At 62.0% G+C, this 57,122-nt stretch carries 52 protein-coding genes (1 of these 52 only partly in view); 21 read left to right on the top strand and 31 right to left on the bottom strand.

What is annotated here, in order from left to right; translation table 11 throughout:
* Together AAGS40_RS26130 and AAGS40_RS26125 are read left to right on the top strand one after the other, a co-directional pair.
* A protein-coding gene (locus AAGS40_RS26130) for a hypothetical protein (protein WP_345817408.1) crosses the window boundary here: on the top strand, positions 1 to 911 show its 3' portion. It extends 94 nt beyond the left edge of the window; 911 of the gene's 1,005 nt are visible here — the last part of the coding sequence; its start codon lies off the left edge, out of view; it ends in the stop codon at positions 909 to 911.
* 50 nt (positions 912 to 961) lie between these two features.
* On the top strand, positions 962 to 1,210 hold the full coding sequence (locus AAGS40_RS26125; protein ID WP_345817407.1) for a hypothetical protein: 249 nt from the start codon (positions 962 to 964) through the stop codon (positions 1,208 to 1,210).
* Positions 1,211 to 1,476: 266 nt separating this feature from the next.
* On the opposite strand, the gene AAGS40_RS26120 is transcribed toward AAGS40_RS26125, so the two are convergent.
* The 3 genes from AAGS40_RS26120 to AAGS40_RS26110 form a co-directional block, all read right to left on the bottom strand.
* Positions 1,477 to 2,913: a PLP-dependent aminotransferase family protein gene (locus tag AAGS40_RS26120; protein ID WP_345817405.1), complete on the bottom strand. Its 1,437-nt coding sequence runs from the start codon at positions 2,911 to 2,913 to the stop codon at positions 1,477 to 1,479.
* Positions 2,913 to 3,662 carry a hypothetical protein gene (locus AAGS40_RS26115; protein WP_345817404.1) on the bottom strand — a complete coding sequence of 250 codons (750 nt, stop codon included), beginning with the start codon at positions 3,660 to 3,662 and terminating at the stop codon, positions 2,913 to 2,915. The genes AAGS40_RS26120 and AAGS40_RS26115 overlap by 1 nt, the downstream gene beginning before the upstream one ends.
* Before the next feature lie 259 nt (positions 3,663 to 3,921).
* Entirely contained in the window at positions 3,922 to 5,814 is a 1,893-nt protein-coding gene (locus tag AAGS40_RS26110; protein ID WP_345817402.1) for a diguanylate cyclase, read from the bottom strand.
* A 753-nt stretch (positions 5,815 to 6,567) separates the two neighbouring features.
* On the opposite strand from AAGS40_RS26110, the gene AAGS40_RS26105 reads away from it, so the two are divergent.
* From AAGS40_RS26105 to AAGS40_RS26060, 10 genes are all read left to right on the top strand, one after another.
* A complete protein-coding gene (locus tag AAGS40_RS26105) occupies positions 6,568 to 7,545 on the top strand; it encodes a helix-turn-helix domain-containing protein (protein ID WP_345817400.1) in 978 nt (325 codons plus the stop codon).
* Between the two features lie 216 nt (positions 7,546 to 7,761).
* Complete coding sequence (locus AAGS40_RS26100; RefSeq protein ID WP_345817399.1) at positions 7,762 to 8,079, top strand: EthD family reductase; 318 nt, start codon at positions 7,762 to 7,764, stop codon at positions 8,077 to 8,079.
* 41 nt (positions 8,080 to 8,120) lie between these two features.
* A complete protein-coding gene (locus tag AAGS40_RS26095; RefSeq protein ID WP_345817397.1) occupies positions 8,121 to 8,507 on the top strand; it encodes a carboxymuconolactone decarboxylase family protein in 387 nt (128 codons plus the stop codon).
* Between the two features lie 15 nt (positions 8,508 to 8,522).
* Entirely contained in the window at positions 8,523 to 9,467 is a 945-nt protein-coding gene (locus AAGS40_RS26090) for an NAD(P)-dependent oxidoreductase (RefSeq protein ID WP_345817395.1), read from the top strand.
* 76 nt (positions 9,468 to 9,543) lie between these two features.
* Positions 9,544 to 10,713 (top strand): ABC transporter substrate-binding protein, encoded by a 1,170-nt coding sequence (locus AAGS40_RS26085; RefSeq protein WP_345817393.1) that lies wholly within the window; start codon positions 9,544 to 9,546, stop codon positions 10,711 to 10,713.
* Positions 10,714 to 10,771: 58 nt separating this feature from the next.
* Positions 10,772 to 11,641, top strand: a complete 870-nt coding sequence (locus AAGS40_RS26080) for a branched-chain amino acid ABC transporter permease (protein ID WP_345817392.1) — start codon at positions 10,772 to 10,774, stop codon at positions 11,639 to 11,641.
* Positions 11,638 to 12,675 carry a branched-chain amino acid ABC transporter permease gene (locus tag AAGS40_RS26075; protein ID WP_345817390.1) on the top strand — a complete coding sequence of 346 codons (1,038 nt, stop codon included), beginning with the start codon at positions 11,638 to 11,640 and terminating at the stop codon, positions 12,673 to 12,675. The genes AAGS40_RS26080 and AAGS40_RS26075 overlap by 4 nt, the downstream gene beginning before the upstream one ends.
* On the top strand, positions 12,672 to 13,460 hold the full coding sequence (locus AAGS40_RS26070) for an ABC transporter ATP-binding protein (protein ID WP_345817388.1): 789 nt from the start codon (positions 12,672 to 12,674) through the stop codon (positions 13,458 to 13,460). Before AAGS40_RS26075 ends, AAGS40_RS26070 begins: the two co-directional genes overlap by 4 nt.
* Complete coding sequence (locus AAGS40_RS26065) at positions 13,447 to 14,154, top strand: ABC transporter ATP-binding protein (RefSeq protein ID WP_345817387.1); 708 nt, start codon at positions 13,447 to 13,449, stop codon at positions 14,152 to 14,154. Before AAGS40_RS26070 ends, AAGS40_RS26065 begins: the two co-directional genes overlap by 14 nt.
* Positions 14,155 to 14,204: 50 nt before the next feature.
* Entirely contained in the window at positions 14,205 to 15,692 is a 1,488-nt protein-coding gene (locus AAGS40_RS26060; RefSeq protein WP_345817386.1) for an aldehyde dehydrogenase family protein, read from the top strand.
* A 593-nt stretch (positions 15,693 to 16,285) separates the two neighbouring features.
* On the opposite strand, the gene AAGS40_RS26055 is transcribed toward AAGS40_RS26060, so the two are convergent.
* Positions 16,286 to 17,410, bottom strand: a complete 1,125-nt coding sequence (locus tag AAGS40_RS26055; protein WP_345817595.1) for a zinc-binding alcohol dehydrogenase family protein — start codon at positions 17,408 to 17,410, stop codon at positions 16,286 to 16,288.
* Between the two features lie 102 nt (positions 17,411 to 17,512).
* Between AAGS40_RS26055 and AAGS40_RS26050 the strand changes: the two genes are divergently transcribed.
* Positions 17,513 to 18,502 carry an AraC family transcriptional regulator gene (locus tag AAGS40_RS26050; RefSeq protein ID WP_345817384.1) on the top strand — a complete coding sequence of 330 codons (990 nt, stop codon included), beginning with the start codon at positions 17,513 to 17,515 and terminating at the stop codon, positions 18,500 to 18,502.
* Between the two features lie 70 nt (positions 18,503 to 18,572).
* Here the strand turns inward: AAGS40_RS26050 and AAGS40_RS26045 are convergent, their stop codons facing one another.
* From AAGS40_RS26045 to AAGS40_RS26000, 10 genes are read right to left on the bottom strand one after another with little or no spacing between them, the layout of a single operon-like run.
* Positions 18,573 to 20,189: a CoA-transferase gene (locus AAGS40_RS26045; RefSeq protein ID WP_345817382.1), complete on the bottom strand. Its 1,617-nt coding sequence runs from the start codon at positions 20,187 to 20,189 to the stop codon at positions 18,573 to 18,575.
* Between the two features lie 51 nt (positions 20,190 to 20,240).
* Complete coding sequence (locus tag AAGS40_RS26040) at positions 20,241 to 20,702, bottom strand: MaoC/PaaZ C-terminal domain-containing protein (protein ID WP_345817380.1); 462 nt, start codon at positions 20,700 to 20,702, stop codon at positions 20,241 to 20,243.
* A 12-nt stretch (positions 20,703 to 20,714) separates the two neighbouring features.
* Positions 20,715 to 21,578: a sugar phosphate isomerase/epimerase family protein gene (locus AAGS40_RS26035; RefSeq protein WP_345817378.1), complete on the bottom strand. Its 864-nt coding sequence runs from the start codon at positions 21,576 to 21,578 to the stop codon at positions 20,715 to 20,717.
* Positions 21,579 to 21,592: 14 nt separating this feature from the next.
* On the bottom strand, positions 21,593 to 22,078 hold the full coding sequence (locus AAGS40_RS26030) for a MaoC/PaaZ C-terminal domain-containing protein (RefSeq protein WP_345817376.1): 486 nt from the start codon (positions 22,076 to 22,078) through the stop codon (positions 21,593 to 21,595).
* A 38-nt stretch (positions 22,079 to 22,116) separates the two neighbouring features.
* On the bottom strand, positions 22,117 to 22,908 hold the full coding sequence (locus tag AAGS40_RS26025; RefSeq protein WP_345817375.1) for an IclR family transcriptional regulator: 792 nt from the start codon (positions 22,906 to 22,908) through the stop codon (positions 22,117 to 22,119).
* 50 nt (positions 22,909 to 22,958) lie between these two features.
* Positions 22,959 to 23,771, bottom strand: a complete 813-nt coding sequence (locus AAGS40_RS26020) for a shikimate dehydrogenase (RefSeq protein ID WP_345817374.1) — start codon at positions 23,769 to 23,771, stop codon at positions 22,959 to 22,961.
* Positions 23,768 to 24,604, bottom strand: coding sequence for a fumarylacetoacetate hydrolase family protein (locus AAGS40_RS26015; RefSeq protein WP_345817372.1), 837 nt, complete (start codon positions 24,602 to 24,604; stop codon positions 23,768 to 23,770). Before AAGS40_RS26015 ends, AAGS40_RS26020 begins: the two co-directional genes overlap by 4 nt.
* Before the next feature lie 21 nt (positions 24,605 to 24,625).
* Complete coding sequence (locus tag AAGS40_RS26010) at positions 24,626 to 25,297, bottom strand: hypothetical protein (RefSeq protein ID WP_345817371.1); 672 nt, start codon at positions 25,295 to 25,297, stop codon at positions 24,626 to 24,628.
* The gene (locus tag AAGS40_RS26005) at positions 25,284 to 26,606 is read right to left on the bottom strand and encodes an MFS transporter (protein ID WP_345817369.1); all 1,323 of its coding nucleotides are present in this window, start codon (positions 26,604 to 26,606) and stop codon (positions 25,284 to 25,286) included. The genes AAGS40_RS26010 and AAGS40_RS26005 overlap by 14 nt, the downstream gene beginning before the upstream one ends.
* Positions 26,607 to 26,625: 19 nt before the next feature.
* A complete protein-coding gene (locus AAGS40_RS26000; protein WP_345817367.1) occupies positions 26,626 to 28,230 on the bottom strand; it encodes a CoA-transferase in 1,605 nt (534 codons plus the stop codon).
* A 274-nt stretch (positions 28,231 to 28,504) separates the two neighbouring features.
* On the opposite strand from AAGS40_RS26000, the gene AAGS40_RS25995 reads away from it, so the two are divergent.
* Entirely contained in the window at positions 28,505 to 29,692 is a 1,188-nt protein-coding gene (locus AAGS40_RS25995) for a porin (RefSeq protein WP_345817366.1), read from the top strand.
* A gap of 136 nt (positions 29,693 to 29,828) precedes the next feature.
* Positions 29,829 to 30,833 (top strand): Gfo/Idh/MocA family oxidoreductase, encoded by a 1,005-nt coding sequence (locus AAGS40_RS25990; RefSeq protein ID WP_345817364.1) that lies wholly within the window; start codon positions 29,829 to 29,831, stop codon positions 30,831 to 30,833.
* A gap of 195 nt (positions 30,834 to 31,028) precedes the next feature.
* Here the strand turns inward: AAGS40_RS25990 and AAGS40_RS25985 are convergent, their stop codons facing one another.
* The 7 genes from AAGS40_RS25985 to AAGS40_RS25955 all read right to left on the bottom strand — a co-directional run bounded on the left by AAGS40_RS25985 (position 31,029) and on the right by AAGS40_RS25955 (position 38,937).
* Complete coding sequence (locus AAGS40_RS25985) at positions 31,029 to 32,297, bottom strand: MFS transporter (RefSeq protein ID WP_345817363.1); 1,269 nt, start codon at positions 32,295 to 32,297, stop codon at positions 31,029 to 31,031.
* Positions 32,294 to 33,460: a CoA transferase gene (locus AAGS40_RS25980; protein ID WP_345817361.1), complete on the bottom strand. Its 1,167-nt coding sequence runs from the start codon at positions 33,458 to 33,460 to the stop codon at positions 32,294 to 32,296. Before AAGS40_RS25980 ends, AAGS40_RS25985 begins: the two co-directional genes overlap by 4 nt.
* An 11-nt stretch (positions 33,461 to 33,471) precedes the next feature.
* Entirely contained in the window at positions 33,472 to 34,479 is a 1,008-nt protein-coding gene (locus AAGS40_RS25975) for a 2-dehydropantoate 2-reductase (protein ID WP_345817360.1), read from the bottom strand.
* Between the two features lie 8 nt (positions 34,480 to 34,487).
* Positions 34,488 to 35,186, bottom strand: coding sequence for an SDR family NAD(P)-dependent oxidoreductase (locus AAGS40_RS25970; RefSeq protein WP_345817358.1), 699 nt, complete (start codon positions 35,184 to 35,186; stop codon positions 34,488 to 34,490).
* A 68-nt stretch (positions 35,187 to 35,254) separates the two neighbouring features.
* Positions 35,255 to 36,403, bottom strand: a complete 1,149-nt coding sequence (locus tag AAGS40_RS25965; protein WP_345817357.1) for a CoA transferase — start codon at positions 36,401 to 36,403, stop codon at positions 35,255 to 35,257.
* A gap of 59 nt (positions 36,404 to 36,462) precedes the next feature.
* Positions 36,463 to 37,353 (bottom strand): enoyl-CoA hydratase/isomerase family protein, encoded by an 891-nt coding sequence (locus AAGS40_RS25960; RefSeq protein ID WP_345817355.1) that lies wholly within the window; start codon positions 37,351 to 37,353, stop codon positions 36,463 to 36,465.
* Between the two features lie 81 nt (positions 37,354 to 37,434).
* On the bottom strand, positions 37,435 to 38,937 hold the full coding sequence (locus AAGS40_RS25955) for an aldehyde dehydrogenase family protein (protein ID WP_345817353.1): 1,503 nt from the start codon (positions 38,935 to 38,937) through the stop codon (positions 37,435 to 37,437).
* A gap of 209 nt (positions 38,938 to 39,146) precedes the next feature.
* Between AAGS40_RS25955 and AAGS40_RS25950 the strand changes: the two genes are divergently transcribed.
* A complete protein-coding gene (locus tag AAGS40_RS25950) occupies positions 39,147 to 39,980 on the top strand; it encodes a GntR family transcriptional regulator (protein WP_345817351.1) in 834 nt (277 codons plus the stop codon).
* Between the two features lie 48 nt (positions 39,981 to 40,028).
* Here the strand turns inward: AAGS40_RS25950 and AAGS40_RS25945 are convergent, their stop codons facing one another.
* Entirely contained in the window at positions 40,029 to 41,288 is a 1,260-nt protein-coding gene (locus AAGS40_RS25945; RefSeq protein WP_345817350.1) for an ABC transporter substrate-binding protein, read from the bottom strand.
* Between the two features lie 197 nt (positions 41,289 to 41,485).
* Positions 41,486 to 42,724 carry an MFS transporter gene (locus AAGS40_RS25940; RefSeq protein WP_345817349.1) on the bottom strand — a complete coding sequence of 413 codons (1,239 nt, stop codon included), beginning with the start codon at positions 42,722 to 42,724 and terminating at the stop codon, positions 41,486 to 41,488.
* A 379-nt stretch (positions 42,725 to 43,103) separates the two neighbouring features.
* Here AAGS40_RS25940 and AAGS40_RS25935 point away from each other — a divergent pair, with 379 nt between their 5' ends.
* The 5 genes from AAGS40_RS25935 (at position 43,104) to AAGS40_RS25915 (ending at position 49,106) form a co-directional block, all read left to right on the top strand.
* Positions 43,104 to 44,336: a multidrug effflux MFS transporter gene (locus AAGS40_RS25935; protein ID WP_345817348.1), complete on the top strand. Its 1,233-nt coding sequence runs from the start codon at positions 43,104 to 43,106 to the stop codon at positions 44,334 to 44,336.
* Between the two features lie 217 nt (positions 44,337 to 44,553).
* The gene (locus tag AAGS40_RS25930) at positions 44,554 to 45,783 is read left to right on the top strand and encodes a porin (RefSeq protein WP_345817347.1); all 1,230 of its coding nucleotides are present in this window, start codon (positions 44,554 to 44,556) and stop codon (positions 45,781 to 45,783) included.
* Between the two features lie 298 nt (positions 45,784 to 46,081).
* Entirely contained in the window at positions 46,082 to 47,239 is a 1,158-nt protein-coding gene (locus AAGS40_RS25925; RefSeq protein WP_345817346.1) for a CoA transferase, read from the top strand.
* A gap of 52 nt (positions 47,240 to 47,291) precedes the next feature.
* Positions 47,292 to 48,179, top strand: coding sequence for a fumarylacetoacetate hydrolase family protein (locus AAGS40_RS25920; protein ID WP_345817345.1), 888 nt, complete (start codon positions 47,292 to 47,294; stop codon positions 48,177 to 48,179).
* Positions 48,180 to 48,197: 18 nt separating this feature from the next.
* The gene (locus tag AAGS40_RS25915) at positions 48,198 to 49,106 is read left to right on the top strand and encodes an alpha/beta hydrolase (RefSeq protein WP_345817343.1); all 909 of its coding nucleotides are present in this window, start codon (positions 48,198 to 48,200) and stop codon (positions 49,104 to 49,106) included.
* Positions 49,107 to 49,203: 97 nt separating this feature from the next.
* Here the strand turns inward: AAGS40_RS25915 and AAGS40_RS25910 are convergent, their stop codons facing one another.
* The 8 genes from AAGS40_RS25910 to AAGS40_RS25875 form a co-directional block, all read right to left on the bottom strand.
* On the bottom strand, positions 49,204 to 49,332 hold the full coding sequence (locus AAGS40_RS25910; protein ID WP_345817341.1) for a hypothetical protein: 129 nt from the start codon (positions 49,330 to 49,332) through the stop codon (positions 49,204 to 49,206).
* Between the two features lie 118 nt (positions 49,333 to 49,450).
* Entirely contained in the window at positions 49,451 to 51,121 is a 1,671-nt protein-coding gene (locus AAGS40_RS25905; RefSeq protein ID WP_345817339.1) for an FAD-dependent oxidoreductase, read from the bottom strand.
* Positions 51,122 to 51,150: 29 nt separating this feature from the next.
* The gene (locus tag AAGS40_RS25900; protein ID WP_345817338.1) at positions 51,151 to 52,221 is read right to left on the bottom strand and encodes a cupin domain-containing protein; all 1,071 of its coding nucleotides are present in this window, start codon (positions 52,219 to 52,221) and stop codon (positions 51,151 to 51,153) included.
* A 51-nt stretch (positions 52,222 to 52,272) separates the two neighbouring features.
* Positions 52,273 to 53,208 (bottom strand): FAD-binding protein, encoded by a 936-nt coding sequence (locus AAGS40_RS25895; protein ID WP_345817594.1) that lies wholly within the window; start codon positions 53,206 to 53,208, stop codon positions 52,273 to 52,275.
* Positions 53,209 to 53,230: 22 nt separating this feature from the next.
* Positions 53,231 to 53,980, bottom strand: coding sequence for an electron transfer flavoprotein subunit beta/FixA family protein (locus tag AAGS40_RS25890; protein ID WP_345817336.1), 750 nt, complete (start codon positions 53,978 to 53,980; stop codon positions 53,231 to 53,233).
* 91 nt (positions 53,981 to 54,071) lie between these two features.
* A complete protein-coding gene (locus AAGS40_RS25885; protein WP_345817335.1) occupies positions 54,072 to 55,214 on the bottom strand; it encodes an acyl-CoA dehydrogenase family protein in 1,143 nt (380 codons plus the stop codon).
* 35 nt (positions 55,215 to 55,249) lie between these two features.
* Entirely contained in the window at positions 55,250 to 56,044 is a 795-nt protein-coding gene (locus AAGS40_RS25880) for an SDR family NAD(P)-dependent oxidoreductase (RefSeq protein WP_345817334.1), read from the bottom strand.
* Between the two features lie 84 nt (positions 56,045 to 56,128).
* Positions 56,129 to 57,004 carry an enoyl-CoA hydratase/isomerase family protein gene (locus AAGS40_RS25875; protein WP_345817333.1) on the bottom strand — a complete coding sequence of 292 codons (876 nt, stop codon included), beginning with the start codon at positions 57,002 to 57,004 and terminating at the stop codon, positions 56,129 to 56,131.
* Between the last annotated feature and the right edge of the window lie 118 nt (positions 57,005 to 57,122).

Raw genomic sequence — 57,122 nt, 5'->3', positions numbered from 1 at the left:
CTACCTATCTGTTTCTCGCCGTGCTCGGTACAGCGATCGGCGCGACTGCCTTCGACCCACTCGGCAATCGTAACCCCTTCAGCGGATTCGGCACGGCCGCCAGTATCTGGGTCGCCGTCTCGACGCTGCTTGCACTGGTCGCAGGCGGCTTCTTCGCCGGCCGCTGCGCGCCGGGCAAGGGTGCGCTGCACGGCTTTCTGTGCTGGTCTCTGACCACGCTCAGCACCGCTTATCTGGTGTCGAGCCTGGCCGGTGGAGCGATTGGCGCCGTATCCGGCGTCGCGGGTCAGGGCCTGTCGCTGGCGGGCCAAGGCATCGCCGCCGTGGCGCCGACGGTTGCGTCGGGTGCCAAGGCAGCGCTGCAAAAGAGTGGCATTTCGCCCAATATCGACGATGTCGAGTCGAACCTCGAAACGCTGCTGAGCCAATCGGGCAAAGCCGCACTCGCCCCCTCACAACTCGCTTCGGCCGCCAGCTCCGCAGCAGCAGATGCCGCCTCGACCGCGAGCGACGCAGCGGTCAATCCGCAATCGTCCGGTTCCGATCTGAAGGACTTCTTCACGCGGCTGAAGGAAAAAGGCCAGCCGGCAATGAATGCCACTGACCGTGACGCGCTTGTGAACATCATCGTCGCTCGCACGGGTAAATCCCGGCAGGAAGCCGCCCAGATTGCAGATAACTATGAGCGGACATACAACCAGGCGCTTCAGCAGTTGCGCGACCTGAAGCAGACAGGCGAACAGAAGGCCCGCGAAGCCGGCGATGCGGCATCGGCTGGCGTAAGTGACGTTGCATGGACTGCGGTAATCGTGCTGCTGCTCGGAGCGATTGTTGCCGCCGTGGCAGGACTGATCGGGCAACGCACGAATCGTGCGGTAGCTGCGCTGAGCGTCGAGCAATCGTTGCACTGACCGATATTTGAAGTCCGGGACAAAATGTTATCGATCGAAGAGGACGATCAATGAAAACAGCTAAAGCAATTTGCGCACTGCTCTTCGCTATTGCGGCGCTCACCGTGACGTCCGCCGCGTACAGCAAAGGATGCCTGAAGGGCGCCGCTTTAGGTGGCGTAGCGGGCCACGTCGCCGGGCACCATGGCGTTGCCGGTGCTGCCTTGGGCTGTGCGGTCGGCCATCACGAAGCGGCGAAAAAGGACAAGGCCGCCGCCGTTGCCGCGCAGAACAACGCTAATGGGCAGCCGCCGCATTGAAAGGTCAGATTCCTGCCTGTGGGTCCCGAAGCCTGAGCCTGCTGGCACTCTGGGCCTGACGAGCCTTGTCCATCAGGATGAAACCGGTACATCCCGGTTTCCTGACTGACTCTTCGACACTTGCGCAAGCGCTGCTGCGGTAAGAGGCTTTCACTGGCCTTGTCTGACAAAGCTGGCGACTACGACTACGACATTTTCGCGTAGCGATCGCGCGACAACGAACGCGTGCATCGCGTGAGTCAGCGGAAGAAGCGACCCACGGCTCTTTAACGGCAGCTTTGTGACTTCAAGGCGCAAGCCATTACGCGCCTCGCCAGGGAGCCCAAAACGTAGATCTCTTTCTCAACGTCAGGAGACCAGGGCCGGCCATAGTTGAGGCGGATGTGGCGACCAAATTCGCGGCCGCATGAAAAGATCGGACCGGGTGCTATCGCAATTTCGTGCGCTTTCGCCATTTCAAACAACTCAACCGCTTCTACCCCTTCCGGTAGCTGCACCCACAGGAAGAATCCGCCCGGCGGCCTGAATACAACCGTCCCCTTGGGAAAGTATCTATCGACTGCGGCCACCATCAAGCTCTGAAGGGACGCGAGTTGGCGACGCAGTTTGCGCAGGAGCCGGTCGTAGTCTGCGTGCTCAAGGTACTCAGCAATTGCGCATTGCACGGGCACGGACGCAGGGGTCATGGTCAGCCAGCGTTCATGCTCAATTCTCGCGGCGTAGCGGCCGGCCGCTACCCAACCCAGCCGCAGACCCGGCGCAAGGCTCGTTGAGAACGAACCGCAGTGCAGCACCGAACCGGTCGAATCGAAGCGCTTCGCCGGATACGCTGGCGTCAAACCGAAATGCAGTTCGCGGAATACATCGTCCTCGATGAGCGGCACCCCATGTTCCGCCAGCAACCTGACAAGCGCCTCTTTCCGTTCATCGGAGAGCGTCGCGCCTGTCGGCTGGTGGAGCGTAGTCGTGAACCAGCAAGCCCGTATCGGATGCTGCCGCAACGCCGCCGCCAGGACCCCGAGGTCGAGTCCACGATAGGGATCGACAGGGATTTCCACCACTTTAAGACGCAAGCGCTTGATCGCCTCTTGCGCAGCATGGAAAGCGGGCCGTTCGATTGCGATGGTGTCGCCAGGACGCGTTAGAACCTGCAGACAAACGATCAGTGCATCGAGCGCGCCGCTCGTCACGACAATTTCCTCGGGTAAAACCGTAACGCCTGTGACCAGATAGCGCAGCACGATCTGGCGACGCAGAGCTGCTTCCGCCGTTTCCGCCGACAAGGTGTTCTGCGAACTGACCATCCTCCGGGTTGCCGCAGTCAAAAACCGCGAAATACGGTCAAGCGGGAAAAGCCGAGGACTGGGCTCCAGGGCGCCCAGTCCCGGAAGCGCACAACTACGTTGAGCCTTCATGAAGCGGATGGTCAGGCTATCACTGTTAGTTTCGTCAGTACGACGATCTGGAATAATCGCCAGTGTGCTGGTTAATGAAGGACGACTTGCGACGAAATAGCCCGACCGGGGTCTTGCGACAATCAGCGCCCGTCTTTCAAGGGTGTAATAAGCGTGGAAGACGGTTGAAGGACTCACACGGTATGAACAGCTTGCCTGGCGCACCGACGGGAGCCGCACACCGGGTTCAAGCGTTCCGTCAAGAATCAGGCTTTCGAATTCTGCTGCCAGTTGGAGATAGCGTTTCATTATTTTGTTTTGCTAATTGGATGAAACCATCTTTTGAACGGCCAGCCGTCAACCTGGGCTACGACTGAGACACGCATTGGCCAGAGGACACCGCCCAATACGCCCCATACCGCGGTAAGTTGCTTAGTTCTTCTGATCGGGGCGAGAGCGTCGGCACCGATGGAGCGCGAGTGGACTCGTGTTTCACAGCTCCTGTGCGCCAGACAGTCGGCGATAAAACTCGCCGTTTGTTGCAACCACTGCTCTGCCGCGTCGGCCCACGGTGTGCTATCAGCCAATGCATCACAAGCTGGAAGCCCGTTTCGTTCGGCAGGATGCTGGCAGGTAACTCGCCACCGCAATCCCTTGTGCGGCGAAACAGCATTCAACCCCAGAGCGGCCTTCGCTTTGGCAGTTCCGGTGGGAACATCAGGCAGCGCCTGCAGCGGACGGCTAGCGGGCATTCCGGCGGGCAAGGGGCGAGCAATCAGTCCGGCAAGGGCGGCAGGAACAGCGGGCAACTCAGTAATGGACATGCAATCCGAGCCAAAATGGAACTGGGGCGTGGTGAACCGGCAAGCCGGTCCGTCAATTGTTGCCAGATGCCGCGCGAAACATCGCAAGAAGTAAAACCGGTCTGCGCCGCACTTTGCCAGCGAGTAAGCGTCCGCAATAGCAGCAGATGCCGAAAGAAACGCCGTATCAGATTGAGAGGTGGCTATCTTTGAAGGCTGGCGGGTAAGGTGCGGGCGCGATGCCATACCTGTCATGGCGGTATCCGCCAACGAGCGCAAGTTGAAACGGTGCAGGCGGTTCAAGGACGGCCGCTGGGGCGCGAAGATGGTCGAAATGCGTTGCACCCAAAAAATCGTATCGGCTGGGCGGCAGCCGGAAGAGTTCGCGGGCTACGGATACCCGTCACCGCCGCAGTTCGACGGAGCGGTCTCGACGCTGGGCGCCCTGTGCGCTGACGAATCGCGCGGCAGGCGCCCGGTTGGGCGGTCCTGCACCGCATGGCGCGGCGTCGATCTAGCCGGCCGGTGAGTCGTTAAGCTCGTGCACGACAATACGTGCTTTGCCCGCCACTTTCGCACGATACATGGCGGCGTCGGCCGCGCGTAGCAGGGCTTCACCACCCAAAGACGCCGGCTGCCCACGCAGAAGCATGCCGATACTGGCCGATAACCGCACGACCTTGTCCCCGACGTGGATGGGCTGGCTCAGTGTCATCAGGATTGCCCGTGCAATTCTCTCCAGAGCAGCACGATCGACTGCGCGACCGGTCAGCAGCACGGTAAACTCATCCCCGGCATGTCGCGCAACCAGATCTCCGTCACGCACGCAGCGGCTGATCCGACGCGCGGTCTCAACCAGCACCTCGTCGCCACACTGATGCCCGTACGTATCGTTCACAGCCTTGAAGCCGTCCAGGTCAATGAACATGATGGCAGCCAGACCGTCGCCGCCTGATGCACACGCCTCATCCAGCCTCTCGAGGAAGGATCGTCTGTTCGGCAGCCCGGTGAGCGCGTCATGGAACGCCTGATGCCGCAGGCGATCGAGCAGCGTCGTTCGTTCCGTCACATCGTGCACCAGCAGGTAGTAACCGTCAGCCGACCGATCGTGAACGCGACGCGGCACCAGCACACCACGCAGGACGCGTTGGCTCCCATTGAGCGTCGCGCCCACCTCGTACTCGACCCGTTCGCCGTTGAGCGCACGTTGGATATACGGCTCGATGGCCGCAAAATAGCCAGCCTCGAGAACCTCATGGGCCAGCCGTCCCACGGTCTGCTCCGGGTCCAACCCAAACCACTCACGATAGGTTGCGTTGGCGAACTGATATCGTCGTTCACCGTCGACATACCCGACCAGCACCGGAAGATTGTCGGCAATAGCGCGCAAGTCGATACGCGAGGCTCCTAATTGCCGTTCAGTGCTTGTCAGTTGCTCACGCGCCCGGCGCAGAACTTCCGAGGTCTCGAGTGCTCCCCGATGCAACGTGGCCTCTCGCGCGTCGCGCGCGGCTTTTTCCTGATGCTCCGCCCCGGTATCGTGAATGACGAAGAGCCAGCCTCCGTCGCGCGCCGACGTGGTCTGCTTCAGTGCCACCTGCACTCTCGCTGGCTTGATTTGCCTGTTGCGCAGCCGGAACGTTACGTCCAGCGTCTGCACTTCGCCACTTCGACCACGATTGAGTGCCTGCACCGCTTGTTCGAGCCGGGTCCGGTCGTTCGCATCAAGCAGATCGAGTATGTTCGTTTTCGTCAGCGAAGCGCGAGAGCGCGCGAAAAAATTTGCACAGGCATCATTCATGTGCCGCCACGCCCAGTCCTTTCCGATATGCGCGATAGCGACCGGAGTCCGATGGAACGTGTCGACGTAAAGCGCACTCTGGGCCTGAAGCCGGTCGATCGCCTGAAGCACCTGCGAACGATCAGAGGTGTCCAGCTTGCGCAGCGCAACTTCGTGCTCGACCATTTGCCCCAGGTCCACGAGCATCTGACGCTGTTCGCGCGTGAAGCGTCGCGGCGTCGTGTGCATGACGCACAGCATACCGACGGGCTTGCCGCATGGCAGACACAGCGCAATGCCTGCGAAAAAGCGGATCCCCCATTCGCCGGTTGCCAGCGACCCCTGCGCAAACTCCGCATCGGACAGCGCATCCCTGACAACGAAGGGTCCCTTGCATTCGAGCGTCCGGCGATAGTACGCCTGCATATGGACGACCACGTCCCGATCGCACCCGCTTGCGCCCATCAATTCTGGCTGGCCGAGATGGTCGAGACATACGACGGACATTCGTGATTTCAGCGCGCGTGCGGCGACCCGGGTCACGCGCTCAAAGTACTCATCGCAGTCGCTTTCTGATGGCGCGGTGGTGCCGGGTGTTCGCGTTGTGCAGCTTTCGATAAGACGCATGAGGGCAATTCTGCACATTTATCTGAGTTGCAGACTATGACCTGACTGCGTTTCGAAAACGAGGAGCAGTTATGTGCGAAACATGCATATCAGATTCGCGGTCATGTGCGAGGGTAGTACATCGCCGGCACGAAGGGCGATGGACAATGGCGGGCCGCCACCGCGGAGAACATGTGAACATCGTGAAAAAGCACGATTTTCTAGCGGCGCAGTGATCGTCATGCGAAGCGACTGCACCGCGTCGATTGGTTACAAACAGGGTTCGCTAACAGGCGATTCGCGCGCGAATGGTGACGATCCTGCCGATAGCGCTTCTGCTCCCCAATGCTGTAGTCGATCTCTTCATCACCGTCCAGCACGCCGCTTGCTGCGTAGTCGCAAGGTCTGGCATCACGGTCTGATCGCCAAAATTCCGCTGGAACTAGGCAACGTGTTTTCCCGGCTGGCGCACCGTCCGCATCCAGCCGCCAGCCGTGCAACTGCTGTCGTTCGCGCCTTATCAGCACTGGCCTGGGCGGGTGCGTCACGACCCGGCCAATGCCCCGCTGCGGCAGATGGTGAGGCAAACGGTTCGATCACTACCCCAACGTTTCCTGAGCGGCGTTGGCAACGAAGGTTCATCGGCGGACGGGTTTTGCCGGGTAGGACCCGCACCGGCATGGCCGTTAATATTGAGCGGCTTCCTCGCGACGGTCACCACATTGCCGCAGCAGATCAGAACCGGAGACACCAATGCCAGAGTCGAGCAAACTGATGCCAGAAGTTCGGCAACCGCCACCCGCCGTGCGCCATGCGCAGCCGGAAGCGCTCGTCGCGCGCTCGACCGATCTCTGGGAACAGTGCGTCTCCGAGAAATTCCTGCCGCTCGCCATCGAGCCGCTTCCGGCCACCGGCGGTTTCGAAGGACGCTCGCTAATGACGCGTTTCTGCGACAGCGTGGTGGGTGAAGTGTTGGTCGGGCCGCATCGCGTAATGCGTACCCGACGTCTCGTTGCCGATGCGAAGGCGCGCTACATCAAGATCTACTGGCAGCTAGGCGGCTATGCCAATCTGGAGCAAGGCGGACGCGACCTGATCATCCAGCCGGGTCAATGGACGATCTACGACACGTCAGTGCCCTATCGGTTCGACACGTCTGAGTTCTCGCATTTCATGACGCTGCTGCTGCCGCAAAGCGAAGCCGGCCACTGGGTTCCGCAACTCGAAAATCTGTTCGGCACGGTGCTGCCGGCCCAAGGCACCGCCGAAATCGCCCGCGCCGCGCTAGGCGGTCTGCTGCGCGACGGCGTCACGCTGGAAACCGACGGGCAGCTCGTCATGCAGGACTCGATTCTCGCGTTGATGAGCGCGTCGATCAGACAGTTCGCCCTCAATCAGCCCGCGTCCGGACAACGCCCGGTGTCACGACGCCTTGAACGCGCGCTAGCCTACATCGAGCAGCATCTCGTCGATCCCGACCTGTCGACCGATACCGTCGCCAACGCATGCGGCATGTCGCGCCGCACGCTCTACACCGCCTTCGATCACATCGGCCAGACGCCCCATGCCTACATTCTCGCGCAACGTCTCGATCTGGCGCGGCGGCTGCTCGGCGAATCAGGAACGCGACGCAAGATAACCGAGGTCGCGTATGAAGTCGGCTTCGCCGACGCTGCGCACTTTTCCCGTGCATTCCTCGAACGCTTCAAGGTCACCCCGAGCCATTGGAGAGCCAGCCGCGCAACCGTGTAAAGGCCCCAAAAGCGCACGCCGGAGGTTGCGCGCGCGCCTATTTGCACCGTGCTGCGATGCAATAGCACACACAGACATCGCCTCTGCATGATTCAACAATCTTTGCATGCACGCGCTGTTTATAGTTGATCTCAGGCATCACTCTTCTTTCGATCCGCCAGTCGCAGGTACGCAGAAATTTGCGAGGCCCGCGCATGGCCTGCACGCGAGCTCGTCATGTACACGCTATTAGTGCTGTATCCCCCACCCTTATCCAAAGACGACTTCAGGCGTTACTACGTCGATGCGCATCTGCCGCTCGCCGCGCAGCTTCCGGGATTACGCAGCAGCAGTCATGTGTTCGAACCGCAAGGGGTCGGCAGTGCGTCACCGTATTTCTGCATCTGGCAAGGTCAGTTCGACAGCGCGGACGCGCTTGACGCAGCGATGCAATCTGAGATCGGTCAGCGCGTTGCCGCCGACACGGCAAACTATGCCAGCGGCGGCGTACACGTGTTGCGCTATGGCGCAACGGCCGGCCGCATCGCGCACTGACTCCCGCAAACACTGTTACTCAATCGAGTGGAGATTCACAAGTGTCCGATCAGAACGAATTCTTCAAGCAAGGCCTCGCGCTGCGTCGCGATATGTTCGGCCCCGCGGGCGCCGACCAGGCGATCGAATCGGCGACGGAACTGACCGCGCCGTTGCAGGAACTCGTCACGCGTTTTTGTTTCGGCGAGGTCTGGCATCGACCGCATCTGGACCACAAGACGCGAAGCATGCTGACGCTCGCGATCGTCGCTACGCTGAGCCGTCCGGCGCAGATGAAGATCCACGTGCGCGGCGCGATCGCGAATGGCGTCAGCAAGGAAGAGATTCGCGAGGTGCTGATGCATACCCTCGTATATGCGGGCGTGCCCGCGGCGGTGGACAGCTTCACGCAGGCCGCTGAAGTGCTCAAGGACATGGGCCTCGATTGAGCCGCCACGCCAGCTATGACCGACAAGCAATATCGTCGCAATCCGGAGACAGACATGCAGAAAGTGGGCTTTATCGGCATTGGCAACATGGGATGGCCGATGGCGGCAAACGTCGCGAAGGCAGGTTACCCGCTGACCGTTTTCGATACAGATCCGCAACGCTCCGAGCAGTTTGTGAGCGATCAGACGGGCGACGGCCGGAGCAACGTCAACAGCGTCAGCGCCATTCACGGGCTCGCGAGTTGCGATGTAATCGTCACGATGCTGCCCACCGGCAAGATTGTGAGCGATGCGCTGACGCAAGGCGGCGACGACAGTCTCGCTGCTCGTCTAACCAAGGGCGCGATCATCGTCGACATGAGTTCGTCCGAACCGACCGGCACGCGTGATCTCGCGGCGAAGCTTGCGAAGCACGAGGTCATTTTAATCGACGCGCCGGTCTCGGGCGGCGTGCCGCGCGCGCTGGCCGGTACGCTGTCGATCATGATTGGCGCCGACGATGCGCCCGCGCTCGAACTGGTCACGCCGCTGCTTCAGGCCATGGGCGACCGTCTGTTCATTACCGGCGGCCTCGGTTGCGGTCATGCGATGAAAGCGTTGAATAATTATGTCGCGGCCACTTGCTACACCGCGACCGCGGAAGCCATGTTGATCGGCGAGAAGTTCGGCCTCGATCTGACGACGATGGTGGACATCATGAACGTGTCGACAGCCCGCAATTTTTTCACCGATATCGTGATGAAAGACCACGTGATCGGCGAGAAATACGCGACCGGCTTTGCGGTCGGGCTGCTGGCGAAGGACGTGAAGATCGCCGCCGATCTGAGCGAGGCGGTCGGCCTGCCGTTACCTGTATTGCAGCTCGTCACCGAGCGCTGGGCGCTGGCGCGCGACACGCTCGGCGGGCAGCGCGACAACAGCGAAGCAATCGTCGCCTGGAAGGAGACAGCGGAACGCTGACCCAAGGCCATCAGGTCAATTTCTGACCACGAAATCAGTTTTTTGTTTCGGATAACTACATATATCGGAGACCAGGATGAAACCGATGTTCAGCATCGCCACCCTGCTCGTCAGCGCGGCCACCGCGCTCGGCCTGTCGTTTGTCGTTCCCGCTGCGCAGGCAGCCGATCCGATCCGGATCGGCGTGGTGCTTTCAACCACGGGCCCCGCATCGTATATCGGCGATCCGGAGTCGAAGACGCTGAAACTGTACGTCGACCAGCTGAACGCCAAAGGCGGCGTACTCGGCCGGCCGCTCAAGCTGGTCGAATACGACGACGGCAGCGACGCCAACAAGGCGCGCACCTTCGCCACCCGCCTCACCGAAAGCGACAACGTGGTGGCGGTGATCGGCGGCTCGACCACCGGCACGACAATGGCAATGATCCCCGTACTCGAAGACGCGCAACTGCCGTTCATGTCGCTGGCAGGCAGCGTGAACATCATTTCGCCGGTACGTAAATACGTGTTCAAAAGTCCGCACACCGATCTGATGGGCTGCGAGAAAGTGTTCGCCGACATGAAAGCGCGCAAATTCTCGAAGATCGCGCTAATCGCCGGTACGGACGGCTTCGGCATGTCGATGCGGGAGCAATGCCTGAAGGTCGCGCCGAAATACGGCGTGCAGATCCTGATCGACGAAACCTACGGCGCACAGGACACCGACATGACTCCGCAGCTCACGAAGATCAGAAACACGCCGGGCGTGCAGGCGATCTTCAATACCGGCGCATCCGGTCAGGGACCGGCCGTGCTGACGCGCAACTACGGCCAACTGGGCATGCAGTCTATTCCCATGTATCAGAACAACGGCGTCGCGTCCAAGAGCTATATCGAGTTGTCCGGTCCCGCTTCGAACGGCGTGCGTTTGCCGGTGGCGGCGATGCTCGTGGCCGACAAGCTGCCCGTCAACGATCCGCAGAGGCCAGTCGTGCTGGCCTACAACAGCACCTTCGAGAAGGCCACTGGCCAGCCGGTCTCAACCTTCGGCGGCGGGGCCTACGACGGCCTGATGATGGTGGTCGACGCGATCAGGCGCGCGGGCGATGCGGACCCGGCGAAGGTTCGCGACGCGCTGGAAAAGACGCGTGGTTTCATCGGCACGGCGGGAGTGGTCAACATGTCGCCGACCGATCATCTGGGACTCACCGTCGACGCATTCCGTCTCGTGGAAATCCGCAATAACGACTGGAGTCTCGTGAACTGACGTGAACGCGGCATCGCATCGTCGCGCCTTCCGACCACCGCACCGATCTGGAACGAGTATGTCCGCTTTCCTGCAATACCTGTTTTCCGGTCTGACCGTCGGAGCCGTGTATGCCGTGGTCGCAATCGGCTTCACGCTGATCTACGCGGCCAGCGACGTCGTGAACTTCGCGCAAGGCGAATTTGTAATGCTTGGCGGTATGTGCACGGTGTTCTTCGCACATAGCGGCATCGCGTTGCCGCTCGCGGCTTTCCTCGCGGTCGTCGTGACCGTGCTGGTCGGTATCGCCTTGCAGAAGATGATCGAGGCAGCCGGCAACGCGTCGCCTGCGACGCTCATCATCATCACGCTCGGCGCGTCGATCTTTCTGCGCGGCGTCGCGAGCGTGCTGTTCGGCAAGCAGTTCCATAGCCTCAGCGGCTTTTCCGGCAGCGAACCGTTGCACTGGCTGGGCGCGGCGGTGCTGCCGCAGGCGCTGTGGGTGCTGGCCGGCGCGCTGGTGATGTTCGCCACGCTGTGGTTCTTCCTCGAACGTATGACGATCGGCGTCGCGTTGCGGGCGAGCGCCGCCAATCGGCTCGCCGCGCGGATGGTCGGCATCAATATTTCGCTGATCCTGATGCTCGCATTCGGTTTATCGGCGGCGCTCGGGGCAATGTCAGGCGTGCTCGTCACCCCGATTTCGCTGACGCGCTACGACATCGGCGCACTACTCGCGCTGAAGGGCTTTACCGCGGCAATCTTCGGTGGGCTCGGCAATCCTGCGGGGGCGGTGCTGGGCGGCCTCGCACTTGGTCTGCTCGAATCGTTCGCGGCGGGCTATCTGACCTCAGTGTACAAAGACGGGATCGCGTTCATCGCATTGATCCTGATTCTGCTGACCATGCCCAACGGCCTGTTGGGCGGCAAAGTGACGGATCGCGTATGACGTCTCGTATCAAGGCATCTCCCCGGCCGGTACGCTCACGCTGGTTAGGCGTCGCCGGACTCGCGCTGCTGATGGTCGTCTGCTACACGGCGGCGAGTTCCGGCTTTATCCTGCGCGTGCTGGCGCTTGTCTGGATCATGGCCTTCGCCGCCATCGGCCTGCATCTGCTGATGGGTATGGCAGGCCAGATCAGCCTCGGCCACGCGGGCTTCTTCAGCATCGGCGCCTACGCGATGGCGATATTACCTGGCCGTTTTGGCGTACCGGTCCTGGCTGCAATCCTGATCGGCGCGCTCGCCAGCGCCCTGCTCGCCTGGTTGATCGGCAAACCGATCCTGCGTCTGAAAGGTCATTATCTGGCGATCGCGACGCTCGGCTTCTCGCTGCTTGTCGAACTGGTGATCGCGGCCAATATCGATTGGACCGGCGGACCGGACGGCATCAACGTCCATCGTCTCGTGATAGGTGGTGCGCGAATCGTTAGCCCGGCCGCATGGTACGTGATCGCCGCGATCCTGCTGCTCGCGGGCATCGCGCTGTCGATCCAGTTGCGCGACAGTTCGAGCGGGCGCGCGCTGCGCGGCATTCTTGAAAGCGAAGTCGCCGCCGCTAGCATGGGCGTCGACGTCGCGCTCCGCAAGAGTCAGGTGTTCGTCACTGCGGCTGTCTACGCGTCGCTGGCAGGCAGCGCGCTCGCGTTGATGAACGGGTTCATCACGCCGGATCTCGCGAACTTCATGACCTCGGTGCAGTTTCTCGCGATGGCTGTGATCGGCGGTATTGCCACACCGCTCGGCGCGGTCGTCGGTTCGGCGATCCTGACCGTGCTGCCGCAACTGCTCGCATCGTTTCCGGACTACCAGGACATCGTGCTCGGCCTGATCATCATGCTGGCGATGATCGGCTTGCGACGCGGCATCGTGCCGACGCTGACCGACTGGATCGGCGCCCATCTGTTGCATCGGTCGCCCGCGCGCGTCGCGCTGAACGGCGAGCCATCGGACCGCGCATCGACTCCGGGAGACCAGCAATGAGCGCGCTACTGAGAGTGAGAGATCTGTCGATCAGCTTCGGCGGCATCCGCGCGGTGGACAATGTGTCGTTCAGCGTTGAACGCGGCCAGATCACTTCGATCATTGGACCGAACGGCGCGGGAAAGACCACCCTGTTCAACATGATTTCGGGGATGTACAAACCCGGCCAGGGCCAGGTGTTTCTGGATGACGTCCTGATTACGGGCAAAGCGCCGTTCGAACTCGCGCGCATGGGTATGTCGCGCACATTCCAGAACCTGCAGGTGTTCATGGGACAAACGGCGGTCGAGAACGTGATGATCGGCCGCCAGCGTTGGGAGCGCAGCCACTGGCTCGCCGATCTGCTCGGTTTGCCGTCGGTGCATGGCCAGAACCGCCATAGCCGCGACGCGTCGCTGCGCATGCTCGATCAGGTCGGCCTCGCTCGGCATGCCGACAGCATCGCGGGCTCGCTGTCGTATGGTTCGCTGAAGCGCCTTGAAATCGCGCGGGCGCTTGCTACCGAGCCGTCGGTCATGCTGCTCGACGAACCCGCAGCGGGCTGCAATGGCGTCGAAACCGCGGAAATCGAGCAAATCGTCCGGCAGATCGCCGCGCTCGGCGTGACCATCGTCGTGATCGAGCACGACATGAAGATGGTGATGCGCATGTCGGACAGCGTGCTGGTACTCAATCAGGGCCGCACGCTGCTGCATGGAACGCCAGCCGAAGTTCGCGCCGATCCGCGCGTGATCGAGGCGTACCTCGGCACTCATGCAAAGGACATTGATCATGCTCAGGCTTGAAAAACTCAGCAGCCGGCACGGTCGTGTCACCGTGCTAAAACAGGTCGATATGACCATCGCGCGCGGTGAGATCGTCGCACTGATCGGCGCGAACGGCGCGGGCAAGACAACGCTGTTGCATACCGTGTCCGGCGTGCATCCGTCAAGCGGCGGGCAGATTTTCTTGAACGATCAGCCGATCTCCGAAGTGAAGGCGCATCTGCGCGTGGGTCTTGGCATCGCGCAGTCGCCGGAAGGCCGCCAGGTGTTCAAGCCGCTGACGGTGGAAAACAATCTGCGACTGGGCGCATACCGGCGCCGCGATAGCCGAGCCGCCATCGAGCGCGATCTGGACGAAATCTACGCCCTGTTTCCCGTGCTCGCGCAGATGCGCAAGCGTGTAGCGTCGGCGCTGTCCGGCGGCCAGCAGCAGATGCTCGCGATCGGCCGCGCATTGCTTTCAAAACCGCACATGTTGTTGCTCGACGAACCTTCGCTGGGTCTCGCACCGCTGATCGTCGATCAGATTCTCGACGTGCTGGTCAGGCTCAAAGCGCAGGGAATGACGATCTTGCTGGTCGAACAAAACGCCGTTGCCGCGCTCGCAATCGCCGATCGCGGCTACGTGCTCGAAACAGGCAGTATCGTCGGCAGCGGCACGGGAAAGGCGCTGATGTCTGATCCCGCCGTGCGCGAAGCCTATCTCGGCGTCTAGCCCCGACGCGCGCGACGCGGCGAACGCCAACGACAACAGGAGAAAACCGTATGAAATTTGCAGAGCATATCGAGATCGCGAAAGGACAGATCCGGCAGCAGATGCTAATCGACGGAAAGTGGCAGGCTGCGGCGTCGGGACAGACCTCGGCGGTCCATGATCCGGCGCGTGGCGAAGTGATCGCGCAGGTGCCGCTCGCCGGTGAAGAAGACATCGACCGCGCCGTGAAAGCCGCGCGTCGCGCATTCGACGAACGCGCGTGGCGCGACATGCTGCCCGCCGTGCGCGAGCGGCTGCTGCTGAAATTCGCCGATCTGGTCGAAGCCGATGCCGAACGGCTCGCGCACCTCGAAACGCTGAACCAAGGCAAGCCGCTGCCGCTCGCGCTTGGCGCGGAGGTTGCGGGCAGCGTACAGTGGCTGCGCTACATGGCCGGCTGGGCGACGAAGATCGAAGGCCATACCGTCGATCTATCGTTCCCGCTGCCGCCGGGCACGCGCTACCGCGCGATGGTACAGCGGGTACCGGTCGGCGTGGTCGGCGCGATCGTGCCGTGGAATTTCCCGATGATGATGGCGGTCTGGAAGATCGCCCCCGCGCTGGCGACGGGCTGCACAGTGGTGCTCAAGCCCGCCGAGGAAACGCCGCTCACCGCAATACGGCTCGCCGAACTGGCGCTCGAAGCGGGCATTCCCGCCGGCGTGTTCAATGTCGTGACGGGCAACGGCGCGACCGGGGCCGCGCTGGTCGCGCATGCGGGCGTAGACAAGATCACTTTTACTGGCTCGACCGTTACTGGCAAGGCCATCGCCCAGCGATGCGCGGTTGACGTGCGGCGCGCGGCGCTTGAACTCGGCGGCAAGAGTCCGGTGATCGTGCTCGACGACTGCGACACCGAGCGTGCCGTAATGGGCGCGACGCAGGGCTTTCTGCTCAATAGCGGCCAGGTATGCACTGCCGGTTCGCGTCTCTACGTGCCAAAGAAGCGCTTTGACGAAGTGGTCGCGGGCGTCGCGGACGTGGCGGGCAAAGCCACGCTCGGCTCCGGCTTCGACCCCGATGCGCAGATCGGTCCGCTCGTGTCCGCGCGACACAAGGAGCGTGTGATGCGGCTCATTGAATCCGGCGAGCGCGAAGGCGCTAAACTGCTCACACCGATCCGGCCCGACGAGTCGAGCGGCTACTTTGTTGCGCCGGCAGTATTCGCCAACACATCGGGCCAACCAATGACGCTGGTCCGTGAGGAAGTCTTTGGTCCAGTCATCATCGCCATGCCCTACGACGATCTCTACGACGTGATCCGTCAGGCCAACGACAGCGTCTACGGTCTTGGCGCGAGCGTCTGGACCAACGATTTCACGCGCGCGCTGCGCCTCGCGGACCGGATCGATGCGGGCACGGTGTGGATCAATGCTCACAACGTGATCGACCCGGCGATGCCGTTCGGCGGCATGAAGCAGTCAGGGATTGGCCGCGAACATGGGCGCGCAGCCATCGACGGTTACACGGAAACCAAGTCGGTTTGTCTGAGCTTTTAGTGAGCACGGTTATTTGGGTGAGTCGCTCGGCTGCTTGAGCACTTGTCGGCTTGCGACCCGACCGGCCAAGCTGGCGGACGGGCGCGCCCAAGCCAAATGCGTCGATCGCCCAAGTTGTTTCGCCACCTGCGGCAGCGGTGTCTTACTTACTCGTCACAGTATTTATTTTTTGTGCGTCGCGATAAGTTTGGTGTCACCATCAATGAAAAATACGTGGTTCAAACTGAGGTAATTTTGGCAAGAGAGGCTTCGAGCAACCAGCGCATGCAAGAGAGACATATCCGTCCCGCACCGCCGCAGTAAGTGAAAAGCCGCTGGACTGTCATTGGGGCGCCTGGAGTCGGTAGACCACGTCGCTAATTTGTTCGTTACGATGATAGGTCTTAAGTCCGCTACTCATGTCACGGAAATTGATAAAGGCTCGCAGGCGTGTTCACCAGCATGTGCTTTCTTCTAGATTCGTCCGGAACGATGTTAGAAGCAGATCGAGCAGCAAAGCTTCATCAGGGATTCTATGAATCGAGTGCTCTGCGGATGCGGCCAGTCGCTGCCTCATGCGCGCCGGTTAGCGCTGCCTCGCCCGCCCCCCAACGTCAGAGCAACACGACAACCTTTCTTGCCGATACGCCGCGTCGAAGAAGCGCCATCGCGTGCGGTATGGCTTCCAGGGAATGACCCGCGACGAGCGGCTGAGGCGCTGGAACGATCCGGCCACTGGCCAACGCCGGGCCCAAAAAATCGTTGAAGATCGTTTTACCCAGCGTGCCTCTCATGAGCGCAGTGCCCCAGATCGATCGTGTAGCGACAGCTCTGAAACGGGCGCGAATTGCGAGGCCCAGAAAGCTTGCGGCAAGCCGCGGAAGGTGAGTCAACTTCCAGACGAACTGACGGGTAAGGGGCGCGTCGTCGATCGGCAATGGCGCGCTGGCCATCGCGACAATCCGTCGTCCCTTGCACTGGCTCAGAATATCGATGCACAACGTTCCCGATCCAGCGCCGATCGCCAAGGCGCCAACCATCTCGTGCGCGCCCAGATACTTCACCATTGCCGGGACGACCTGCGCGTCGTTGTAATCGAAAACCTGGCTCGCACCGAGCCCTTTGACGTACTCAAAATTTTTCGGTGACGCTGTCGTAACGACCTCATAGCCCGCAGCCGCGGCGAGTTGAATCGCACAACTCCCGACGCTGGTAGAACCTCCCCAGATCAGAACGGTCTTCCCGGTCGGAACGGGCTGCCCGATCGACGGAGTCTGCAGGGCAAGCTGGTCGTCCAGAAACAGCCCGCAAGCCGCCGTGGCGACCGCGAGAGGCAGTACAGCAGCCTGCTCGAAGCTTATCCTGTCCGGCAATGCGGTCGCCGCGTCCTGCCGCAGAATCACGTATTGTTGAAAGGCCCCCTCAGCCGCCCGGTTGGCAAGCCTGTCGATGCCCAGCGCCAACCCGAGCACCCGATCGCCAGGCTTGAAACACGTCACCGATGCTCCGACCGCGACGACCTCGCCGGCGACGTCCGATCCCAGGATGGCCGGATAGGCGACCCAGGGCGTGACCATGCTCCCGAGCGTCTGCACAACGCCGTCGAACGGATTTACAGCGATCGCGCGATTGCGAACCAGAATTTCGTGGGCGCCAAGCTGAAGAATAGGCGCTGCGGCTACGACGAGCGGCTGACCTTTGCCGTTGATCCATGCGGCCTGATTAGACGGGTTGGGCATCAAGTTTCTCATCCTGAACAGGTTAATTGATGTACCGGTCTGCGCACTTCGACATCGATCGAGACCTGCATCCATGGATGAACTGTAAAGAGCAACGTTCAGTTGATCTATGATGCTTCCTTCAAAATTCTTCTCTGTTCGTTCAGAATATTGATGGATCCGCTTTCAGAAATCATTCGACAGTCCAGACCGCGCAGCGTCTACGTCGGCGCGACGGACGTGGGCGGAGACATCGGCATCCGGTTTCCGGCCCACGAAGGTGCCTACCTCTACTACTTGGAGTCTGGGGAGTGCTGGCTGAAGGTCGACGGGGAAGCCGAAGCCGTTTGCCTGCGCGCGGGCGACTGCGTCGTGCTCCCGCGCGGCCGCCCATTCCAGCTGACCAGCGACCTCGATCTGCCGCCCATAGATGCTGCAGTGGTCTTCGATGGCAGGTCGAACGGGTCAGTCGCAGCCTATAACGGCGGCGGTCGGTGCCTGATGTTTGCCGCCCACTTCGAATTCGAGGCGGGGTTCGCGCTTTTTCTTCTCAGCGTTCTGGACCCCGTCGTGCGTGTACACGATCCCGCCGCGAAGGCGGCGCTTCGACAGGCAATCGGGCAGATGATTGACGAGCTTCAATCGGGTCAACCGGGCAATGAAGTTGTCGTCGATCATCTGGCACACATCGCGCTCGTCAAGATCTTGCGGTTTCACCTGTCCGAGTTTTCCAATGTGCGAGCCGGCTGGTTGTATGCGTTAGCCGATCCGAGGATGGGCGTCGCGATCTCTGTCATGCACAACGATCCATCCCGGCGATGGACCGTGGCTTCCCTGGCAAGCGCCAGTGCCATGTCCCGCACCGCGTTCGCGATACGTTTCAGGACCACGGTAGGCAAGGCGCCCATGGATTACCTGTCTCATGTGCGCATGCTGATGGCTGCGAGGAGGCTCGCCGAACCCGGAATACGGGTGTCGAAAGTGGCGCAAGACCTCGGCTACGAGTCGGAAAGCTCTTTTAGCGCGGCGTTCAAACGGGTGATGGGGCTGCCGCCAAAGCGCTATGCAGACAGCGTCAGAAGCGGAGACAGCGGTGAAAGGCGTGAACGCTGACCGGGCTTAAGATCACGAGGTGAAGTGCGTTTACCGGTCCCGGGCGAATCATCAGCGCGCACGCATTCGATCACGCGCCTACGCTGCGCGTGGCATACCACTGTGCAACACGTTCCGAACGATAGCGGCGCCCGCGCGCCGCGATTTCATCGCGAATATGAAGCGGCTGCGGATCGAACAGACGCGCATCCATCGTTTTCAGATCCTTTGCGACGTGTGGGCGAAACGCCATCTGCCCGATCACGTCGCGCTCCACATCGACACCCGGTGCAATTTCAATCAACTCGAGGCCTTGGTCGCCGAGCCGGAATACGGCACGCTCAGTCAGATACAACGCAGTCTGCCCGCGCTCGCGCGCGAACGCCGCGCTATAACAGATCTGCTCGATCGTTTCGACGAATTTCCGGTGCCGCCCTTCACTGCGGATCACGGTCCGTCCACCTTCCCAACCGACGTCGAGGCCGCCTGCCGTCAGCGTGCCGCTGAATATCACGCACTTCGCGTTCTGACTGATGTTGATGAAGCCGCCGACCCCGATGATCTTGTCGCCGAAACGGCTGATGTTGACATTGCCTTGCGCGTCGACTTCCGCGAACGACAGAAACGCGAGGTCGAGTCCGCCACCATCATAGAAGTCGAATTGCGACGGCTGCTCGATCATCGCGGCGAAATTCTGGCCACCGCCCGAATCCCGGCCGGTCAACGGCGCGCCGCCGATAATACCCTGCTCATTCGTCAGCACGACCGCGTCGAGCAAACCTTCTTCAGCAGCAATCGTCGACAACCCGGTCGAGACGCCCGCGCCAAGATTACACACCGCGCCGGGGTAGAGTTCGAGCGCCGCGCGCCGCACGATCACCTTGCGCGGGCCGAACGGCAACGGCTTGATCTCCGATAACGGCACGCGCAATTCACCCGCGTAGCTGGGATCGTACGATGTCGCGTAAGTCTGCGGCTGATCCGGCACAACCACGACGAAGTCGACCAGAATGCCCGGCACCTTCACCTGCTTGGGCGGCAAGGTCTCACGCCGCGCGACGCGCTTGACCTGCGCAACCACGACGCCACCCGCGCGGCGCGTGGCCTGCGCCATAGCCAGCATCTCACCCAGCACGGCTTCCTCTTCCATCGTCACGTTGCCGTCTTCGTCGGCGGTCGTGCCGCGAATGAAGGTCACGTTCAACGGCAGCGGCTTGAACCGCAGATATTCCTCGCCGTCGAGTTCTATCACCTCGACAAAATCAGCCGGCGTACGCGGACTTTGCCGCGCACCCTGCTGCCGCGGATCGACAAAGGTATGCAGGCCCGTTTTCGTAATCAGGCCGGGGCGCCCTGCAGCCATCTCGCGCATCAGTTGCGACATCACGCCTTGCGGCAGCGTATAGGCCTCGATCTTGTCCTCTGCCGCGAGTGCCACGAGACCGGGTGAATCGACCAGCGCACTTGTAATCGCGCGCCGCAGCAACCCTTCCTGTGCGAGGTGGCTCGCACCCAGGTCCTCGCGATCGCCAACTCCGACGATGCTCATCGAAGTGATGCCGCGCGGCGCACCTTCGCGTCTGAAGCGGTTCCCGACTGCCGCTACCAGCGCGTCGGGCACGGCATGGCCGCCCCCCGATCCGCTAATGAGTACCGTGTCGCCGTCTCTCACGAGCGAGGCGGCTTCTTCTGCCGTGATGATCTGCATGATGTCGTCCGGTGGTCCGCTGCAATACGCCGTCAGGCGCCTTCTGCCTGTTCAGTCGCCCTTCAGTTTCTTCGCCCAGCGCATAACGTGTTCGCCGACTGCGACGAGTTCCCCGCGCTGGTTGAAGACTTCGTTCTTCGCGATGCTGCGGCCTTTTTCCCTGTCGATTCTGATCACCTCATAAACGACGGTGATCGTATCGCCGAGCGCAACCGGTTTCAGAAAACGCAGCTTGTCGTAGCCCGACGAGACAGGGAAATCGCTGAGATTGTCCTTGTGAATCACGTGTTCGATAGACAGCGTAGACGCAGTCGACATATAGCCCACCATGAGTGCGCCATGCGCGATGCGTCCGCCGAGATTGGACTTTTCGCGCGCGTACTGTTCGTTGACATGGGTCGGGCTGAAATCGCCCGTTATGCCGGCAAACAGCATCACATCGGTTTCCGACACGGTCTTGCCGAAGGTATAGCGTTGACCGACTTCCACGAAATCGAGCCCTGACTGCTCCATGCTTTCACTCCTTTACACCACAGTTCGATAACGTGCGACACAGGTGTCCAGCACGTCGTCACCGTCGCGCTTCCACCAGTTGTCGCTCGAAAAAATTTCGACTTCGATAAACCCGTCGAAGCCCGCCAGTTCAACCTGACCGCGCAACCGCGCAATGTCGATCACGCCGTCGCCCATCATGCCGCGATCATTGAGCATGTCGCGAGTCGGCACGAGCCAGTCGCAAACGTGAAAGCCAAGCAGCCGTTGCTTACCGGCACGCGCAATCTGCGCGTCGACTTTCGGGTCCCACCACACGTGATAACAATCCACCGCGACGCCAAGATCGCCTTGCATCGACGGGTCGATTTCGTCGCAGAGATCGAGCGCATGTTCGAGCGTATTCACACAGGCGCGATCGGCAGCGTACATGGGATGCAGCGGCTCGATCGCGAGCGGCATGCGAAGCGACTTCGCGTAGTCGAGTATGCGTGCAATGCCGTCCTTCACCTGCTCGCGCGCGCCGGCCAGATCGCGGCTTTGCGGTTCGCCCTCCATCGCTCCCGGCAAGCCGCCCACGACGAGGACCACGCACGGCGCATCCAGTTCGCGCGCGGCGTCGAGTACGCGCCGGTTACGCACGAAAACCGCATCACGCTCGCTGGCCTGCGCGACCGGAAACAGACCGCCGCGGCAATAACCGCACAACTCGATCTGCGCCTCGCGCAGCAGGCGTTTCGTTTGTGCCACACCAACGCGCTCCACGTCGGCATGCCACGGTGTTATCGCGCGAATACCGCGACGCGCGCAGCTTTCGATGATGCGCTCCAGCGGCCATTGCCTGAGCGTCGCGGTATTGAGGGCAAAGTGTTCGAGACTGTATGAAAAATCGCGCATGACGAGTGATTCCCTCACGCGAGCGTAGTCGGCATCATCATCAGCGTCTCGCCTTCCTGCACGACATCGCCGCGCTGGTTCAGCACCTTCAGGCGCAACGTCGCGATCCCCCGATCGGGCCGCCGGGTCAGACGCTTGCCGATGACCTCGATATCGACATGAATGCGATCGCCGATCATCAACGGCGCGCGAAACGACCAGTTCCAGCCCAGTGTCGCGAGCCCTTTGAGCAGCACCGGGCAACGCGTCTTCAGTCCGTCGGCAAGCGACAAACCGAGCAGGCCGTGCGCGATGCGCCCAGGAAAGCCGGCCTCCTGGGCGGCGACGTCGTCGACGTGAATGTCGTAGTGGTCGCCCGAGACGCCCGCGAAATTAACGACATGCGTTTCGGTCACGGTGACGCCGGCGGTGAGGTAGTAATCGCCGGTCTCGATGTCGTTCAACCCGTAAAGGCCTGGCTTCAGCAGACGCCGCGTGTCACTGGCGACAGGGTCGCTCATTGCTGGATCTCCTTCCCGTTAGAGGACATTGAATGCGTTCACCCGTGCAGATGCGCCGGCGGCATGGCGAACGTGGGGGCATTGACTTCCGACAATGCCGCCGTTGCACGCATCAGCAACGGCGCGAGTTCCTGCATGCGCTTCGCGGTCAAGCGGAACATCGGCCCGGCAATCGTGAGCACGCCGATCGGCTCGTCGTCGTTACCACGGATCAATGCGGCCATCGCTGAAGTGGCCGCCTCGACACTGTTGGTCACCGTTGCGTAGCCGTTCGCACGTGCACGGCGCAACTGTTTCAGAAATTCCTCCGGCGTACGCGGTGCGTTCGGGCCATGATCCTCGTCCCGGCCAAAACCGGTTTTCATCACTCGCGCGAGGGCTTCTTCGTCGCTCATCGTCGCCAGCCAGACCAGCCCGGACGCCGAGCAGAACAGCGGGGCTTCCGCGCCGTTGTCAGGGTCGTAGCGCAGACCCACCCGCGTGCCCAGCGACTTGGACACCCACACCAGTCGCTCGCCGTCGATCAGACCGAGGCGCGACAGTTCACCCGAAACGCTCGCGAGCTCGTCCATCAGCGGGCGCGCGAGGTCGATCAGATTGTTCTTCGACACGAAACGGATGCCGAGCGACACCGACTTCAGTGACAGGCAATACTGCCCCATCTCCCGTGTCTGATGCACATAACCCATGTCGATCAGGCTGGTCAGCAACCGGTGCGTGGCGCTGACCGGAATATCCAGTGCTTCTGAAAGCCGGCTCAACTGCATGCCATTGCGGTCGGTCGACAGCAACTCAAGGATGGCCATGCCACGTTCTAACGCGACGCTCATACGTTTACCTACTCATTACATGTGAATTGAATGTTCGCACCGGGCCGCGTTCATACACGATGCCCAAAGAATCCGGCCAGCGCGCGAGCCTGCCCTTCAATCATGCGCTTGCCGCCAATCGTCGTCACGCCTTGTGATTGCGCGGCGCGCATGAGCGCCGTCACGTCGGGTTTCGGCACAATGTCGAAAAGCACATGCTGCGCGTTCATGCCGGCGATGTCGATGGGTAATGCGTCGTCGGGCTTCATCCCGAGCGGCGTCGCGTTGACGACGAGGTCATGGCCGTCGAACGTCGGTTCGGACGCTCGACATACGCACGCGGGCGCTGCGTTGGACACCGCCTCGACGACCTGCCGGACGCGTGGGCCGTCCAGATCGCTCAACGCTATCTCGCGCACACCGCTTTGCGCAAGTGCGATTGCGATCGCGCGTCCGGCGCCGCCCGCGCCGACCAGCAGCACACGCTTGCCGGCCGGCGGATGACCGGCATCGTCGAGCGCGCGCACGAGACCGGCGCCGTCGAACATGTCGCCTTCCCATCCGTTATCCGGCAGGCGGCGCATCGCATTCAACGCGCCCGCCGCTTGCGCGCCAGGCAATACATGGCTGACGAACGACATCGCATCGACCTTGAACGGCACCGTGATCACGATACCGCGCAGATTACCGATTGCCATCAGCGCGCGCATCGTCTCGGCAAAGCGGTCGCGTGAAACGTGCATCGGTACCAGCAGCGCGTCGATCTGCGCCTGCGCGAACAACGCATTCACTATCTGCGGCGAACGCACCTGCGAAACCGGATCGCCAACGATAACGTACAGCGCCGTCGCGCCGCTCACCTGAACGGAGGATGCCGTATTCATGCGACACGCTGGGTCTGCGTGCCCAGTCCTTCGACGCTCAGGCGAACCGTGTCCCCACGCTTCAGATAGCGCTCCGGTTTCATGCCGAGGCCAACTCCCGGCGGCGTGCCCGTGGTAATGAGATCGCCCGGCATCAACACGACGAATTGGCTCACGTACGACACGATGGTGCGGATCGAAAAAATCATGTCGCTCGTGTCGCTGTTCTGCACGCGCTCTCCATTCACCTCAAGCCAGAGCGGCAGTTTCTGCGGATCGGGGATTTCTTCGGCGGTGACGAGATACGGACCGATCGGACCGAACGATGGCGCACATTTTCCTTTCATCCACTGGCCACCGCGTTCCAGCTGGAATGCGCGCTCCGAAACGTCGTTGCACACGCAATAGCCGAGCACGTACGACAGCGCGTCGGCCTCGCTGACGTAATGGGCGCGTTTGCCGATCACAAACGCAAGCTCCACTTCCCAATCGGTCTTTTCCGAGCCACGCGGCAAGACGATATCGTCGTCCGGACCCACGATACAGCTCGGCGCCTTATTGAACAGAATCGGTTCCTGCGGCAGCGGCGCGTTAGTCTCTTTTGCATGCTCGACGTAGTTCAGACCGATCGCCAGAAAGTTGCCGGGCTGCGCAATGCACGGGCCGAAACGTGTGCCATCCGGTACTTCTGGCAGCGTGGTCAGATCGAGGCGCGCGAGTTTGCTTTCGAGGCCTGCAGCGATCGTCGCGGGGTTGATATCGGCGATCACGGAAGACAGATCACGATGCGTACCGTTCCTGTCGACGACACCCGGCTTTTCTGCACCCACGGGACCAAAGCGAAAGAGTTTCATGCGATTTCCTGGTGATGAATGTTAGCGCGAGGCGCTGAGGCTATATTGAAGCTGGTAATTGCCGCGCGTGATCGCGCTGACGCCTGCCTGATGCAACGAATCGTCGGCGAGCTCATGCTCGCCGAGTGCATCGAGCGTCGCTTCATCTGCGGCTTCGATCAGCAGCACGCCGTCGATCTGTGCATCGGGCGTGCCGCGCAATTCGAGTTCGCGCGTCGGCTTCGTTTCGCGCTGCACCCCGTCTAGCAGATGCGCGCCAACGAGGGCAGTGCGCGCCGGCAAAGCGTCGAGTATTCCGATCAGCGTGCTGATCGCCTTATCGCGCGCGACGGACGGAAACGCAAAGCGGATTGTCTGCATCCACGCGCCTTCGCCAATACCACGAGTGTGTGCGACGCGGCACATCGTTCGCGAGGTGTCGACAAAAGTGGAGACTACCCGTGTGGTCCACGGCGTCGGGTGATCGAGCCGGTCCCGATAAACCGGCGATTCGAGCACATCGAGCGATTGAGTCTCGTAGAAGTTGAAATAACGAGGCGAGCCGCGACTCGCGACGTAGCGACGGCCGCGCAGAAAACCAGGCAGGCCAACACGCTCGGGGATATGTTCCGACACATGCCATGCGAGGAATTCCGCATCGCCACCGGGCGCGATGCCGTTCCAGAATGCAAGCGCTGCGTTACCAAGCATCACGGCGAATGCCCTCCTGTTGTGATTGCGCAAGCCCGTCGTCCTGCGCGCCCGCATGTTCGATCGGGATGCCGCGCGTTTCGCGCGTGGCCAGAAAGATAATCAGTACGCCGAGCACGTCGCCGAGCAGCGTGTAGAAGAACATCCCTCTCGGCAATGCCACTTTGAAATAGTCCAGCGAAGCCAGCACGATGAATGGCGCGATGCCGCCGCCGATCACGCCGATGTTGTACATGAGTCCGACGCCGGTTGCGCGCACGTTGGACGGCAGATTCTCGGCGAGGATCGTCGGATAGATACCGGATGCACCGACGATCCAGAAGCCCGACAGGAAAGCGAACGTGCAGCCGAGCGCGATCGAGACCGGCGCGAGATTGACGAGTGCGAATACGCAACAGCAGCCGATCGCGAGCATCAGTGCAATGGCGTTCTTGCGGCCAATGCGCTCAGCGATGAAGCCCGAGCAGAAGAACCCGCAGATCTGCCCGATCGCACCCGCGCTGGTAATCATGCTCACCGACGCCGGCGGCATATGCAATTCGCGCAGATAAGTCGCAAGCAGACCCTGCAGTGGCCACGAGCCGAATTGCAGCAGGAATTGCACGAGACTCAGCACGAGCACGAGTTTCAGATGCTCGCGAAACAGCGTGGCGGCCGGCGATTTGCGCTTCGACACAAGACCTTTCTCGCGCGCCTTCAGCCACACCGGAGATTCGGGCACGAAACGCCAGATATACAGTCCCACGAGCACGCCGGGAATGATCCCCGCGAAAAACAGCGGGCGCCAGCCGAAGTGCGGATAGATCAAACCGTAAAGCGTTGCCGCGAGCACGCTGCCAAAACCCCAGCCGGTGTCGAGAATGCCGATTCCGATCGCGCGGTATTTCTCCGGCCATACTTCGGCGATCATCGTCGAACCGAGCGTCAGGATCGGAGCCATGCCGAAACCGAGCAACAGCCGGAATACAAACACCGCCGCGAAACTCCACGCAAGGCCGGTGAACGCAGCACCCGCGGTGAACCACACCAGCGCAATCAGCATGGGTATCTTGCGGCCGATGCGATCGCTCAAATTGCCGAACAGCATGCCGCCAAGCCAGCGCACGCCGAAGGTCGCGAGAATCAGCAGCGAAGCCGTGTGCAGCGTCACATCGAAGCTTTTTGCAATGTCGATCAACACGAAGGTGATCAACAGAAAGTCAACGGCGTCGAGTGCCCAAAGGCACCACGCTCCTGCGAGCGTCAGCCATTGCGCGCGATTGATTTCCTGATACCAGCGCCGCTTTGCGTGCGCCGTTGCCGGTTGGTTCACGTCTGTCTCCTTGTCTTGTCTATTGGTCGTTCAGCAGCGCTTTGACTTTGGGATGCATCGGCAATGGCTCGCTTTTGAGTCGCGCCTGCAAACCGAGCGATCCATTGGAAAAGACTTCGGCGGGCATTGTTTTCAGATCGGGCGCCACGTCGATCCCGAATGGAATACGGTCGAGTACATCCTTTTGCAGATCGATGCCGGGTGCAATCTCAATCAGCGTCAAGCCATCGCGCAGGAGCGAAAAGACGGCCCGCTCCGTGACATAGAGGACGGTCTGCCCCGCTTCGCGTGCATTTTTCGAGCTGAACGATATCTGCGCGAGCGATTCGACGAACTTCGAATGACGCCCTTCCTCGACAATCTTCAATGCGCCGTTCTCGACCGCAACCGTCAGACCGCCTGCGGTGAACGAGCCGCCGAACACCATCTTCTTGGCGTTCTGGCTAATGTTGATGAAGCCGCCGACGCCGACCAGGCGATCGGCGAAGCGCGTGATATTGACGTTACCAGTACGGTCGATTTCGACGCAGGAGAGGAACGCGATGTCGATCCCACCGCCGTCATAGAAGTCGAATTGATAGGGCTGGTCGACGATGGCTGCATAGTTGCGCGCCGCGCCTGCATCGAGTCCATTGGCAGGCGCGCCACCGGTCAGACCTTGCTCATTGGTCAGGGTGACGAGATCCAGAACATCTTCCCGCGCGGCAACCAGACCGATACCCGTACATACGCCTGAGCCGATATTGCAGACCGCGCCGCGCCTCAACTCCAGCGCAGCGCGCCGTGCGATCACGCCGCGTTCGTCAAGCGGCAACTCAGGAAACGTCGTGAGCGGCGTCTTCAGTTCACCGGCAAACGAGGGGTCGTAAAAAGTCTGGTAGGTCTGCATCTGGTTCGGTTCCACAACGACGAAATCCACCAGATTGCCGGGAATCTTGACGCTTTTCGCGGGCAGCGTGCCACGCTTTGCAAGCCGCTTGACCTGGACGATCACCACGCCGCCGCAGCGCCGCACGGCCTGGGCCATCGACAGCATTTCACCAAAAATTGCTTCGTGCTCGTGCGAGATATTGCCGTCCTCGTCAGCAGTCGTGCCGCGCAACAACGCCACATCCGGTTTGAACGACTTGTAGAACAGCCACTCGCGCCCGTCACGTTCGACCAGTTCGACCAGGTCTTCAGTTGCAATCGAACTCTGTTTGCCGCCCTGATGACGCGGGTCGACGAAGGTGTTCAATCCGACATGGGTCGTCAGACCCGGCCGCCCGCCCGCAATTTCGCGGATGAGTTGCGAGAGCACGCCCTGCGGCAACGTGTACGCCTCGATGCGATTGGCCATGGCCAGTTTCGCGATCGGCGGTGCGTCGACGATCGTCCCGCAAACCACGCGCTTGAGCAGCCCCTCATGTGCAAAGTGGCTCGCACCCAGCTCGTTACCACGATTTCCGAGACCGACCGGATGAATCGCCGTGATTTTGCGCGGTGCTCCTTCTTCCTTGAAGCGCCGCTCGATTGCAGCGAGTAGGGCCTCGGGCACCGCCATGCCGGAGCCGGAGCCCGTGATCAATACCGTGTCGCCATCGCCAATCAGTCGAGCGGCCTGAGCTGCCGTACCCAGATGCATGCCTGTCTCCGTTTTAGTTGGAAATCTTTTCCAGAAAGCTTTTTCAGATTAGGGCAACGAAAACCATTCGTCAACACTTCGACACATGTCCTGCCGTCGCAACGGGTCGGTACAAGCCCTGGTGAAAAATCGCTTGCATCCCGGCGAGCGAGCCGCCTTATAATTCTTGGAAACATTTTCTAGAATAGTTTTCCAACTTTTAAAACGCCTGCACCACCGGTGTCTACAACCGGACATCGCCCGTCGCGACAACGATAATCAGGAGATTGGAGACATGAAGAAGCACGCGCTAACCGCTGCCTTAACGTTGCTGTGCGCCACTTACGCACATGCGCAAACCTCGGTGACCCTGTATGGGCTGATCGACGAAGGACTGCAGTTCGTGAACAACAACAAGAACGTCGTGAATGGCCGCAACGTGGGTGGGCGTCAGTGGACGCTCGACTCGACGAACGGCATCAACGGCAGCCGCTGGGGTCTGAAAGGATCGGAAGATCTGGGCGGCGGGCTGGCCGCCATCTTTACCCTTGAGTCGGGTGTCAACCTGAACAACGGCGCGCTCGCACAAGGCGGTGCGGAGTTCGGTCGCCAGGCGTTCGTTGGGATTTCCAGTGCGACGTTCGGCGCGATCACCCTCGGTCGTCAATACGACTCGACCTTCTGGTACGTCCAGCCCGTGACAACGCTGGGTTATCTCGGCAGCGCCGCTTTCGCTCATCCCGGCGACCTCGATAACACGAACAATTCCCTGCGTCTGAACAACACGATCCGGTACGCCAGCGCCAACTATCACGGGCTGACGTTCGGCGGGGAATGGAGCCTCGGCGGACAGGCAGGCAACATCACTGGCGGCAGCGGATACAACGCAGGGGTCGCGTACACGAATGGCTCGCTCGCACTCGGCGCGGCTTATGAATACTTCAAGAATCCTACGGGCGCGGCGGGCAGCACCGGCTTCTTCACCGGGAACCCGAATGGCGCCACTCAGTTGAGCGGCGTGCTGAATAGCGGCTATGTCAGTGCGAGTTCGTATCAGGTCATTGCTGCGGGCGCAACCTATACGATGGGTGGCGCGATCATGAATATCGGTTACTCGAATGTCGAGTACGGAAACATTACAGCACTCCGCGGTAATAGCGCGAAGTTCAACACGGCTGAAGCGGGCATCAAGTATCAGTTCACGCCGGCGTTCTACGCTGGACTTGGCTATACATACACGAAAGGCAATGCGGTCGACAACGGCACGGGTGGCACTGTCGGCAATCAGCACTTTAATCAGCTGGCCGCGCTGGCGGACTATTTCCTGTCGAAACGGACAGACTTTTACGCGGAGGCGTCTGTCCAGAAGGCGTCCGGCGTGTCCTCGACCGGCGGCGCCGCCGTCGCGAATATCGGCAATCTGGGCGACTCGTCAACGCCGCGGCAGGTCGCGATCAGGCTCGCGATGCGCCATCGGTTCTGACCGTCGCAATTGCTGGCCACCGTTAAAAACCGCGACGACAGTGCCGTACATCAGAGCAAACGCTACAGTGGCCCACCACGTCAGGGCGCTACTGAAGCTGTCGTCCATCCATTTCAGAATGCTTTTTTCCCGTTGAATGATGATGCGAACAATCGACCAGGCGGGCCAGCACGATCAAAGGGTTGGCCTTCGGTGGGGCATACTCGGCGCAGCGACCATTGCGGATTCGGTCATCCTACCCTCGCTTCGGCGGATAGGTAGTCGGGTCCCCGTTGTCGCGAGTAGAGACATCGAAAAAGCCACGCTACTTGCTCGTAAGCATGCGGTAAGTCACGTGACCGACAACTATAACGACGTCCTTTCGCATCCTGAGGTGGACGCAGTGTATGTCCCGGTTCCGAACGCGTTGCATTTCCCGTGGACCGTTGCAGCGCTCCGGGCTGGGAAACATGTTCTTTGCGAAAAACCGATCTGCATGCATGCCTCCGAGGTACGACAGCTGATTGAAGAACGTGATCGCAGCGGCTTGATCTGTGCGGAGGCAATCATGATCGTCCATCACCCGCAATGGGCGAGCGTGCGTCGGGCGATCTGCTCGGGTGAAATCGGTGATATTCGGCGGGTAGGAGGCGCGTTTACCTATTTTCGTGCGGACCCGGCATCGATCCGCAATAACCTGTCGCTCGGCGGTGGAAGTCTCCGCGATGTCGGCATGTATCCCATCATTGGGACGGCATTCGCAACCGGGCGGGACCCGGTAAGTGCACAAGGTGATCTGAGCTTCAGTGCGGCGTCGGGAACCGACACCGCCTCCGACTGTGTCATTGATTTCGGCGACTTCAAGCTCCAGTCATTCTGTAGCACGCTGATGGGCCGCAGGCAGTCGATGGTTTTCCATGGAGACAGAGGCTGGATCGAAATGACGGCACCGTTCACCACCAGCAACTACCACGACGCGAGCGTGATCAGGCACATCGATGGAGACGATCACCTGCACGTTGAACATTACGGTAGGACCCAGGAACAGTATGAGCGCATGTTGCTTGATTTTGAAAATTCGGTCGAGACTGGCGCAGCAGTGGCTTATCCGCTGGAACGCTCGCTTATTGTTCAAAGTCAGCTGGACGCGCTATTGGAATGACAATCACACTGGTGATTCCCCGGAATCGTGAAAACTTTTCAAGCTGTTCACCAAAGTCCCTGTGGTTTTCGCAGTAGCGATGCTATTCCGCCCACGCAGCGCAGTGTAGGCCCGCTATCTCGTCCCGAACTTCTCCGGCTCCCCGAAAATCAAAACATCGACCGGCGCACTGAATTGAGCCGGTATTGGAAAGGCTCAGGCGCCAAACCGCAGGTCACGCTCCCGCAAACCACACACCGCCAGCGCAGCAATCAACGCAAAGAGCGCGGCAGCCCAAAAGGCGGCCTGGTAGCCACCGGTGCGATCATAAAGCTGCGCGAACAGCGCGGGACCACAGCCGAGCCCCACGCTGAAGCAGAACATCAACGATCCATAGATCGCGCCCAGATGCCGCCGCCCGAATATACGCGATGCCATATAAGCGAGCGCGTCGACTTCCGAGCCGAGCGTGAAGCCGATCAGGATCGCCGCGACGGGCACTGTCCATGCGGAAATTCCGGCAACCAGGCAGAGATACCCCAGCGCCGCGCCAACGAACACGGCCGCTGTGATCCGCGGGGCGAAAAACCGGTCGAGCAGCGCGCCGAAGCCAAGGCGGCCAACCATCATCGCCGCCCCTACGATCGTCATCACGAACGCGCCTTGCTGCGCCTTCAAACCATAGTCCGACAGCACGACGGGAAGCACCCACGTGCCTGCCCCGACCACGACCGAAATCAGGAAGAAGCCGAGCGCCATCAGCCAGAACGCGCGCGTGCGCAAGGCCGCTCGCAAGGTCACGCCCGAGGGCGCTTCCAGGACGTCGGCGCGCGCGGTGGCGTGCACCGCCGCCGCGCCCAGGCGAGCCTCCCTGGGTGGCTCATGCAACAGCCACTGCACGGAAGGTACGCTGACCAGCCAGACGAATCCCGCGAGACTCAGGTACGCAGTCCGCCAGCCGACCGCCTCGATCAACGCGGCCGACAAAGGCGGCAGCACCGCCACGCCGAGACCGCTGAGCATCAACGCAAAGCCGAGCGCAATTCCCAGGTGTGCGTCGTACCAGCCGGCGACGGCCTTGACGTAAGTCACCGGCACCTGAGCCGCGCCGAGCAGAAAACTCAGCGCAAAGAACAGCACGAAACTGTTGGCGCTGTTCGACAGCAGCCCGACCATTGCCAGACCCAGCCCGAGCAGCGGCCCCGCAAAACGCGCGACCTGTCTCGCGCCGAAGCGATCCACCGCGAACCCGGTCAGCGGTCCGCACAGCGCCAGCAGGACCTGCCCATAGAGCACGGCGGAACTGATGCTCGTGCGCGACCAACCCGTATCGGCGACGATCGGCTTGACGAACACACCGAAGCTGAACAACAACACGGGTCCCGTGTTGACCAGCATATTCAGGCCCGCGCCGGCCACCACGGCAACGGCTCGCGCAGAACAGGCCGAACGCTCGTTGCGGCGCCACCGGGACAACGAGCTCATTGCGCCGCTCCCCAGGACGTTTGCCCATCATGCTCGCCCAAGCCCGGCGCAGGAAAACGCGCGGTGAGCAGGTGGCCGTCGAAGACACCCGGGTAGCGCACTGAACGTATCGGCCCCAATGGCGTGTCGAGCGTCGAGTAGAGCTGGTTGTGCAGCACCTGCGGATCGTCGAGATGTTGGTTCGGATCGTTCACCGGGCCGCATGGTACATCCATCTCGCGGAACATCGCGAGCCATTCAGCGCTGCCGCGCTCCTTCAGCGGCGCGGCAATACGCCGGAAAAACGTGCTGGTCATTTCCGCCTTGTCGGGGATCGCGCGCAGTTCGTCTTTCCATTCCGGATGTCCGATCGCTTCGAGCGTCTTCGCCAGTTGCTTGCCCGACACGGGCGACAACACGATATAGCCGTCTCGCGTCGCCATGACGGGCTGCGGCGGCGTGCGCCAGGCCGAATCGTCATCCAGATAGGTCCGATGCTGGAACATGTCCGGGAAATTGAAGTACGAAACCATGTCGAGCATCGACGTCTGAATGTACACGCCCTTGCCGCTGCGACCGCGCGCGAGCAGGCCGGCCAGCGCCAGCTGGCAAACGAAGCTGGCCGCGAGTTTGTCCACCATGAAACTGTTGGTCGCCTTCGGAACGCCGCCTGCCGCCTCGTACGCGATCAGGCCCGTTCGCCCTTGCACGAGGGCGTCGAAGACCGGTTCGCGCGCGGCATCGCCGTCGGGGCCATAGCCCGTGATCGACAGACGGATCAGCGACGCGTTGAGCGCCTCGACGGCTTCCTTGCCGACGCCGAGCTTGTCGGCGACGTGCGGACGCAGGTTGTCGATGTAGAGATCCGCGCCGCGCAGCAATGCCTTGAACGAGGCGAGACCTTCCGGCGACTTCAGGTCGAGCACGACACCTTCCTTGCCGCGATTGGCGTTCCCCCACACGATGCCCACACCATGACGGCTTGAGCCGAAATTGCGGTAGGGATCGCCGCCGGGCGGCTCGACCTTGATGACATCGGCGCCCAGATCGGACAACATCTGCGCGGCGAACGGCCCGGCCAAGTAGCTGGCGGCTTCAACGACCCTGATGCCGGCAAGCGGGCGCACGAAATGATCGCTATGGCTCGCCGTTGCGGCGGTTTCTGGCGTAGTGTCGATGGACATGTTGCGAAGGCTCACGAATGCTGCTGCGTGGAAAGGCTCGCCCTGCTGGCACGCAAAAGCGCAAGAGCGAGAACCGTGTCGATGGTGGGAGAAGGCGCGCCGGCCAGCACGCGTAACGCTGCGATCGATTGCGCGAGTACGTCGAGTTCGAGCGGACGCCCAAGCTCCAGATCCTGCAGCATCGACATCTTGTGGCCGCTCGCGCTGAGCGTGACCGCCATGCGTTTCTCCGGCGGCTGTGGAATCTGCACACCCAGCTTTCGCCCGATTGCATCGGCCTCGTCCATCATGGTGCGGACGGTAACTACGACACCCGCTGCCTCCGCCATTTCACCGAGGCGGGCAAGCGTAAGAATGGCCACCGGATTCCAGCACAGGCTGTTGACGAACTTCACCCAGATGTCGCCGCGAATGTTCTCGCGCATGGGCGCATGAAGCCCCGCCTCGGTCAGCAGTTCGCTCAGCAGCGCAGCCCGCGCGCTGCTCGAACCGTCGATCTCGCCGACCGGACAGGCCGCGCGCGAGCCGTCCTGAACGACGCAGCCTGGCGCGGGCGAGTGCGCGCCGATCCAGTAAGCAATCCCAAGCACCTGCGAGGGCGGCATGGCCTGCCAGTGCCGGTTGCCCGGATCGATGGCCGGCAGGCGGCTGTCCGCGAACTTGCCTTGCAGGCCGTGAAAGAAGTAATAGGGTATGGCAGTGGTCGGCGGCAGCACCGTGGTGTGCGCATCGATCAGCGGCACAATCGAGCCGAGCGCGCCATCGACCTGGTGGGCCTTCAGCGTGAGGAACACATAATCCTGCGGACCGAGTGCACGCGCGTCGTCGACAGCGTTGAGCGCGACGGAAAACGTCCCGCGCGGCGTCGTGACGTGCAGGCCGTCGGCGCGCAGCGCGGCAAGCGTACGCCCGCGCGCCACGACGCTGACTTCAGCGCGCGCCGCGCGCGCCAGATGCCCCGCGATGTATCCGCCTATCGCGCCGGCACCGACCACGGCAATCCGGATCTTCTGTGCCATGGTTGCGATTAGTAAAGTCCGCCGTTCACATCGACGATCGCGCCGTACATGTAACTGGCGGCGTCGCTCGTCAGAAAGCCCACCACGTTAGCGATTTCTTCAGGCTCCGCCGCACGCTGCGGGGCCGTGCCCGCAATGAATCTGTCGCGCGCCGCCTTCGGGACGGCGGCACCCATCGCGGTGTTCACCGTCCCGGGAGAGACCGCGTTCACGCGAATGCCATGCGCGCCCAACGGTTTGGCCAGGCCGCGCGTAATCGCCATCACCGCGGCTTTAGAGCCGCCGTAGTCCGTCACCGCGCTCCCGGTGTGCCCGACGATCGACGCGAGGTTGACGATCGCCCCACCCTCGCCTGTTTCGACGAGTCGCCGCGCCACCGCCTGCGACGCGAAGAACATACCGCGCACATTGACGTCGAACGTGAAGGCGTAGTCGGCGGGCGTGATATCGAAGAATGTCTTGCCATGCCAGACACCCGCATTGTTGACCAGCGCCCGAACCGTGCCGTAACGGCTGGCAATCGCGGAGAACGCTGCGCCGATTGCGTCGAGATCGGTGAGATCACACTGCTGATAGGCACCATCGCGCGCGCTCTTCTCCGCGATATCGAGGCCGACCGCGGTATAGCCCTGCTTTTCCAGCACCGTACAGATGGCCTGCCCAATCAGACCGTTCGACCCCGTCACCACAGCGATTTTTTCCGGCATGCTCTCTACTCCCATATGTATCATCGACGATCGAAACGCCGCTCATCCGGCGGTACGCCTCGACTTCTCTAGCGTGGTACCCAGGCGGCCGACGGATTCGCGAGCACGCTTTCGGTGTGCTCGCCAAGTTGCGGCGGCGGACGCCGGATCGCAGTCGGCGTCGCGGAAAATTGCAGCGGGTTCTTCAGCACGGCGAGCGGCCCCGCAGCCGGATGGTCGATCGTATGGACGAGTTTGCCGGCCACACGCGGATCGTGAAATACCTCGTCCCACGTGCGCACCGCGCCGTAAATTGCGCCCGCTTCGCGCAGCGAGCTTTCCCATTCGGCAAGCGTGCGCGTGCGGAAAGCGGCCGCGAGCCGCTCGTCGAGCACATGGCGATTCTTCAAACGCGCGGCTTTGGTCGCGAACAGCGGGTCGGTCGACATCTCCGCCAAGCCCAACGCGCGCGCAAGGATTGCCCAGAATTTGTCGTTGATCGAAATCACCATGACCTCGCGGCCATCGCGCGTCGCATAGGTGTTGTTCGGCACGATGTCCCAGTGCTCGTTGCCCGTGCGCGGCGGCGTCTTGCCGGTCGCCGCGTAATAGACGTCGCGCGGCGCGATGCTGAAGATCGACGCGTCGAGCATCGACAGATCGACGCGCTGCCCGACGCCGCTTTCATGGCGCGCGATCACCGCATTGAGAATGCCGGTCGTGGCGAGCAGCGCGGTCACGAGATCCGAGAAAGGAAAGCCGGTTTTCAATGGACCGCTTTGCGCTGTTCCGGTGATCTGCATCAGTCCGGACTCAGCTTGCACCACCTGGTCGAGCGCAGGTCGATCGCGGTCCTGACCATCACGGCCGAAGCCCGTAATCGAGCAATAAATGAGGCGAGGGTTGAGCGCCTGCAACGTCTCGTACCCCAGACCGAGCTTCTCGGCGAGTCCAGGCCGGAAGTTCTCGACGAGCACATCGGCCTCGGCCGCCAGCGCCTTTACCATGTCGCGCCCGTGCTCGGTCTTCAGATCGAGCACCACACCGTTGCGATTCATGCTCAGAAAGAACACACCGTCGCCGCCGAGCGTCACTTCGCCCGACGCGCGAAACGGATCACCTTCCGGCGCCTCGACCTTGATTACGTCGGCGCCGAAATCGCCGAGCATCATCGTGGCCATCGGGCCCGTCATCATTTGCGTGAAATCGAGCACGCGCAATTTCTTCAAAGCACCCAACGTCGTCTCCTTCTCATCAGTCCCATGAATTCACCTGCGCGACCGATCGCGCGGCGCGCTCAGGCTGCGGTGTCGGTTCCGTCCGCCGGTTTGTAGAACGCTTCGCGACCGTGGCTCGACGCCCTGACGCCGGACTCGCGCTTCGCTTTCATGAAATTGAATTCGTCCTTTTCGTAGCGCACATTGGTGGCGAGCGCGTGCATCACGTAGCCGTAAGAGAACTGGCTCGTGAGCCGCAACGAGTCGTAAGCCAGATGCGCAGCGGCCTTGCCGATCGCCAGACCGTCGCGCGGCAAACGGACGATACGCTCGGCCCACGCTTCACCCGCCTCTGTCAGTTCCGCCTGCGGTACGACCTTATTCACGAGGCCGGCGCTCAACGCTTCCTGGGCGCTCCACAATTCCGCGAGCAAAAGCAGTTCGCGCGCTTTCCGCGGCCCCATTGCCATGATTTCCCACGCGCCGAAATATGACGCGCCCGACAAGCCGAGCTTCTGTTCGGGATGGCCGATCTTTGCGTTGTCCGAAGCGATCGACAGATCGCACCCTTCGGCGATATACAGCCCCGCACCGATGCAGTACCCGCTGATCAGCGCAAGCGTCGGCTTGGGCGACAGAAAGATCCGCTGAAAACGGGCGATGTAGTGCCGGTCGTGATGCAAACGCGCCCGCTGGCTGGGTCGACGCGGCTTGCCGTTCGCGTCGAGTTGCGGCTCGCCATATTCATGACCGACTTCGGCCAGATCGTGTCCGGTGCAGAAGTCGCCTCCCGCGCCGCGAAACACGATCACGCGCACGTCGTCATCGGCCTCCGCGCGATCCAGGTGATCCATGAGCGTGTCGAACATCCGCTCGGTCAACGCGTTCTTTTTCTCAGGGCGATTAAAGGTGATGTAAGCGCGGCCGTCGCGCGCTTCGTAGGTCACCAGCTGATTAGGGGTATCGGTCACTTCATTTACCTCTTTAGTGGCACCAAAAAACGTCGGGATAGCGCTCGGCGGATTCCCAGCGCGGCGCTTGCTGGCGGGACGTCAATCGAGATTGATGGCGACGCTCTTTACTTCGGTATATAGCTCGAGCGCCTCCCGGCCCCGTTCCCGGCCCCAGCCGGACTGACGGAAGCCGCCGAATGGCAAAGCCGGATCAGGCACGGAATGCACGTTCACGCCGACCGAGCCGGCCTTGATGCGCCGGGCGAGTTTGTGCGCGACGCTGAGGTCTCGTGTCCGGATGCTGGCCGCCAGCCCGTAGTTCGTATCGTTCGCGATGGCCGCGAGCCGCTCGATCTCGCTGTCGCGGAAACTCATCGCGCAGAGCACCGGGCCGAAGATCTCTTCGCGCACCACCGACATTGTCGGCAACGTGTCCTTGAGCACTGCGGGCGTGATGAAATGCCCCCGGGTGGCGTCGCTCGGCGCGCCGCCGAGCACCGTCGCGCCGTCCGCGCGCGCGGCTTCGAGAAAGCCGGTGACGCGGGCGTGCTGTTCGGCTGAGATCAACGGCCCCATCTTCGTATCGGCGTCAAGCCCGTAACCGATCCGCCAGCCGGCCACCTCCGTGTACACCTGCTCGACGAGTTCGTCATAGATGCGCTCGTGCACGTAAAGGCGGGTGCCCGCGGAGCACACCTGGCCGGTATTGAAGAAAGCGGCACGCGCGAGCGCCGGCGCAGCCTTCGCAACATCTGTGTCGGGAAAAACGATGACGGGCGATTTGCCGCCCAATTCAAGTGACACACGCTTCATGTTGCCGAGCGCCGCCTGCACGACGAGCTTGCCGACTTCGGTCGAGCCCGTGAAAGCGATCTTGTCCACCTGAGGATGGGCGGCCAATGCCGCCCCGGCCGTTTCACCATAGCCTGTCACGACGTTCACCACGCCGGGCGGAATGCCTGCTTCGAGCACCAGTTCGCCCAGACGCAGCGCGGTGAGCGGGGTTTGCTCGGCCGGCTTGAGGACGATCGTGCAGCCCGCGGCGAGCGCCGGCGCGATTTTCCACACCGCCATACCGAGCGGATAGTTCCACGGAACGATCTGGCCGACGACGCCGATGGGTTCGCGTGTCGTATAGGCATGCCATTCGCCCGGCACGGACACGTCGACGGTTTCGCCGCCGAACTTGGTCGTCCACCCGGCGAAGTAGCGCACCATCTCTACCGAACTGAGGACGTCGACCGCCCGCGCGAACACCACCGGCTTACCGTTGTCGAGCGATTCGAGCTGGGCCAGTTCGTCGGCGTGGTCGTGCATGAGATCGGCGAGTTTCCACAGCAGTCTGGCGCGCTCCGCGGGCTTCACGCGCCGCCACGGTCCGCCGTCGAAAGCCTGGCGCGCGGCCTGCACGGCGCGGTCGATGTCGGCGGCTTCGCCAGCGGCGACGCGCGTCAACAATTCGGCCGTACCGGGGTCTTCGACATCGAGCGTCCGGCCAGACTGCGCCTCGCTCCACTTGCCGTCGATCAGCAACCCATGAGCGCGCCGGACAAACTCGCGCGTTGCTTCGCTGAGTGACGGATGGGCTATTCCACGTTGCATCGCTCATCTCCTGACAAGAGCTACCCGAGAACAAAAATGGCAGTCACTCGGTGCTAATGTCCTAAAGATTAAATGGTTCAACCTTTAAAGTAAACTACTTCGAACAACGAAGCGCTTCGCTGCGTTGCCGCGCAAAAAAAGACGAAGCAACGATTCACCGCGGCATTCGCAGCGGTTACCATCGACCTGAAGCTAACCAGGTGCGACCCATGCCCATTGCTCAACGATCGAAGCCGGCCACGCCGATGCCCGCGCCCCAAGCTAACGGTGCGCCGGAGTCGTGCGCGCCGCGCTCGCCCATGCAGGCTCGTCGCGCGTTCGAAGAAGTCGCCTTGCAGATTCGCTCGCAACTGAGCAGAGGCGAGCTGCGTCCGGGCGATCGGCTTCCCGCGGAACGCGATCTCGCCGAGCAGTTCGGCCTGAGTCGCAACACCGTGCGCGAAGCCTTGCGAACGCTAGAAATCTCCGGCGTGCTGGAATTCCGGAAAGGGACCACCGGTGGCGCTTTCGTGCGCGAAGGCCAGGGCGACGGCGTGGTGACCGGCATTGCCGACCTGTTTCGCCTCGGCATGCTTGGCCATGAACATCTGACCGAAGCGCGCACGGTGGTTGCGCTGGCAACCCTGCGCGCGACCTGCGAGCGTGGGTCCGAGGCAGATCTGGATGCGCTGGTCAACAACGTTCGCGCCGCCGAAATCGCCGTGAAAGCGGGTCGCATCGGCGAGCGCGTGTCGATCAATCTGGAGTTTTTCCGCATCCTGGCGAACGCGTCGCGCAATCCGCTGCTCATCATCCTCACTGATGCGATGATCGAGATTCAGGTGTTGCTGCTCGAGGTGCTGACACCGGCGCCGAGCAGTACGGTGATGGCTTCGCGTCGGCGCCTGCTCAAGCATCTGCTGGCGCGAGACACGGCGCGCGCGGTCGCGGAAATGGAGGTGCACCTGAAGACGCTCGAACGGCACTATCTGCCGCAGCGCCGTGACGCGGTGAATGGTCCTTCCCGAGCCGGGACGTGGCAGAAAGTGAAGCGTCGCACCTGAAGTCGGGCGCGCCGGCGTCACTTGCTCCCATGCAAACGGACGGGCCGATCAGGGTCTCGGCCGGAATGCGTCGAGATTCGCGGACTCGAAACGTGTGCCGTTCCCCGCCACCTCGATGAACGTGAACCAGCGCGCGTCAGGCGGTCCCTGGTGCCGGGTTGTGCTGAACTGGTAGTGCGTGCCCGCCGCGCCTTCGATGCCGTCGAACGAGCCGATCTTTTCAACAGCGTCGCGCAACGCGAGTCGCGCCTGCTCGACGTTGCCACTATCAACCGCCTTGAGCACTTCGGGTTGGGCCAACGCGCGGAAGGCGGCGTGCGCCGCGTCGTAGGCCACAGCCGGATAAAGATTCGGCAGATGCGGACCAAAGCGCGAATTGAACGCGACAAAAAACGCCTTCACGTCGGCACGATTCGGATCGACGGTATTCGGCACCAGCACGCCGTCCGCACTTGAGCCCGCCAGCTTCAGCAGCGCCTGTTGCAGCGCGCTGCGCACCACGATGGTGGGCGTTCGCAGATTCAATTGCTGAGCGGTTCGCAGCACGCGCGCGCCGTCCGCCGGATAGGGAAAGATCACCATTGCGTCGGGCCTCGCGTCGCGGATACTCAGCAGTTGCGGCGTGAGATCGGCCGCGCCGGTGTCGTAGGTCTGCTGGACGACCACGGCAATGCGGCGAGCCGCCAGCGCAGCTACCATTGCGCGCTGGCCGTCGATACCGAACGGCGCCGAGCAGTTGATGATTGCAATGCGCCGGAAGCCCTGCTTCGCCAACAGATCGGCCACGGCTCCGGCATCCTGCCGGTTGGCCGGGCCGAAGCGAAACAACCAGGGCGCGGGCGGGTCGGTGAGTTTGTCGACGGTCGCGCCCATGACGAAGAACGGAATCCTGTCCTCATTGGCAACTGCAGCAATACCCGTCGCGACCGCGGCCGGGTTGGCACCGATAATGAGCAACGCGTGATCGTCTTCCGCACAGCGCGCGGCAAACGAAGCCGAGAGTTGTGGATCCGTCTTGCCGTCATAACCGATCAGTTGCACCTGATGGCCGGCAATGCCGCCCGCGGCGTTGATCTCGTCGACGGCGAGCTGCACAGCCCGATAACCCTGCGTACCCGTATCGGCGGCGGCGCCGCTGCGATCATCGATATGGCAGATCGTCAGCGCGGGGGCCGCGGCGACTGCGCTACGGGCCCATGCAAGCGCCAGCAGCGCGAGCGTCAGGGCTTGCAGGAACCGCGGCGCCAGACGGCGCATCCGCCGTCCAGAGTCGGGTACAGCCAAGATCCAGCCGGAAGCTCGCCGCATGATGTCTCCTGATCGATGGTCGTATTCGATTTATTGATTGGATCAACCATTTAAAATTAGGTCATGGACAACAGCGGTGTCAAGCCTACCCATACCAGGGGAAACGACGTGATCGTCAGGAATACGCGGGGATACTCAGCAATAACACCGCTAAATGGAAGCGTGCCCAGCGCTGCACAAGACTGCACACGGCTGGCTCAGGATTCCGCCACCGCGTGGCGACGCACGAGGCACAGCAAAAGCACGCCCAACAAAGGGCCAATCGCAATGACGGCCAGCGTGTTGTTCAACGAACGTCCATGCTGGAACACATATCCTGCGACGAGCGGCGAGATGAAGCTACCCACCGACCACACGGTATTGACGAAGCCCGCCGCCGCCCCCGCCAGTTGCGGACCGGACGCCTGCGTGTACAGACCGATCAGAAGCGGCGTATAGCCGTACGCCGCCGCGCCGAGGAAAGGCGCGAGCACATAGTATGCGGAGATCGACTGGCAGTGACCAAACGCAATCAGCAGCACGATGAACAGGGCAAGATCAACGGTCGCCACGAGTCTCGCGTAGCGGATCAGCTTGTCGTACAGCCAGCCAAAGAGCGGTTTGGACACGAACGCGCCGACGCCGAACCACACGAGAACCGATCCGGCGATCACGGGCGACACGCCGTGCGCAACCGTCATCAACGCGTTCGCCCACGCGACGAACCCGAGCGTGCCATAGAGCGCGCCGGCGCCGCCGAGCGCGAGCAAGACGAGGTTGCGGTTCTTCAATAACGCGACAATCTGGCGCGAAGTGATGCGCGGAACCGACTGGCCGTCCGGCGTATTCTTCACGACGACCAGACAGATCAGCGCGAACACCAGCGTCGCGAGCCCCAGTATCTGATAGGCCGCCTGCCAGCCATAGGCCGCGGCAATGCGCGGCACCGCCGCGTTCGCCACCACCACGGACACCGACGTACCAGTCGCCCAGATACCAAACGCGCGCCCTTTATCCTTGCCGAACCAGACGGTCAGGATCTTGATCGTCGCGCCATATTCCGCGCCGGCAGCAAAACCCATCAGCAGATGCACAGCGACAGCCATCCAGAAGGTCTGCACGAAACCGAAGCAGAAGGTCAACCCGCCGAGCGGGAACATCGAAATCGCCAGCGTCGCGCGGCTGCCAAATTTGTCCGCGAGAATGCCGCCGACAGGACACGACACCGTGTAACCGACATAAAAAGCCGTGGTCAGCGAGCCAAGCAGCGCGAGTCTGAAACCGAGCGCGTGTCCCACCGGCGCGGCGATGCTTGCCCATGCAAAGCGATCGACGCAACTCACCATGAACGCCGCCCAGATCACCAGCAGGATTACCCAGCGGAAGCCACCGGCCGTTGCTGCCGACGTTGCGGCTGCAGGTCCGTCACCCACTGCAAGTTGTGCGCGCGACTTCATCGTCTCTTTCTCCTCGATCGCCTCGATGCGGATTCGGCGTGGGTTGTGCCACTGCAGACATCCTAACGCCCAATGATTAATGGTTCATCCATTGTCTATATGAAGCGATTGATGTATACCCTGCGACGTTACGAAACCGCAGATCCTGGCGCCTGCTCAAAACCGAAGCCGACGCCAAATCGCCAGCCGCAATTGACAACGCCCGCTGCGTAACAATATATTAATGGTTCATCCAATGATACACGACTCTCCGCGTCACGGCGGTTTGCCGGTCCCACATGCCGAGCCATCCAGGCTTCATCTCTGTCAGGCAGCGCAAACGAGGCGTCTCACGCTGTTTGCCTCGCTCGTCTTCTTCTCCGTTCCGGATCGCACACCCATGATCGATTCCCTCACCCCGACGAAGACCGTCTCACGTGTGCCGTCATTATTCATTCTTGTCTGCATTACGCTATCCGGGACATTCCCGCTCCATGTGTTCGTTCCCGCGCTACCCTCCGCTGCGCGCGATCTGCAAGCAAGCACCGCGGGCATCGGACTCACGATCACGCTTTACATCATCGGCCTGTCGCTCGGCCAGCTCGTCTACGGTCCTCTTTCGGACCGCTATGGACGCCGCCCTGTGCTGCTCGCTGGGCTCTCCCTGTTCGCGCTCGCCAGCGTGGCGGCCGCGTGCGCGCCATCGCTGGCCTGGCTGGAGTTGGCGCGTCTCACGCAGGCGCTCGGTGGCTGCTCCGGGCTGGTGCTTGGGCGGGCCATCGCACGCGACAGTTCCGGGTCCACCACGCTGATCCGGCGCCTCGCTACGCTCAGCATTGCAATGGCCATCGCGACGGCAGTCGCGCCGGTGATCGGCGCGCAGTTCGTCGCCCATCTCGGCTGGCGCTGGATCTTCATTACGATGAGCGTGGCAAATGCCATCGTGCTGATTTCCGTCTGGCGAGTGGTGCCCGAAACTCACGTGCCGTCGAATGACTTTCAAATCCGCCGCTATCTGCGCAGCTACGCACACCTGCTGCGAACCCCATCGTTTCTGGCCTACAGCATCGGCGGGGCGAGTGCGACCACCGGCATCTACGCGTTTCTCTCCGCGTCGCCTTTCATTCTGGAGTCCGAGCTCGGCCTGTCGCCGCAAGCTTTCGGCTTCGCTTATTTCTCGCTGGTGGTCGGACTGGCAAGCGGCCAGAGCGCGGCCAAGCGCCTGGCGGCCACGCTGCCGGCACGCTCCGCGCTACTCATCGCCAGTGCGATCATGGGGGCCGCGTCACTGAGCCTGGTCGTGTCGTACCTCTCGCATGCCATCACGCTCGTTTCCGTGATGGGACCCATGATCGTGATGTTCTTCGCCACCGGACTGTCGAGCCCGTATGCGATCAGCAGCGCACTCGATGTCGACGCCGCCGTGGTCGGCGCGGCGGCCGGCCTGTACGGCTGCCTGCAGATGGCCTACGGGTCGCTGTGTACGGCCGCCATCGGTCTTTCCCCCGCCAACCCGACGTTCGCGATGATCGTCGCACTGGTGCTGTCCAGCGCGATCGCCTGGCTCGCGTTCAGAGCGGCGCCGCGTCCCCCCACCCTGCCCGAGCCCAACGATCAAAGCTCGATTGCGTAGTACTCCCAGCAGTTTCGCGCCGTCGGCCGCCGTATCATCGACCTCCTGATCCTTTCTAGCCACGGCCATTAGGGTTTGCTCTCTTTGACAGCAAAATCAGATCCATTATATTTCGACTCAATGGTTCATCCAATAACAAGAAACCAGAAAAAAACTCAGACAAAAACCCGGTTTGCCGCGCCGCTCGCCGCCGTGGCACGAGATCTAGGAGACGACGTTGAAGCTTCCAAAACCCTTGATAGGTGCGCTGACGCTCGCGGCATGGGCGCCCGCTTTCGCACAAAGCAGCGTGACGCTATACGGCCTGTTGGACGAAGGTGTCAACTACGTCAACAACGCGCAGACTGCGCAGGCTGGCGCACCGCACGGCCGGACGGGCGGCAGCGTGGTCTCCATGACGACGGGGCTCGTGCAGGCTTCGCGCTGGGGCCTCAAAGGCTCGGAAGACCTCGGCGATGGCTACAAGGCGGTCTTCACGCTCGAAGACGGTTTTGACGTCGGCACCGGCAGATTCCAGCAGGGTGGCACCTTCTTCGGTCGTCAGGCGTTCGTCGGCATCACCGCGCCGTGGGGCGCGCTGACCGCGGGGCGCCAGTACGACTCCATCGTCGACGTGATCAATGTGATGCAGGCTGGCACGTACGCCGGCGGCGCGTTCGCCGATCACCCGGGTGACATCGACAACGTGGCGGACTCTCAGCGCATCAACAACTCGCTCAAGTACACGAGCCCGTCCTATCACGGCTTTCTCGTCACAGGCCTGTATAGCTTCGGGGGCGTTGCCGGCCAGACTGCGAGAAACAGCATCTGGTCGGTCGGCGCGCGTTACGCGATCGGTCCCGTGATCGCCGCCGCCGGTTACATGCATATCGACAACCCGAATCAGTCGTTTTATGGCAATGGTTCGACAGGCTCGACCACGGCGAACAACCTCGGCTCGGTGGCAGGCGTGCAGGTCAATCCGATCTACGGCGGCTTCGCATCGGCTGGCAAGCTGCAGATTTTCGCGTCCGCCCTGCAATACACGATCGGCGCTCTGACGATTGGCGGCGGCTATTCGAATATCCGCTTTCAGGATCTGAACAGCGCGGCCTCGGGCACGTTGAGCCTGACGAATCCGTTCGGCTACACCGGCAACGCGGCTTTCAACAACTACTCGATCTACACGGGCTACTACGTTACGCCGACGCTCGAAGTCGGCGCCGCGTACAACTACCTGGACGGCGGCGGCATCGACGGCAAAAAACCCGCCAAGTATCAGACGGTCAATGCGATTGCCGACTACTTCCTTTCGAAACGAACCGACGTGTATCTCACCGGCGCCTACATGAAGGCCTCGGGTGTCGATTCGACAGGCCAGGCGTCGGTGCCCTACCTTGTCACATTGACACCGGCCAACACGTCGAGCCAGGTGGTGGTTCGCCTCGGCATTCGCCACAAGTTCTGACGCTCAGGCGCAGGTCCGCCGCGAGTTCATAGCGTCGTTTTCTGGGCATCGCGCGCGCGGTGCCGCCGCCCTCGGCCGCGTATTGCCTTCCGACAGGCAGGCGATGCGCGGCCGCTTTTGTTCCGGTCGATTGCCAGCCCGGACGCCAGGCTCCGTGGATCACTATCGCTTGACATCACCGCACACATCCCTCATCATAATTTCAAAGGTTGATCCAATGAATTTACGGATCGCTAAATGCGTCGTGAACCGGTAAGCCTACTTCACGCACAAGCAAAACCAGCCAGAGAGACGCCAGATGTCCGACCCGAACCAACCCGATCCTGTCACTTCTTCCGCCGGGCGTGCAGCGCCGAAGCGGCCGCTCGACGGCATCGTCGTCGTGGAAACGTCGAGCTTCCTGACGGGACCGTTCGCCTCGATGATGCTTGCCGATCTCGGCGCCGACGTCATCAAGGTCGAGCCGCCCGGCGGTGACGGCTTCCGCAAATTCGGCCACAACCGCGAAGGCTACGGCGCGTCGTGGACCAACGCCAATCGCGGCAAGCGCAGCGTCGTCATCGATCTGAAAACGGAAGAAGGCAAGCGCCGCCTGCAAAATCTGCTGGAGCGCGCGGACATCCTGATCGAGAACTGGCGCCCGCGTGTGGCCGCCTCGCTCGGCCTGGGGCGCGAGGTGCTCGAAGCACGCTACCCGCGTCTGATCCGGCTGTCGATCAATGGTTTCGGCGACACCGGCGCGCTCGCCAATGCACCGGCCTTCGATTCGCTGATTCAGGGCCGCACCGGCATTGTCGCGTCCGAGGGTCGCAACGGTAAGCCGGCGGTCACGCCGTTCAACATGGTCGACAAAGTCACCGGCGCATTTGGTGCGCAGGCCGTACTGGCCGCGCTGTATGAGCGCGAGAAAACCGGCAAGGGCAGCTACGTCCAGTTGCCGATGCTCGATGTCATGGGCTATTTCAACTTCCCGGACATGTTCCAGCATCGCACATTCGAGGGAGACACCTCGGCATGGAAACCGCCCGCATCACAGGTGCTGGAAACCGCCGATGGCTTCGTCGTGATTTCGCCAGCCAATGGTGCTCAGATGTCGAAAACGCTCAACGCGATCGACCGTCCGCAATGGAAGGACGAGTTCAAGCAGATGCGCGACCCGGTTGCGATGGCCGACGAATTTTTTCGCCGCGTCGGCGCGGTCGTGAAGGAAGGCAAGACGGCGTTCTGGCTGCAACGCTTCAGCGAAATGGACGTGCCCGCCGCGCCGGTGTTTTCGCTGGACGAATTCCTGAACGACCCGCAGGTGGAAAACAACGAGGTGTACAGCTTCGTCGATTCGCCGGTCGGTCCGATTCGCGCGGCGCGTTATCCGGCCAGTTTCGACGACCGCAAGCTGACGGCCCGCTCGGGACCGCCCGCCATCGGCGAACACGACGAGGCGATCGGCGGTCATTGAAGCGGCCCATGCAAGCGCCCCGCGCCCAGAACAACTCAACCAGGAAATTGACATGAAGCTTGCTAGTTTCGATGGCGGACGTATCGGCGTCGTGGTCGGCGACGATATCGTCGACATATCCGATCTCGTGAATGCCACGCCCAACACGTGGCCGCCGGTCGGCATGCTGCACGTAATCGACCAGTTCGCCGAATTACGCGGCAAGCTGGAGGATCGCGCACAAAGCGGCCACCGCGTGCCGCTTTCAAGCGTGAAACTGGAGACGCCGGTCGCGTGGCCGAACAAGGTCATCGCGTTTCCTGCGAACTATCACGCGCACGTTGAAGAGATGAAGCATGGGACCGGGCTGATCTCGCCGTTCAAGGCCGACGGCCAGGGTTTCTTTCTGAAAGCAAATTCGAGTCTGAGCGGACCGTCGGAGCCAATCGTGCTGCCGGCCATTCCGAATCGCCAGATTCATCACGAATGCGAACTCGCGATCATTCTCGGCAAAGGCGGCCGCGAAATCAGCCGTGCCGACGCGCTCGATCATGTCTTCGGTTACGCTTGCCTGATCGACGTGGTGGTGCGAGGCAAGGAAGAACGCGTAATGCGCAAATCGTATGACACGTTTTGCCCGGTCGGCCCCTACCTCGTCACCGCCGACGAAGTGCCGGACTACGATTCGATCGATCTGCAACTCTCGGTCAATGGCGACATCAAGCAGAAAGCCAGTACACGCGACCTGATCGTGGATATTCCAGAGATGATCCGCATGGCCTCCGCGGTCATGACGCTGTATCCCGGCGACATCATCGCCACTGGCACCCCGGCCGGCGTCGGCCCGCTTCAGGGCGGCGACACGGTCAGGATCGACATCGCCGGAGTCGGCTCGATGACGCTTGACGTGGTGCAAAGCGAAGGCGGCAATCATCCGGTCTGGGACAAGCCGGTCAACTGAACGGAGAGAAGCGAACGCATGGACACCAGCCACACCAGCACGTCGGCGCGCTCGGGACTGCACACTCGCCGTCTCCGGATGGACGATGGGATCACGTTGACGGCGACCGAAAGCGGCGAGCCGGGCCAACCTGCCGTGATTCTGCTGCACGGCGGCGGGCAGACCCGGCACTCCTGGCGCGGCACGGTCAGGACGCTGGGCGAACTCGGCTACCATGCGCTCGCATTCGACGCACGCGGCCACGGCGAAAGCGACTGGTCGCCGGAGTTGAACTATTCGCATAGCCGGCTGGCCGACGACCTCGAGGCCGTAATCAGCAGCGTGGCCGCTGAACCGGTGGTCGTCGGCGCGTCGATGGGCGGCATGACCGCGATGCATGCGGTCGGGCGTAGTAGCGGGGCGCTCGCCCGCGCGCTGGTGCTGGTGGACATTGCGCCGCGTGTCGATCCAAAGGGCCTGCGCCGCGTCCACGACTTCCTGAATGGCCACCCCAACGGCTTCGCCAATATCGAGGAGGCGTCCGCCGCGGTCGCCGCCTACAATCCGCATCGTCCACGGCCGCGCGATCCGCGTGGTCTCATGAAGAACCTTCGGCTACGCGAAGACGGGCGTCTGTACTGGCATTGGGACCCGCGTTTCTTCGCCAGCCGCAACGAAGAGCAACGCGAAAAAAGCAGCAACCGTCTGCTCGACCTGTGCCCCAACATCAAGATTCCCACGCTGCTCGTGCATGGCGCAGAAAGCGATGTCGTGTCGAGCAGTGGAATCGATGAATTGCGCGCGCGTTTGCCGCAACTGGAAACAGCCTTGATGCAGGGCGCCGGGCATATGATCGCCGGCGATCGCAACGACGCGTTCAATGCGGCGATCATGGTGTTTCTTGAACGCCTCGCGCCGGCACGGCTACGGCGCGGTTCGCACACGTGACCTTGGCCGCCGCAGCGTACCGCTGAGCGCAAACAACAGCTTGCCATCTTCAGCAATGGACCATCGTTCTTCCGCATTTTGCGGAAGAACGATTTTATTATTCCATCGCCGGCACGCTGCCCATATAGGCAAGCGCGCACAGCATCATCGCGCAGACGAGGTGATCCCTCGCCGTCGCCGCGCGGCTTTGCCAATCGAGCCACCGGGTTTTGCTGTCCGTTTTCATGATCTCTGCCTTTCGCGACGTCGACGTTGAGCGCGCCGTGTCGCACTGCGCCACGTGTCAACCGCTACGCAATTGAACGGACGGCGTGCGCGGATCAGGAGCCGCGCACGCCGGTCGCTTAAACCGCGGTCTGTTGCGCCAACGGCATGGTGTCCGTCTTCGAAGTCACCAGGCCGTGCATCGCGCCGCGCACGGTATCGATCAGCGCGAGCGGATCGGCCGGCAATTCGTCACCGCGCCAGGCGACCTGGCCGTCCGGACGCACCAGCACCAGCCTCCGCTCGTACAGGCGCCGCGCTTCGTCGTGATCGATATCGACCGCTTTGAACGGCACGTGGCGCGTCGCCGCGGCCGCGCGCAATGCTTCGCTCTCTGCCGCAGCCGGCGCAAAACACAGCAGCACGAATTCCTTGCCGAACAGGTCGAGCGTCGACTGGCCTTCCGCCAGCCACACGTGCGGCGCGCGCGAACCGGGCCGCGCCGTCTGGACATAAGAGGACACTTCGTCGGACGGCTGCGGCGTGCCGTCGGGCACGATGATCGGCGAGCCCTCGTACATGTACCCGAGGTGAATGCCGATCGAGAACCACTCGCGCTTCATCAGCTCGGTGTACTGATTGCCGAACTCAATACGCGCGGCCTCGGACCCCGGACCATCCTCGAAAATTTCCTTCGACGGCGACAGCACGCGCGGCGACAGCATGCGCTTGAGGTTGCCGGTCGCTTCCGCGACGTTGCGGATCGCCACCGGGCGCTGCTCGGTTTCGTAGGTCGCGAGCAGATGCTCGCCACCCCAGCCTTGCAGGCTGGCCGCGAGTTTCCACGACAGATTCACCGCGTCCTGAATGCCGGTATTCATGCCGAAGCCGCCCGTGGGCGAGGTCAGGTGCGCAGCGTCGCCCGCAATGAACACGCGCTTCGTGCCATAGCTGTCAGCCACCAGTTGGCGACGCACCCACGGCAACATCGAAAGGATCTCAAAGTCGAACTCGCGTCCCACCGCACGGATGATGGCGGCGCGCATCTGCTCTTCGGTGAGCGTAAGCCGCGTTTCATCGCCGACGAGCGAAAAGCGCCACTGGTCGCGTCCGTTGATCGCAACGAGCGTCGCCCAGGTCCCTTCCGGGCCAATGAAAATGTAACGGTACGCCGGCTTCTTGTCGTGCAACGCTTCGAGATTGTCGGCGCGGAACACCACGTTGGTGGTGTACGTGAGCGTCGGCTCGCCCGTCATGCCGATACCGAGCGCCTGGCGCACCCCGCTCGCGCCACCGTCCGAGCCGACCAGATAACTCGCTTCGATGAACGACTCTTCGCCGGTGTTCGCGTCGCGCACTTTGGCAATGACGCCGTCGGCGTTCTCAGTGAATTCGACCAGCTCCGTGTTGTAACGGATATCGACGCCCTTCTGCTGTTGCGCGAAGCGGCGCAGTACCGGATCGAAGAAGTTCTGCGGGCAGCGTTCACGCTTTTGCGGGCTCTGTGGCGGATACTTTTCGTCCTGCGGGCTCGGGAACACTTCACGCCCGAATTCGTAGCCGCTTAGCCCCGTCACCCACGCGCAGTCCTGTGGATAGGCGCGGTTATAACCGGCGTCGTGTACCCACGGCACAATGCCCCAGCGACGGCAATATTCCATGGTGCGTATGCCGACCATGTCCATTTTTGGCTGAATCACCCGACCATCGCTTCGTTCGATCAGCGTGCACGACACGCCACGAAAACCGAGGTCGCCGGCCAGTGCCAGTCCAATCGGGCCAGCGCCCACAATCAATACAGGTGTTTGCATCTACAGTCTCCGAGTGTTTATCGACATGCTCAGTTCCGACCCGCCTCGGCTACGTCGACGGCTTCTTCGCGATAGAGGCCGAGCTTGCGCAGCGCCGGGATATCGTTGACCTGAAACAGCATCGCGGGGGTGTCGTCCGAACGGTTGATGTGCTCATGCACGGCCCACGGCGGAATCGCCATGAAGTCGCCGGCGCCCCATTCGAAGGTCGTGCCGTTGACGACCGTGGCGCCCTTGCCGCGCATCACGTAATAAACGACGCTACCGGTGTGCCGATGCGCTTGCGTGTGTACGCCGGGGCGCAGCGATTGCAGCACCGTACCGATGGTCGGCAATGCAGGCCCACCGTCGAGCGGATTGACATACTCGAGCGCGGTATCGTCGAACGGGTCGGGCGGCAACGCCGCCGCGAGGCGCAAGGCCTCCTGCGCCCGCGCGGCCGGGTACACGAGCAGCGGATTGAGCTCTGGGGTATTCCTGTCGTTCAGCGGTCGCATGATCGCGCTGCCATAGCGGCGATACGAATGGTCCGGAATGTCCAGCACCGCCTGACGCGGGGTGGCGGAGCCTTCGAAGAAGGTCGCATGCATGGAGCGCACTAGCGAAATGTCGAGCACGTCGAGCCAGATCATCGGCTTGTCGCCTTTGTGTTCATGATCGTGCCAGGCCATCGCCGGCGTCAGAACCAGGTCCCCTTCATTCATCTCGTAGCGCTCACCGTCGACGATCGTGTCTGCGCCGCGCCCCTGCATGATGAAGCGCAGCGCGCTGGCCGTATGGCGATGCGCCGTGGCGATCTCGCCGGGCAGGATGTATTGAATCGACGCCCAGAGGGTCGGCGTCGTACCGAAGGGCAGCCCGCGATTAGCGAGACGCAAGGTTCTGCGCTGTCCGCCCGCTTCGAGCTTGATGCTCGCGCCGATTTTCTCGAGCAGGCGCGCGAGGTCGGCGGCTTTCCAGTGGGCCGCCTGCATCGTCGATTGTGGCTCGCGCGTGAAGAGCGGACCGTCGGTGGGCTGGGCGATGCGGCAATTGAAACTGTCCAGCTCCTCGGCGAGTGCCTGGCGTTGCGCGGTGTCCGACATGACTGTTTCGCTCATGGCAACTCCGATGGGTTTTATATGGGGATGGTGTGGTGAGTGGACGGGTAGCTATGGAAGAACGCTCACCAGTTCAGGCACGACGACGAAGAGGTCGCCCACGAGGCCGTAATCGGCGACGCTGAAGATCGGCGCTTCTTCGTCTTTGTTGATCGCGACGATGACCTTCGAATCTTTCATACCGGCCAGATGCTGGATGGCGCCGGAGATGCCGACCGCCATATAAAGCTGCGGCGCGACGATCTTGCCCGTCTGACCCACCTGGTAATCGTTCGGCACGAAGCCCGCGTCGACTGCGGCGCGCGATGCACCCAATGCAGCGTTCAGCTTGTCGGCAAGGGGTTCGAGCACCATCGTATAGTTTTCGCCATTGCCCAGACCGCGGCCACCCGAAACAATGATCTTCGCCGACGTCAGTTCCGGACGGTCCAACTTCGTTATTTCACGGTTCACGAACTGCGAAATGTTTGAGCCTGCTGCCGCTTCGATCTTTTCAATTGATGCGCTGCCGCCTTCCGCTGCTACTGCGTCAAAGCCTGTCATGCGGACTGTAATTACCTTGACCGGATCTTGCGATTGCACCGTTGCAATGGCATTGCCCGCATAGATTGGACGTTCGAAGGTATCGGCGCTGTCCACTGCCGTGATGTCGCTGATCTGCGCGACATCGAGCTTTGCCGCAATACGCGGCGCGATGTTCTTGCCATAAGCCGTTGCGGGCGCAAGGATATGCGTGTAGTCCTTCGCGATGGTCAACACCGTGGCTTCGACATTTTCCGCCAGACCCGCTTCGAGTTGCGGCGCGTCGGCCAGCAGGACCATCGACACGCCAGCGATTCTCGCTGCAGCTTCCGCTGCGGACTGTGCGTGGTGGCCGGCCACCAGCACGTGAATGTCACCGCCAATCTTCTGCGCGGCGGCGATCGTGTGCAGCGTCGCGGCCTTGATCGACGCGCCGTCGTGTTCCGCTATCACGAGATTAACCAGATTCGTCATTTACCCAGTCTCCTCACAGCACCTTGGCTTCGGTCTTCAGCTTCCCGACCAGCGTCTTCACATCCGGCACCTTCACACCGGCGGAACGCTTCGGCGGTTCGACGACTTTCAGCGTCTTCAGGCGTGGCGTGACGTCGACACCCAGATCTTCAGGTTTGATCGTTTCCAGCGGCTTCTTCTTCGCCTTCATGATGTTCGGCAGCGTGACGTAACGTGGCTCGTTCAGGCGCAAATCCGTAGTCACGACAGCGGGTAACGTCAGCGACAACGTTTCGGCGCCGCCATCCACTTCACGCGATACGGTTGCCTTGCCGTCGGCTACGACCACCTTCGAAGCGAACGTTGCTTGCGGCAACCCGGCTAGCGCTGCCAGCATCTGACCCGTCTGGCTGGAATCGTCGTCGATGGCCTGCTTGCCGAGAATGATCAGTGAAGGCTGTTCCTTGTCGACCAGCGCCTTCAGCAGCCTCGCCACCGCCAGCGGTTGCAACTCGTCGGCACACTCGACTAGCACCGCGCGATCCGCACCGATGGCGAGTGCGGTGCGCAGCGTCTCCTGCGCCTGCGCCACACCCGCGGAAACGGCGATCACTTCCGTCGCTACACCCGCTTCCTTCAATCTCACCGCCTCTTCCACCGCGATCTCATCGAACGGATTCATCGACATCTTCGCGTTCGCCAGATCAAGCCCGCTGCCATCGCTTTTGACGCGCGGTTTGACGTTGTAGTCGAGCACCCGCTTGACCGCGACCATCACCTTCATGTGTCCCCTCTCCATCCCGTTTCCCTTTTCACCCTGGCTGCGACGCATCGCACACCGCCCTCACGTACGCCTCGCTCGGCCTGGCCGTACCTCACGCGCTGAGCAAACGGCGCGCGACGATCAGCCTGTGAATCTCGTTCGTGCCTTCGATGATTTGGTTCAGCTTCGCGTCGCGCATCATCCGTTCGACAGGAAACTCCTTCGAATAGCCGTAACTGCCGAGCACCTGCACGGCCTCGGTAGTCACGTCCATGGCTATGTCGGTGACGAAGCATTTGGTCATCGACGCCAGCATGTTCAGCCGCGAGTGATCGCCCGAATCGATTTCGTCGCAGCAGTTGTAGAGCAGGTTGCGGGCAGCTTCGACCTTGATCGCCATGTCGGCGAGCTTGAACTGCATGCCCTGGAACTCGGCGATCGGGCGGCCGAACTGCTTGCGCTCCTTCGCATAGGCGACCGATACATCAAGCGCGCCTTGCGCCAGCCCTAGCGAAGTAGCCGCAATCGTCGGACGGTTCAGATCCAGCACCTTCATGCAGGCCTTGAAGCCCTCGCCTTCCGCGCCGATCATGCAGTCGGCGTCGACACGCATGTCGTCGAAGAACAGTTCGTGATTGGGCGCGCCGTGCCGCCCCATCTTGTGCTCCTTACGGCCGAGCCGGAAGCCGGGCGTCTTCGTGTCGACCAGGAATGCGCTAATGCCGTCCGAACCTTTTGCGTCCGAGGTGCGCGCAAACAGCAGCACATAGTGCGCATGGCCGCCCCACGTGATCCAGTTCTTCTGACCGTTGATCACATAGGATTCGCCGTCCTTGCGGGCACGCGTGCGGATCGAAGACACGTCGGAGCCGGCCTGCGGCTCGGTGACCGCAATCGCGGACACGAGCCGCCCTTCGGCGGCGAGCGGCAGCCAGCGCTGCTTCTGCTCTTCGGTGCCGAAGTGCAGCAGCGGCAGCACGAATGAAATCGAGTTATTGCCGCACAGCGTGGCCGCCGCCAGCGAGACCTTGGCGATCTCTTCCTTGACGATGCACACCGTCTTCAGATTGCCGCCCGGGCCGCCGTATTCCTCGGGCAGCCACAATTGCAGCAGGCCCATGTCGCCCATCACCGGCACCAGCTCGGCCGGGAAGCGATCCTCCGCTTCCATGCCGGCCACGAGCGGCACGATATCTTTCTGTACCATCCGGCGAACCGAATCCTGAATCGAAACCAGCTCTTCACTCAGCTTCATAACCACTCCTCTTTCGATGCCGTGGGATCGCGCCGTCAATAGCTGGGGAACGACAGGCCGCCGTTGATGCTCAACGTCGACCCCGACACCTGGTCGGATTCCCGGCTCGATAGATAAAGCACGTATTCCGCGAGATCCTCGGCTGAATTCAGCTTGAACTTCACGCGCTGCTCGGCTTTGGTGAAAGCCTTGACGATCACTTCCTGCGAACCTGCCTCCCTCGCCGCGAGAAAGCGGTCGTGCGCGGGCGTGCCCGTGGTCAGCGTGGTCGCGACCGAATTGATCCGGATACCCAGGTGAGCGAGTTCCGCACCCAACGCGCGAGTCAGAAACATGATCGATGCGCCGGCCGCGCCGATCATCGATTCACTCGGTGTCGGGATGCGCGCGGCGTCCGTGGTGATCAGCACGATCTTGCCGTACTGCTGATCACGCATGAATCGGGTCGCCGCATGCACGGCATTGAGCCGCGGCATCAAACGGCTCGTCAGACAGGCAATGCCCTCGTCCGGCGCCATGTCGACGAACAGTTTCGGCCTGGGCTCGCGCGGACCGCCGCTCGCCACCACGATATCGACCTTGCCGAAGCGCTTTACCGCTGCGGCCACGGCCTGCTCGATGCCTTCATAAGTCAGCAGGTCGCTATTGACGAAGACCCGCTCGCCGTCGAACTCGCGGCATTCGTCGATCAACGAGGCCGCCGCGGCTTCGTCGCGCCCCTGAATCACGACACTCGCGCCGCTTTGCGCGAGCTTCACAACGCTGGCGCGTCCAATTCCTTTCGTTCCGCCCAGCACGACGGCGGACGCTCCTCTCAGATCCGTAAGCATGGTGTTACCTGTCTCCCCACATTCCGTTTCCAGACACGCCGCCGAAGCTCGTCGCCACGCGGCGCATGAACATTCAGGCCGCTCTCACTTGCTGGACTCTTCTTCGCCGTAGCGCCCTTCGCGCGAATGCGCGGCGCCCGTCACGCCCTTGTTGCGGCGCTCTTTCATGAAATTGTGTTCGTCGCTTTCGTAGCGGATGTTGGTGCCAAGCGCGTGCATCACGTAGCCGTGCACGAATTGCGAGGTCATGCCGAGCGAATCCAGCGCCAGATGATTGGCCGCCTTGCCGATGGCGATCGCGTCGCGCGGCAGACGCACGATGCGCTCCGCCCACTCTTCACCCGCTTCGGCAAGCTGGGCGGCGGGCACCGCCTTGTTCACGAGGCCCATGCGCTCCGCTTCTATGCCGTTGACGACTTCCCCGAGCAGCAGCAACTCGCGCGCTTTCTTGGCGCCCATTGCGAGAATGTTCCAGCTGGTCAGATAGGCCGCGCCGGCAAGCCCCATTTTCTGTTCAGGGTGCCCGATCTTCGCGTCCTCGGCGGCAATGGCCAGATCGCTCGCTTCGACCACATAGAGTCCCGCGCCTACGCAATAGCCCTGCACGAGCGACAGCGTGGGCTTCACGCAATAGAGGATCTGGCGAAACTGCTCGACGTGCCGCTTGTCGAAATGCAGACGCGCGCGCTGGCTCGGCCGACGCGCGCCCGGTTCCTTCGAGAAGCCGTATTCCGCGCCGCCCACCTGGCCCAGATCGTGACCCGTCGAGAAATCGCGCCCTTCCCCGCGGAAGATGATCACGCGCACGTCGTCGTCGCGTTCGGCGCGCTCCATGTGCTCCATCAGGCGGTCGAACATTTCGTACGTCAGCGCGTTGCGTTTCTCGTCGCGGCAGAAGGTGATATAGGCGCGACCGTCTTTGGCCTCGTACTTGACTGCATCCCTCAGATCTTCACTCATCGCTCGTTCCTGTCCTCAAGTTGTCTCGTCCGTCTCGCGGCGCCGGGGCTGTCCACCCGCCCCTTTCTAGCCATCGTTCCAATTTGGTCCATTGGATGAACCTTTAAAATATACTCAC

The sequence above is a fragment of the Paraburkholderia sp. PREW-6R genome (genome assembly GCF_039621805.1).
Taxonomy (GTDB): Bacteria; Pseudomonadota; Gammaproteobacteria; order Burkholderiales; family Burkholderiaceae; genus Paraburkholderia.
This window is presented reverse-complemented; position numbering and strand designations above follow the sequence as displayed.

What these genes read in the sequence shown, in the direction of transcription:
- AAGS40_RS26125 (WP_345817407.1), top strand. Translation starts at nt 962, where the DNA reads ATGAAAACAGCTAAAGCAATTTGCGCACTGCTCTTCGCTATTGCGGCG.
- AAGS40_RS26120 (WP_345817405.1), bottom strand. Translation starts at nt 2,913, where the DNA reads ATGAAACGCTATCTCCAACTGGCAGCAGAATTCGAAAGCCTGATTCTT.
- AAGS40_RS26115 (WP_345817404.1), bottom strand. Translation starts at nt 3,662, where the DNA reads ATGACAGGTATGGCATCGCGCCCGCACCTTACCCGCCAGCCTTCAAAG.
- AAGS40_RS26110 (WP_345817402.1), bottom strand. Translation starts at nt 5,814, where the DNA reads ATGCGTCTTATCGAAAGCTGCACAACGCGAACACCCGGCACCACCGCG.
- AAGS40_RS26105 (WP_345817400.1), top strand. Translation starts at nt 6,568, where the DNA reads ATGCCAGAAGTTCGGCAACCGCCACCCGCCGTGCGCCATGCGCAGCCG.
- AAGS40_RS26100 (WP_345817399.1), top strand. Translation starts at nt 7,762, where the DNA reads ATGTACACGCTATTAGTGCTGTATCCCCCACCCTTATCCAAAGACGAC.
- AAGS40_RS26090 (WP_345817395.1), top strand. Translation starts at nt 8,523, where the DNA reads ATGACCGACAAGCAATATCGTCGCAATCCGGAGACAGACATGCAGAAA.
- AAGS40_RS26085 (WP_345817393.1), top strand. Translation starts at nt 9,544, where the DNA reads ATGAAACCGATGTTCAGCATCGCCACCCTGCTCGTCAGCGCGGCCACC.
- AAGS40_RS26080 (WP_345817392.1), top strand. Translation starts at nt 10,772, where the DNA reads ATGTCCGCTTTCCTGCAATACCTGTTTTCCGGTCTGACCGTCGGAGCC.
- AAGS40_RS26075 (WP_345817390.1), top strand. Translation starts at nt 11,638, where the DNA reads ATGACGTCTCGTATCAAGGCATCTCCCCGGCCGGTACGCTCACGCTGG.
- AAGS40_RS26070 (WP_345817388.1), top strand. Translation starts at nt 12,672, where the DNA reads ATGAGCGCGCTACTGAGAGTGAGAGATCTGTCGATCAGCTTCGGCGGC.
- AAGS40_RS26065 (WP_345817387.1), top strand. Translation starts at nt 13,447, where the DNA reads ATGCTCAGGCTTGAAAAACTCAGCAGCCGGCACGGTCGTGTCACCGTG.
- AAGS40_RS26060 (WP_345817386.1), top strand. Translation starts at nt 14,205, where the DNA reads ATGAAATTTGCAGAGCATATCGAGATCGCGAAAGGACAGATCCGGCAG.
- AAGS40_RS26055 (WP_345817595.1), bottom strand. Translation starts at nt 17,410, where the DNA reads ATGCCCAACCCGTCTAATCAGGCCGCATGGATCAACGGCAAAGGTCAG.
- AAGS40_RS26045 (WP_345817382.1), bottom strand. Translation starts at nt 20,189, where the DNA reads ATGCAGATCATCACGGCAGAAGAAGCCGCCTCGCTCGTGAGAGACGGC.
- AAGS40_RS26040 (WP_345817380.1), bottom strand. Translation starts at nt 20,702, where the DNA reads ATGGAGCAGTCAGGGCTCGATTTCGTGGAAGTCGGTCAACGCTATACC.
- AAGS40_RS26035 (WP_345817378.1), bottom strand. Translation starts at nt 21,578, where the DNA reads ATGCGCGATTTTTCATACAGTCTCGAACACTTTGCCCTCAATACCGCG.
- AAGS40_RS26030 (WP_345817376.1), bottom strand. Translation starts at nt 22,078, where the DNA reads ATGAGCGACCCTGTCGCCAGTGACACGCGGCGTCTGCTGAAGCCAGGC.
- AAGS40_RS26025 (WP_345817375.1), bottom strand. Translation starts at nt 22,908, where the DNA reads ATGAGCGTCGCGTTAGAACGTGGCATGGCCATCCTTGAGTTGCTGTCG.
- AAGS40_RS26020 (WP_345817374.1), bottom strand. Translation starts at nt 23,771, where the DNA reads ATGAATACGGCATCCTCCGTTCAGGTGAGCGGCGCGACGGCGCTGTAC.
- AAGS40_RS26015 (WP_345817372.1), bottom strand. Translation starts at nt 24,604, where the DNA reads ATGAAACTCTTTCGCTTTGGTCCCGTGGGTGCAGAAAAGCCGGGTGTC.
- AAGS40_RS26000 (WP_345817367.1), bottom strand. Translation starts at nt 28,230, where the DNA reads ATGCATCTGGGTACGGCAGCTCAGGCCGCTCGACTGATTGGCGATGGC.
- AAGS40_RS25995 (WP_345817366.1), top strand. Translation starts at nt 28,505, where the DNA reads ATGAAGAAGCACGCGCTAACCGCTGCCTTAACGTTGCTGTGCGCCACT.
- AAGS40_RS25990 (WP_345817364.1), top strand. Translation starts at nt 29,829, where the DNA reads ATGATGATGCGAACAATCGACCAGGCGGGCCAGCACGATCAAAGGGTT.
- AAGS40_RS25985 (WP_345817363.1), bottom strand. Translation starts at nt 32,297, where the DNA reads ATGAGCTCGTTGTCCCGGTGGCGCCGCAACGAGCGTTCGGCCTGTTCT.
- AAGS40_RS25980 (WP_345817361.1), bottom strand. Translation starts at nt 33,460, where the DNA reads ATGTCCATCGACACTACGCCAGAAACCGCCGCAACGGCGAGCCATAGC.
- AAGS40_RS25975 (WP_345817360.1), bottom strand. Translation starts at nt 34,479, where the DNA reads ATGGCACAGAAGATCCGGATTGCCGTGGTCGGTGCCGGCGCGATAGGC.
- AAGS40_RS25970 (WP_345817358.1), bottom strand. Translation starts at nt 35,186, where the DNA reads ATGCCGGAAAAAATCGCTGTGGTGACGGGGTCGAACGGTCTGATTGGG.
- AAGS40_RS25955 (WP_345817353.1), bottom strand. Translation starts at nt 38,937, where the DNA reads ATGCAACGTGGAATAGCCCATCCGTCACTCAGCGAAGCAACGCGCGAG.
- AAGS40_RS25950 (WP_345817351.1), top strand. Translation starts at nt 39,147, where the DNA reads ATGCCCATTGCTCAACGATCGAAGCCGGCCACGCCGATGCCCGCGCCC.
- AAGS40_RS25945 (WP_345817350.1), bottom strand. Translation starts at nt 41,288, where the DNA reads ATGCGGCGAGCTTCCGGCTGGATCTTGGCTGTACCCGACTCTGGACGG.
- AAGS40_RS25940 (WP_345817349.1), bottom strand. Translation starts at nt 42,724, where the DNA reads ATGAAGTCGCGCGCACAACTTGCAGTGGGTGACGGACCTGCAGCCGCA.
- AAGS40_RS25935 (WP_345817348.1), top strand. Translation starts at nt 43,104, where the DNA reads ATGATCGATTCCCTCACCCCGACGAAGACCGTCTCACGTGTGCCGTCA.
- AAGS40_RS25925 (WP_345817346.1), top strand. Translation starts at nt 46,082, where the DNA reads ATGTCCGACCCGAACCAACCCGATCCTGTCACTTCTTCCGCCGGGCGT.
- AAGS40_RS25920 (WP_345817345.1), top strand. Translation starts at nt 47,292, where the DNA reads ATGAAGCTTGCTAGTTTCGATGGCGGACGTATCGGCGTCGTGGTCGGC.
- AAGS40_RS25915 (WP_345817343.1), top strand. Translation starts at nt 48,198, where the DNA reads ATGGACACCAGCCACACCAGCACGTCGGCGCGCTCGGGACTGCACACT.
- AAGS40_RS25910 (WP_345817341.1), bottom strand. Translation starts at nt 49,332, where the DNA reads ATGAAAACGGACAGCAAAACCCGGTGGCTCGATTGGCAAAGCCGCGCG.
- AAGS40_RS25905 (WP_345817339.1), bottom strand. Translation starts at nt 51,121, where the DNA reads ATGCAAACACCTGTATTGATTGTGGGCGCTGGCCCGATTGGACTGGCA.
- AAGS40_RS25900 (WP_345817338.1), bottom strand. Translation starts at nt 52,221, where the DNA reads ATGAGCGAAACAGTCATGTCGGACACCGCGCAACGCCAGGCACTCGCC.
- AAGS40_RS25890 (WP_345817336.1), bottom strand. Translation starts at nt 53,980, where the DNA reads ATGAAGGTGATGGTCGCGGTCAAGCGGGTGCTCGACTACAACGTCAAA.
- AAGS40_RS25885 (WP_345817335.1), bottom strand. Translation starts at nt 55,214, where the DNA reads ATGAAGCTGAGTGAAGAGCTGGTTTCGATTCAGGATTCGGTTCGCCGG.
- AAGS40_RS25880 (WP_345817334.1), bottom strand. Translation starts at nt 56,044, where the DNA reads ATGCTTACGGATCTGAGAGGAGCGTCCGCCGTCGTGCTGGGCGGAACG.
- AAGS40_RS25875 (WP_345817333.1), bottom strand. Translation starts at nt 57,004, where the DNA reads ATGAGTGAAGATCTGAGGGATGCAGTCAAGTACGAGGCCAAAGACGGT.